This is a genomic window from Stenotrophomonas riyadhensis (assembly GCF_040256885.1).
GTDB classification, from domain to species: Bacteria; Pseudomonadota; Gammaproteobacteria; order Xanthomonadales; family Xanthomonadaceae; genus Stenotrophomonas; species Stenotrophomonas riyadhensis.
Map to the genome: position 1 here is coordinate 2961401 of NZ_CP155568.1, position 57671 is coordinate 3019071.

A 57671-nucleotide genomic window follows, 5' to 3' on the forward strand; every position below is an offset into this window, starting at 1 on the left:
CAGGCCTTCGACCTGGATGCGATCACCCGCGCCGCACGCCTGCAGGGCGCACGCATCGGCTTCGACCTGGCGCACTCGGTCGGCAACCTGCCGCTGCGCCTGCATGACGTGGCCCCTGATTTCGCCGTGTGGTGCCATTACAAGTACCTCAACAGCGGCCCAGGCGCGGTTGCCGGCGCCTTCGTGCACGAGCGCCATCACCGCGACACCACCCTGCCGCGCTTTGCCGGCTGGTGGGGCCATGAGGAATCTACCCGCTTCCAGATGGCACCGCAGTTCACGCCGGCCATCGGTGCCGAAGGCTGGCAGCTGAGCAATCCGCCAATCCTCGGTCTGGCGCCGCTGCGCGCCTCGCTGGACCTGTTCGAGCGCGCCGGCATGGAGGCGCTGCGCAGCAAGTCGCTGGCACTGACCGGCATGCTGGAAGCACTGGTCCGTGCGCGCCTGTCCGGCGTGCTGGACATCATCACTCCGGCCGAGCCGCAGCGCCGTGGCTGCCAGTTGTCGCTGCGCGTGATCGGTGGCCGCGAGCGCGGCCGTGCGCTGTTCGAGCATCTGCGCGGCATCGGCGTGCTCGGCGACTGGCGCGAACCCGACGTGATCCGCATCTCGCCCACCCCGCTCTACAACCGCTACCTGGACGTGCACCACTTCGTCGAGGAAGTGGAAGCCTGGGCCGGCCTCTAAGTCGGCCCCTCCCCTACTGCTGGACAGTTCGTTGATCGCACACGCTTCCCGCTCGTTGAGCATTATCGGTGCCGGCCTCGCCGGGTCCCTGCTGGCCATCCTGCTGTCACGCCAGGGCTGGCGCATCACCCTGTACGAACGCCGCGGCGATCCGCGCGTGGCCGACTACGAGAGCGGCCGCTCGATCAACCTGGCGTTGGCCGAGCGTGGGCGCAACGCACTGCGCCAGGCCGGCGTGGAAGACGAGGTGATGGCACGTGCGGTGATGATGCGCGGGCGCATGGTGCATCCACGCGACGGCGAGCCGCAGCTGCAGCGCTATGGCCGCGACGACAGCGAAGTGATCTGGTCGATCCACCGCAGCGACCTGAACACCACGCTGCTGGAGCTGGCCGAACAGGCTGGCGCCACCGTGCACTTCCATCGCCGCCTGCACACCGTCGATTTCGATGCGGGTTACGCACGCTTCATCGATGACCGTGACGACAGCCCGCACGATATCCGTTTCGACACCCTGATCGGTGCCGACGGTGCCGGTTCGGCACTGCGTGCGGCGATGAACCGGCGCGCGCCGCTGGGCGAGGACATCGCCTTCCTCGACCACTCCTACAAGGAGCTGGAGATCCCGCCGGCTGCCGATGGCAGCTTCCGCATCGAGCGCAATGCGCTGCACATCTGGCCGCGCGGCCACTACATGTGCATCGCCCTGCCCAACCACGAAGGCACCTTCACCGTCACCCTGTTCCTGCCCAACCAGGGCGATCCCAGCTTCGCCACGGTCAATACCGGGGCGCAGGCCGAGGCGCTGTTCGCGCGCGAGTTCGCCGACACCCTGCCGTTGATCCCGAACCTGCGCGCGGACTGGGAGCAGCATCCACCGGGCCTGCTTGGCACGCTCACCCTGGAACGCTGGCACCAGCAGGGCCGCGCGGTGCTGATCGGCGACGCCGCGCATGCGATGGTGCCGTTCCACGGCCAGGGCATGAACTGCGCGTTCGAGGACTGCGTTGCGCTGGCCCGCCACCTGATGGAGGCGGATGATCTGGAAGGCGCGTTCGCCGCGTTCGAAGCCGAGCGCAAGCCGAATGCACGTGCCATCCAGCAGATGGCACTGGAGAACTACCTGGAGATGCGTGACCGCGTGGCCGATCCCGCCTTTCTGCTGCAGCGCGAGCTGGAACAGGAACTGCAGCGGCGCTGGCCGACCCGTTTCGTACCGCACTACACGATGGTCACCTTCCTGCACACGCCGTACGCCGAAGCGCTGCGCCGCACTGATCTCCAGCGCGAGATGCTGGTGGCGGCCACCGCAGGTCACGATTCACTGGACAACATCGACTGGGCCGCACTGGAAGCACAGATCCACGCCCAACTGCCGGTCCTGGAGGGCGCGCACTGATGGCTGACAGCTTCCTGTTCTACGACCTGGAAACCTTCGGGCAGGACCCGCGGCGCACGCGCATCTCGCAGTACGCCGCGATCCGTACCGACACCGACCTCAACGAGATCGACACCCCGGTCAGCTTCTTCGTGCGCCCGGCCGATGACCTGCTGCCCTCGCCGATGGCCACCCTGGTCACCGGCATCACCCCGCAGCAGGCACTGGCCGAGGGCATCAGCGAGGCCGAAGCCTTCGATCGCATCAACGAGCAGCTGTCGCGCCCCGGCACCTGTGCGCTGGGCTACAACACGCTGCGCTTCGACGATGAGTTCGTACGCTACGGGCTGTTCCGCAACTTCCACGACCCATACGAACGCGAGTGGCGCAACGGCAATTCGCGCTGGGACCTGCTGGACATGCTGCGGCTGATGCGCGCGATGCGCCCGGATGGCATCCAGTGGCCGTTGCGCGAGGATGGTGCCACCTCGTTCAAGCTCGAACACCTGGCCGAAGCCAACAACGTGCGCGAAGGCGATGCGCACGAAGCGCTGTCCGACGTGCGCGCCACCATCGGCATGGCGCGGCTGTTCAAGCAGTCGCAGCCACGCCTGTGGGACTACGCACTGAAGCTGCGTGACAAGCGCTTCGTCGGCAGCCTGCTGGACGTGGCCGCGATGAAGCCGGTACTGCACATTTCCATGCGCTACCCGGCCAGTCGCCTGTGCGCGGCCCCGGTGCTGCCGCTGGCCGCGCACCCGACCATCAACAACCGGGTGATCGTGTTCGACCTGGATGGCGAGATCAACGACCTGCTGGAACTGCCGGCCGAGGTGATCGCGCAGCGCCTGTACATGCGCGCCAGTGAACTGCCCGAAGGCGTGGCGCGGGTGCCGCTGAAGGAAGTGCACCTGAACAAGGTGCCGGCGCTGATCGCCTGGAACCACCTGCGCGCCGATGACCACGCACGCCTCGGTCTGGACGTGGCCGCGATCGAGGCCAAGGTGGAACGCCTGCGCGCGTTCGCCCCGCAGCTGGCCGAGAAGGCCCGGCAGGTCTACAACCAGCCCCGCGCCGCCACCGTGGCCGACGTCGATGCCTCGCTCTACGACGGCTTCCTCGGCAATGGCGACAAGCCGCTGCTTGCGCTGGCACGCACCACCGCGCCGGAGCAGCTGGCCGCGCTGGAAGGCCGCTTCCGCGACCCGCGCCTGCCGGAGCTGCTGTTCCGCTACCGCGCGCGCAATCATCCCGACAGCCTCGCGCCGGCTGAACGCCAGCGCTGGCAGGATTACCGCCGCCAGCGCCTGCTCGGAGACGGCGGGCTGGGCGAACTCAACCTGCCCCAGTACCAGCAGCAGCTCGATGCACTGGCCGCCGAAGCGCCCGACGATGCGCGGCGCCAGGCCCTGCTGCAATCGCTGCGCGACTGGGGCCAGCACCTGCAGGAGACCTTGTGAGTACCTATTTCTCGGACGCCAGCTTCAAGTTCCTGCGCAGTCTAGCGCGGCATAACGACAAGGCATGGTTCAACGACCACCGCCAGCAGTACGAAGACCACGTGCGGCAGCCGTTCCTGCGCCTGCTGGGCGACCTTCAGCCGGCGCTGGCCGAGGTCAGCGACCACTTCCGCGCCGATACCCGCGGCGTCGGCGGCTCGCTGTTCCGCATCCATCGCGACGCGCGCTTCTCCAACGACAAATCCCCGTACAAGACCTGGCAGGGTGCACGCCTGTTCCATGAGCGCCGCCGCGAGGTGGCCGCGCCCTCGTTCTACGTGCACCTGCAGCCAGGCGAGAGCTTCGTCGGTGCCGGCCTGTGGCATCCGGAACCGGAGACCCAGCGCCGCGTGCGCCATTTCATCCTCGACAACCCCGGCAGCTGGAAGGCCGCCGCGCATGCACCGGCCCTGCGCAAACGCTTCGACTTCGAGGAGAGCGAAAAGCTGGTGCGGCCGCCGCGCGGCTTCCCGGCCGACTTCGAATTCATCGATGACCTCAAGCATCGCAACTGGGTGATGTGGCGCTCGCTGGACGACGCCACCATGACCGGCCCGCGCCTGCTGTCCACGCTGGGCAAGGATCTGGCCGGGCTCGGCCCGTTCGTCGACTATCTGTGCGCGGCGCTGGACCTGGAGTTCTGATGCCGTTGGCACAGCAACGCCGCACGCTGGGCCGCACCGGCCTGGCGGTTTCGCCGGTGGGCCTGGGCTGTTCCGGCTTCTGGGGGCATCGCCGCTTCCCGGAACAGTCGGCCGCGCTCGTGGTCGAGCATGCACTGGCACAGGGCGTGAACCTGTTGGACACCGGCCACAACTATTCCGGTTTCCACGCCGAGCCGCGACTGGGCCGCATCCTGCGCCCGTTGCTGAAGCGATACCCGCGCGAGTCGCTGGTGATTTCCAGCAAGGGCGGCACACTGACCGGCCAGGCCGGCGTCAGCGGCGCCGAGCAACGCAATTTCTCGCCGGCAGCCATCACCGCCAGCTGCGAGGCCTCGCTGCGCAACCTCGGCCTGGATTACCTGGATATCTACCAGCTGCACGGTGCCAGCCAGCACGACATCAACGATGACCTGCTGGCCGCACTGCAACGCCTGCGCGAACGCGGGCTGATCCGGCACACCGGCATCAATACGCACACGGCATCGACCCTGCGCTGGATGATCGACCATCCCATGCTGTTCGACGTGGTGCTTCTGGACTACAACGCCCTGCAGCAGGACCGTGAACCCCTCATCGACCAGTTGCATGCGGTGGGCATCGGCGTGCTGGCCGGCACCGTGCTGGCGCAGGGCCATCTGCTGCCACCACGCCCGCGCCTGCCACGACCGGCGGATGCCTGGTACCTGGCCAGGGCCTGGCTCAAGCCGAGCAGCCGTCAACTGATGCGCAGCGCACGCAATATGCGGAAGGCACTCGCCGCCATCCGCAGCCAGCGCCCGGCCCAGACCGCGTTTGCCTACGCGCTCGGCCATCCCGGCGTAGCCAGTGGCATCTTGGGCACCACCCGCACCGGCAGCCTGGACGAAGTTCTGGCGACGCGGCTTGAGGCACTGACCGCAGCCGAACGCCAACAGCTGGTGAGCGCCTTCGGTGATGGCGGCGGATCACCCAGTCATTGAGTCTTCACCCCATGCTGCTGCGGTTGCGGCAGTCTGGGCGGCATGAAGAAACTCACCGCACTCGTTGTGCTGCTGGTCCTGGCCTTGGCCGCCTGGTGGTTCGGCGGCCCGTACATGACCGTCAATGGCCTGTCCAAGGCCATCGAACAGCGCGACACCGCGCGCCTGGAGCGTTACGTCGATTTCCCGCGCGTGCGCAGCAGCCTGCGCGCGCAGCTCAATGACTATCTGGTGCGCCAGGCCGGCCCGGATGTGGCGGCCAGCCCGTTCGGTGCCCTGCTGTACGGGCTGGGCGACCAGCTTGGTGGTGCCGCGGTGGACACCATGGTGACCCCGACCGGGATCGGCGCGATGCTGCAGGGCCACGTGCTGTGGAAGCGTGGCCGCAATGAACTGCAGGGCGGCGATGCCTTCGGCCCGACCGAACCCGCGCGGCCGCTGAAGCACGCCGAACATCATTTCGAAGCGCTGGACCGCTTCGTGATCGACGTCGATCGCGGCCCCGGCCAGCCCCCCTTAAAGGTGGTGCTGGAACCGCAGGGCCTGCGCTGGAAGGTGGTGGACCTGCAGCTGGGGATGTCCGGCAGCCCGTGACGGGTCATGCCCTTCGATGGCGCTGCTTTCGGTAGGTGCCCACCTTGGTGGGCACGGATGCGCGCCAACCAAGGTTGGCGACTACCGGGGCATGGCGCTCTGGTAGATGCCCACCTTGGTGGGCATGGATCCAGGACGGCGCCAACCCAGGTTGGCAACTACCAGACCCTACCCCTCGTTGGCGACACCATGCGGTACGTGGCCGGCGGCCACATGCTCGCGGGCGCTGTCGATGTTGTGCTGCGAATCATCGAAGAAGATGTCGGCACCGAACGCCTGCAGGAACGGCCCCTTGTGGCGGCCGCCGAGGAACAGCGCCTCGTCCAGGCGCACGCCCCACTCGCGCAGGGTGCGGATCACCCGCTCATGCGCCGGTGCCGATCGCGCGGTGACCAGCGCGGTACGGATCGGCGCACTGTCGCCGGCCGGGAACACTTCCTGCAGCGTGTGCAACGCCGACAGGAAGCCACGGAACGGCCCGCCGCTGAGCGGCTCGCGGGCCCGCTCGCGCTCGTGGCGGCCAAAGGCTTCCACGCCCTGCTCGCGCGAAATGCGCTCACTCTCGTCACCGAAGATCACGGCGTCACCGTCGAAGGCGATGCGCAGCTGACCGGCCGGGCGACCGGTATCGATCTGATCGGCCGCCGCGGCGGCGGTTTCGCCCGGCGGCTTGGGCAGGATGGTCGCCGCCGCAATGCCATGGCGCAGCGCGCTGCGCACCGATTCCGGGTTGGCCGACAGGAACAGGTCGGTGCCGAACGGCTTCACGTACGGCCAGGTCGGCTCGCCGGCGGTGAACGTCGCGCGGATGATGCCCAGGCCGTAGTGCTGGATCGAATTGAAGATGCGCAGGCCGGTATCGGCCGAATTGCGCGACAGCAGGATCACCTCGACCCGCGGGTTCTCCGGGCTGGCGCCCTGGTTCAGCGCCAGCAACTTGCGCACCACCGGGAAGGCCACGCCGGGGCCGAGGATATCGTCCTCGTGCTGGCGCTGGAATTCGGCATAGGCCGCCACGCCATCGCTCTCGAACAGCGCGTGGCTTTCCTCGAGGTCGAACAGGGCGCGCGAGGTCACCGCGACGGTCAGCAAACGGGGGGAGTTGTCGCCCATCGGTGGGGGTCCTTCAAGCGGTCGGCGGGGCCGGCCGCCTATTGTCGTCAAAAAACGAACTGTTCGCTCAGGATCCGGTCTTCCAGGTTGTGCTCCGGGTCGAACAGCAGGGTCACGCGGCGGTCCTTCGACTCGCGGATGGTCACCTCGACCACGTCGCGGGTCTCGTGCGAATCCGCTGTGACGCTGACCGGGCGCTTGTACGGATCAAGCACGCGGAAACGCACCTCGGTGTCGGCCTTGAGGATCGCCCCGCGCCAGCGGCGCGGCCGGTACGGGGCCAACGGCGTCAGCGCGATGGTATGCGAGCCCAGCGGCAGCACCGGTCCGTGCGCGGAATAGTTGTAGGCGGTGCTGCCGGCCGGGGTGGCCACCAGCACGCCGTCACCGATCAGCTCGGCCACGCGTTCCTGGCCGTTGAGGTCGATGCCGATATGCGCGGCCTGCCGGGTCTGGCGCAGCAGCGACACATCGTTGTAGGCCAGCGAACCGGTGCTGGTGCCCGACTCGGTCAGCGCCACCATTTCCAGCGGGCGCAGGTTGGCCGGTTCGGCACGGGCAATGCGGGCCTGCACGTCGTCGTCGCCGCGGTACTGGTTCATCAGGAAACCAACGGTGCCCAGCTTCATGCCGAACACCGGCTTGCCCAGGTGACCATGCCGATGCAGGGTCTGCAGCATGAAGCCGTCGCCACCCAGCGGACACAGCACGTCGGCCTGCTCCGGCGCATGATCGCCATAGCGCGAGACCATCGCGGCGCGGGCCATCTGCGCGGGCTCGGTGGTGCTGGCCAGGAAAGCGATGCGGGGGGTGTCGCTCATCGGTGAATCCGGGGGGAACTGATGAAGAGCATAACCGAGCGCCGGGGGTTGGACCGCGCGGGGCGGATGACCGGCATATCCGCCGGGACACGCCGTAAACCCGTCCCTGGGGGCTCGATCGCGCCATCCATGGCGCTCACGGTCCCGGCGGATATGCCGGTCATCCACCTGGCAGGTTCACAGCCGGCGTCGGGACAGGTGGTCGCAAAAGGCCAAAGGCAGAAACAGAACGGCCCCGCTTTCGCGGGGCCGTTCCTCCAACTGCTGCAGATCAGGAGCCCCCCTGAGTCAGGGGGGCGCGCCAACGGCGCGGGGGTCTGGGAGCATGGTTGGCATGGGGCCCACGGTTTACAGAGCAAACCGTGGGGCGTCAGCGCGAATGCGCTTACGCACCATGCGCGGCGAGCTGGCCCAGGCGCTGGACCGCGACCGAGACGGTCGGGTAGTCCAGGGTCTTCTGCTCGGCCAGTTCGGCCAGCATCGCCAGGGTGAAGCGCAGGCTGTTGTCATCGCGGCCCATCCATGCGGCCACCTTGGCTTCGGCACTGCCACCCTTGGTGCCCAGCACCTGGCCGGCCAGGTTGCGGTGGTTGGCGGCCAGTTCGTCACGCAGCACGCCACGTGCCACGGCGTGCCAACGGCCATTGACCTCCAGCGCGTCGACCTGCTCGAACAGCCACGGCAGCTGCAGGGCATCGCCCAGGCGGAAGTGGACCTTGGACACGTCCACCGGCTTCAGCTTGCGGGTACGGGCCAGTTCGATGATGTCGAACGCCGGCTCCAGGAAGTGCAGTTCGGCCAGCTGCTGCGCCAGGGCGGACGGCAGGCCCTTTTCCTTCCACTCGGCCACCAGCGCTTCGTAGGTCGGACGCTGCGAATCCGGCAGCACACCCGACGCAACGCGGATGTCGTTGAACGGACCCTGGTAGCGGTTGACCGCTTCGGTGATGCCCGGCATCGCACCTGGGCGCGACAGCAGCCAGCGCACGAACGAGCGCTGCAGCTTCCAGATCACTTCCAGTGCGTCGATCTGCACCGACTCCGGCACCTTGCCGTCGAGGGCATCGATCTGCGCCCACAGCGCGCGTGCATCCAGCGTTTCACGGCTGATGGTGTAGGCCTTGGCGACCTCGGCGATCGAGCGGCCGGTGTCTTCCTGCATGCGCATCAGGAAGGTGGCGCCCATGCGGTTGATGGTCTGGTTGGTCACGGCCGTGGCGATGATTTCGCGCTTCAGGCGGTGACGCTCCATCGCGTCGGCGTACTTCTTCTGCAGCGGGGTCGGGAAGTAGCGCTGCAGTTCCTTGGACAGGTACGGATCTTCCGGGATGTCCGAATCCAGCAGCTGGGCGAACGCCACCAGCTTGGAGTAGGACAGCAGCACCGACAGTTCCGGACGGGTCAGGCCCTGGCCGCGTGCCTTGCGCTGCGACAGCTCGGCGTCGGACGGCAGGAATTCGATCTGGCGATCGAGCAGGCCCTGCTGTTCAAGCGTACGGATGAAGTGCTGCTTGGAACCCAGGCGCTTGACCGCCATCCGCTCCATCAGGCTCAGCGCCTGGTTCTGGCGGTAGTTGTCGTTGAGCACCAGCTCGGCGACTTCATCGGTCATCGAGGCCAGCAGCTTGTTGCGCTGCTCGACGGTCAGCTTCTTGGCCCGCACCACATCGTTGAGCAGGATCTTGATGTTGACTTCATGGTCGGAGGTGTCGACACCGGCCGAGTTGTCGATGAAGTCGGTGTTGAGCAGCACGCCGGCCTGGGCAGCTTCGATGCGGCCCAGCTGGGTCATGCCCAGGTTGCCGCCCTCGCCCACCACCTTGCAGCGCAGCTCGCCACCGTTCACGCGCAGGGCGTTGTTGGCGCGGTCGCCGACATCGCTGTGCTGCTCGCTGGCGGCCTTGACGTAGGTACCGATGCCGCCGTTCCACAGCAGGTCGACCGGTGCCTTCAGGATCGCGCTCATCAGGTCGTTCGGCGACAGCGCCTTGACGTTCTCGTCCAGGCCCAGCACTTCACGCACCTGCGGGGTGATCTCGATCGACTTCAGGCTGCGCGGGTACACGCCGCCGCCCTTGCTGATCAGCTTGGCATCGTAGTCCGCCCAGCTCGAACGCGGCACGGTGAACAGGCGCTCACGTTCGACGAACGTGGTGGCTGCATCCGGGTTCGGGTCCAGGAAGATGTGGCGATGATCGAACGCAGCGACCAGGCGGATGTGGCGCGACAGCAGCATGCCGTTGCCGAACACGTCGCCGGACATGTCGCCGACGCCTACCGCGGTGAAGTCCTGGCTCTGGCTGTCACGGCCCAGCGCACGGAAGTGGCGCTTGACCGACTCCCACGCACCGCGTGCGGTGATGCCCATGCCCTTGTGGTCGTAACCCACCGAACCACCGGAGGCGAATGCATCGCCCATCCAGAAGCCGTGCGCGATGGCCAGGCCGTTGGCGATGTCGGAGAAGGTCGCGGTGCCCTTGTCGGCGGCCACCACCAGGTACGGATCGTCCATGTCGTGACGCACGACATCCACCGGCGGCACGATCTTGTTGTTGACGATGTTGTCGGTGATGTCCAGCAGGCCCTGGATGAACAGCTTGTAGCAGGCCACGCCGTTGGCGAAGATCGCATCACGGTCGCCGTTCACCGGCGGGGTCTTGGCGAAGAAGCCGCCCTTCGCGCCGACCGGCACGATGACGGTGTTCTTGACCATCTGCGCCTTGACCAGGCCCAGCACTTCGGTACGGAAGTCTTCACGACGGTCCGACCAGCGCAGGCCACCACGGGCGACTGCGCCGAAGCGCAGGTGGGTACCTTCCACGCGCGGGCCGTAGACGAAGATTTCGCGGTACGGGCGCGGCTTCGGCAGGTCCGGCACCAGCGCCGAATCGAACTTGAAGCTGATGACATGGCCGTGCTGGCCGTTGGCATCGGTCTGGTAGTAGCTGGTACGCAGGGTCGCGTCGATCACGCCCATGAACGAGCGCAGGATGCGGTCCTCGTCCAGGCTGGACACGCGGTCCATCAGCTTCAGCAGCGCATCGCGCGCGGCCTGCATCTGCGCGTCGCGGTCACCCTTGCGGGCGTCGACCACGATCTTGAGCACCTTCAGGGTGGCGTCGTCGCCAGCGGCCAGCACGTCGAAGTGCGCCTTCAGCTGGGCCTGGCCGGCAGCGATGTCGTCCTTGCCTTCGTGGCCGGTGGCCGGATCGAAGCGGGCTTCGAACAGCTCGACCAGCAGGCGGGCCAGCAGCGGGTAGCGCGCGAAGGTGCCTTCCACGTAGGCCTGCGAGAACGGCACGCCGGTCTGCAGCAGGTACTTGCAGTAGCCACGCAGCATGGCGACCTGGCGCCAGTGCAGGCCAGCGGCCAGCACCAGGCGGTTGAAGCCGTCGTTCTCGGCATCGCCGTGCCAGACGCGGGCGAAGGTCTCGCCGAAGGCTTCATCGACGCTGGCGGCATCGATCGCGCCGGCGGTCGACTCGACCTCGAAGTCCTGCACGTACACCGGCGCGTTGTCGACCGACAGGCGGTACGGACGCTCGGCGATCACGCGCAGGCCCATGTTTTCCATCATCGGCAGCGCGTCCGACAGCGGAATGTCGTCCAGCTGGCGATACAGCTTCAGGCGCAGGCCATCGCCGCTTTCGCGCGGCACGGCCTGCAGGCTCAGGCGCAGGTCGTCCGGGCCGGTCAGGGCATCGAGCTGGCTGACATCGTTGGCGGCAACCGCGGTGCTGTTGTCTTCGATGTAGCCGGCCGGCAGTGCCTTGCCGATACGGGCGGCGATGCGCAGGCCTTCGGTCTCGCCGTGGCGGGTGACCAGCGCTTCGCGCAGGTCGTCCTGCCAGTTGCGCAGCACCTGGGCCAGCTTCTGTTCCAGTTCGGCGGTATCGACGTCGAGCATTTCACCCGGCTTCGGGCGCACGATCAGGTGCACCTGGGCCAGCGGCGATTCGCCCAGCACCACCGAGCTGTCCACGTATTCGCCATGCAGCGCTTCCTTCAGCATCGCTTCGATGCGCAGGCGCACGTCGGTGTTGAAGCGCTCGCGCGGCAGGTAGACCAGCGCGGAGATGAAACGGCTGTACTTGTCACGGCGCAGGAACAGGCGGCTGCGCACGCGCTCCTGCAGGCCCAGCACGCCCATGGCGGTGCGGAACAGTTCGTCCTCGCTGGACTGGAACAGTTCTTCGCGCGGCAGGGTTTCCAGGATGTGGCGCAGGGCCTTGCCGCTGTGGCTGGCCGGGGCCAGGCCCGACTGCTTCATCACGTGCTCGTGGCGCTGGCGCACCAGCGGGATTTCCCACGGGCGACGGTTGTAGGCGCTGGAGGTGAACAGGCCAAGGAAGCGCTGCTCGCCGATGATCTTGCCCTTGGCGTCGAATTCCAGCACGCCGATGTAGTCCATGTAGCCGGCGCGGTGCACGCGCGAACGGGCATTGGTCTTGGTCAGGATCAGTGCGTCCTTCAGCCCGGACGTGGCGTTCAGGCCCTGCGCGGCCAGGGTCTTGACCGGACGGGCGGCGGACTTGTCCTTGCCGCGCATCAGGCCCAGGCCGGTGTCGTTCAGCGGCGCCAGCACGTCTTCCTTGCCCTGCTTCTCGACGCGGTACTCGCGGTAGCCGAAGAAGGTGAAGTGGTTGTCGGCGGCCCAGCGCAGGAATTCCTGTGCTTCCTTGCGCGAGGCGGCATCGACCGGCAGCTGGCGGCTGCCCAGGTCGTCGGCCAGCGCCAGTGCCTTGTCCTTCATCGGCTGCCAGTCGCGCACGATCGCACGCACTTCGTCCAGCGCCTTGTTGATGGCCTGCTCGATGGCGGCCATGGCTTCGGCCGGCTGGCGGTCGATTTCCAGCAGCATCACCGACTCGGCATCCCCCTCGCCGACCTTGACCAGCTTGCCGGCCTTGTCGCGGGTGAAGCGCAGCACCGGGTGGCCCAGCACGTGGACGCCCACGCCCTGTTCGGCCAGCGACATGGTGACGGTGTCGACCAGGAACGGCATGTCGTCGTTGACGATCTGCAGCACGGTGTGCGGCGATTCCCAACCATTGGCCTTCGCGGTCGGATTGAACACGCGGACGTTGGCCTTGCCGGCCTTGCGGGCACGGGCGAATTCCAGCGTCTCAGCCGCGAGAGCGGCCCACTCTTCAGCGCTGTGGTGCGGGAACTCGTCCGACTCCATGCGCTTGTAGAAGTCAGTGGCGAAGGCCACCGCTTCGGCCTGTGCGGCCGCGGGGTAACGCTTGCGCAATGCCGTGTACACCGGCTCCAGGGAGAAACCAGCGGTCACTGCGACCTCCGACTCTGCTGGTTTGGTCTTGTTTTTCACGGTCTTGGCTGCGGTTTTTTGCGGTTTCATGGCAGAGCGATGCGCTTGCTCAGTTGGGAAAATGAAATTGTAGCCCTACCGCACGAAAAGGCCTTGCTGCAGGACGGAATAAGTAGATTCGGGTTTGCTGCGGTTTAGACGCCTATTCAGTTCGCACCGGTATGGTCCTGGCACCCACTTCAGCACTGCCGACAGGATCGGCAAAGCGTGTTACCGGAAGACACACGCGGCGACGCCGATTCGATTCCACAATCCTGAACTGGACGGTATAGTCCACCGCGTGAACCCGGCCTACCTCCCCGTCGCCCTCGACGCACGCGATGAGCGCGTGTTCGATGCCGTGCGCGAGTTGTTGGCCCAGCAGGGCATGCAGATGAGCATGGACGCGGTGGCCCAGCATGCCGGCTGTTCCAAGCAGACCCTGTACTCGCGCTATGGCAGCAAGCAGGAACTGCTGCGCCGGGTGATGCAGCGCCATGTCGGCCACGCCACCGGGGCCATGGTTCGTGCACTCCGCAGTGACGACCTGCGTGCCAGCCTGCTCCAGTTCGCCACCGACTTCCTGGAGCATTTCAACCAACCGCACGTAGGACAGGCCTGTCGGCTGATCGCCGCCGATGCGTCACAGTTTCCCGAAGAGGCGCGTACGCTGTACCGGCATGGTGCCGGCGCGTTGACGCTTCATCTTGCTGAATGGATTGAAACCGTTTGCATGCAAGGCCAGCTCCGGCATGACGACCCGCACTTCATGGCCGAACTGCTGCTGAGCATGATCGCCGGTCAGGATTTCGACAAACAGCGCTTCCATACCCCCCATCGTGATGACGCGCTGCTGCGTCGGCGTTGGGCAGAGTTCTCCGTCGACAGCTTCCTGCGCGCGTTCGCGCCACAGCCGTCGCCGGCCCCGTCTACAAACCAACCCCGGAGTTCCTCCTGATGACCGCCCCACTCCGCACCCTTGCCTTGACGTGCGCCGTTGCTGTCGCTCTGGCTGCCTGCAAGAAGCCGGAACAGCAGATGCCCCCGCCGCCGGAGGTGGGCGTCATCGACGCCAAGCCGCAGACCCTGCCGCTGCAGCGCGAGCTGGTCGGCCGCCTGTCGCCGTTCCGCAGCGCCGACGTCCGCGCACGCGTACCCGGCGTGCTGCTCAAGCGCGTCTACCAGGAAGGCTCGCAGGTCAAGCAGGGCCAGACTCTGTTCCTGATCGACCCGGCGCCGCTGCGTGCCTCGCTCAACGCCTCCGAGGCACAGCTGGCCTCGGCCCGCGCGACCTACGCCAATGCCAAGGTCGCCGCCGACCGCGCACGTTCGCTGGCCCCGCAGCAGTTCGTCTCCAAGGCCGACCTGGACAATGCCGAATCGGCCGAGCGCACCGCGCTGGCCGCGGTCAAGCAGGCCGAAGCATCGGTGACCTCCTCGCGCATCAACCTGGGCTATACCGAAGTGACCGCACCGATCAGCGGCGTGGCCAACAAGCAGCAGGTCACCGAAGGTGCGCTGGTCGGCCAGGGCGATGTGACCCTGCTGACCACCGTTGACCAGCTCGACCCGCTGTACGTCAACTTCTCGCTGAGCGTGGACGAGCTGACCCAGCTGCGCGCGCAGCAGGCCAAGGGCGCGCTGGCGCTGTCCGGCGACGGCAAGGCCACGGTCAACGTCAAGCTGGCCGACGGCACCACGTACAGCGAGCCGGGCACGCTGGACTTCTCCTCGACCACGGTCGACCCGGCCACCGGCGCGGTGTCGCTGCGTGCGCTGCTGCCGAACCCGCAGCACATCCTGCTGCCCGGCGCCTTCGTCAGCTTCCAGGCCAACCTCGGCGAGCGCAACAACGCCTACCTGGTGCCGCAGCAGGCGCTGCTGCGCGACACCACCGGCGGCTACGTGATGGTGGTCGGCGCCGACGGCAAGGTCGTGCGCAAGAACGTGAAGACCGATGGCGCGCAGAACGGCAACTGGCTGGTCAGCGACGGCCTGGCTGCCGGTGACAAGGTGATCGTGGCCGGCGTGCAGAAGGTCAAGGAAGGTGCACCGGCAGTGGCCAAGCCGTGGACTCCGGGGCAGGACGCCAACGGCAAGCCTGCCGCAGGCGGCGCCGCTCCGGCGGGCGCAGCACCGGCCGCAGGCAAGGCACCGGCCGACGCGGCCAAGCCCGAGCAGGCCGATGCGGCCAAGCCGGCCGCCACCGATTCGAACAAGCAGTAACGGGAACCTTCCGTCATGCCTAAATTTTTCATCGAACATCCAGTCTTCGCCTGGGTGGTTGCGATCCTGATCTCGCTCAGCGGCGTGATCGCGATCCTCAACCTGGGCGTGGAGTCCTATCCCAACATCGCCCCGCCGCAGGTCACCGTCTCGGCGACCTACCCGGGCGCCAGTGCGGACACCACCGAGAAATCGGTCACCCAGGTGATCGAGCAGCAGCTGACCGGTATCGATCACCTGCTGTACTTCAGCTCCTCGTCGGCCTCCAACGGCCGTGCGCAGATCACCCTGACCTTCGAGACCGGTACCGATCCGGACATCGCCCAGGTGCAGGTGCAGAACAAGGTCTCGCTGGCCACGCCACGACTGCCTTCGGAAGTAACCCAGCAGGGCGTGGTGGTGGCCAAGGCCAACGCCGGCTTCCTGATGGTGATCGCGCTGCAGTCCGATACGCCGGCCATCAACCGTGACGCCCTGAACGACATCGTCGGTTCGCGCGTGCTCGACCAGGTCTCGCGTATCCCCGGCGTCGGCAGCACCCAGCAGTTCGGTTCCGAGTACGCCATGAACATCTGGCTGAACCCGGAGAAGATGCAGGGCTACGGCCTGTCGGCCAGCCAGGTGCTGGCCGCGGTGCGTGCGCAGAACGTGCAGTTCGCTGCCGGTGCGCTGGGTTCGGACCCGTCGCCGGAAGGCCAGCACTTCACCGCCACGGTCTCGGCCGAAGGCCGCTTCAGCTCGCCGCAGGAGTTCGAGAACATCATCCTGCGCGCCAATGCTGACGGCTCGCGCGTGCTGCTGAAGGACATCGCCCGCGTTGCCTTCGGTGCCAACAACTACGGCTTCGACACCCAGTACAACGGCAAGCCGACCGGCGCCTTCGCCATCCAGCTGCTGCCGGGCGCCAACGCCCTGAACGTGGCCGATGCGGTACGCGCCAAGATGGATGAGCTGCAGCCCAGCTTCCCGTCCGGCGTGACCTGGTTCTCGCCGTACGACAGCACCACCTTCGTCAAGATCTCCATCCAGGAAGTGGTCAAGACACTGTTCGAAGCAGTGTTCCTGGTGTTCCTGGTGATGCTGATCTTCCTGCAGAACTTCCGCGCCACGCTGATCCCGACCCTGGTCATCCCGGTGGCCCTGCTCGGCACCTTCCTGGGCATGTGGATGATCGGCTTCACGATCAACCAGCTGACCCTGTTCGCGATGGTGCTGGCGATCGGCATCGTGGTCGATGACGCGATCGTGGTGATCGAGAACGTCGAACGCATCATGACCGAGGAAGGCCTGGCGCCGAAGCCGGCCACGCAGAAGGCGATGACCCAGATCACCGGCGCGGTGGTGGCGATCACCGTCGTGCTGGCCGCGGTGTTCATCCCGTCCGCCCTGCAGGGTGGTGCCGCCGGTGAGATCTACAAGCAGTTCGCGCTGACCATCGCCATCTCGATGGCGTTCTCGGCGTTCCTGGCACTGGGCTTCACCCCGGCGCTGTGCGCGACCTTCCTCAAGCCGACGCACAACGACAACCCGAACATCGTCTACCGCACCTTCAACAAGTACTACGACAAGATCAGCCACACCTATGTGGGCCACATCACCTCGGCGGTGCGCCATGCGCCGCGCTGGATGATCCTGTTCGTGGTGCTGACCGCACTGTGCGGCTTCCTGTTCACCCGCATGCCGGGCAGCTTCCTGCCGGAAGAAGACCAGGGCTACGCGCTGGCGATCGTACAGCTGCCGCCGGGCTCCACCAAGGGCCAGACCAACGAAGTGTTCGCGCAGATGCGTGGCATCCTGGAAAAGCAGGATGGCTATGAAGGCATGCTGCAGGTGGCCGGCTTCAGCTTCGTCGGTTCCGGCGAGAACGTGGGCATGGGCTTCATCCGCCTGAAGCCGTGGGAGGAACGCAAGTTCACCGCGCCCGAGTTCATCCAGAACATGAACGGCGCGTTCTACGGCATCAAGGAAGCACAGATCTTCGTGGTCAACCTGCCCACCGTGCAGGGCCTCGGCCAGTTCGGCGGCTTCGACATGTGGCTGCAGGACCGCAGCGGTGCCGGCTACGAGCAGCTGACCCAGGCGCGCAACATCCTGCTCGGCAACGCCGCGCAGAAGCCCGAGGCACTGGTCGGCGTGCGCCCGAACGGACTGGAAAACGCCCCGCAGCTGCAGCTGCACGTGGACCGCGTGCAGGCGCAGTCGATGGGCATGTCGGTGTCGGACGTGTACAGCACCATCCAGCTGATGCTGGCCCCGGTGTACGTCAATGACTTCTTCTACGAAGGCCGCATCAAGCGCGTGACCATGCAGGCCGATGGCCCGTATCGCACCGGCCAGGAGTCGCTGAAGAGCTTCTACAGCCCGTCCAGCCTGACCACGAATGCCGACGGCACCAACGCGATGATCCCGCTCAACACGGTGGTCAAGTCCGAATGGGTGTCGGCACCGCCGTCGCTGAGCCGCTACAACGGCTACTCGGCGATCAACATCGTCGGCTCGCAGGCCCCGGGCACCAGCTCGGGTGAAGCAATGCAGACCATGGAGAGCATCGTCAACGACGACCTGCCGGCCGGCTTCGGCTACGACTGGTCGGGCATGTCCTACCAGGAAATCCTGGCCGGCAACGCCGCGACGCTGCTGCTGGTGCTGTCCATCGTGGTGGTGTTCCTGTGCCTGGCGGCCCTGTACGAAAGCTGGTCGATCCCGGTGGCGGTGCTGCTGGTCGTGCCGCTGGGCGTGCTCGGTGCACTCGGCCTGTCGATGCTGCGCGGCCTGCCCAACGATCTGTTCTTCAAGATCGGCCTGATCACCGTGATCGGCCTGGCGGCGAAGAACGCGATCCTGATCGTGGAGTTCGCGGTGGAGCAGCGCGCAGCAGGCAAGAACCTGCGCGATGCCACCATCGAAGCGGCCCGCCTGCGCTTCCGCCCGATCCTGATGACCTCGTTCGCGTTCATCATGGGCGTGATCCCGATGGCGATCTCCACCGGCGCTGGCGCCAACTCCCGCCACGCCATCGGTACCGGCGTGATCGGTGGCATGCTGTTCGCCACCCTGCTCGGCCTCCTGATGATCCCGGTGTTCTTCGTGGTCGTGCGGCGCATGCTGGGTGACAAGCTGGATGAACCGTCCAAGGAGTTCATGGAACGCCAGCGCGATGCGGAAACCGCCCACCGTCCGGATCGTTGATCCGGTGGTGAGCTGAAATGAAAAGGCCCCGGAGCGATCCGGGGCCTTTTCATTCGTGCCATGAAGCCGGTAGTCGCCAACCTTGGTTGGCGCCGCTGGATCCATGCCAACCAAGGTTGGCGCATGCCAAGCCGGCGTCTCAGCGCAGCAGCGCAACCACCACGCATACCACCACGAGAGCCAATGCAGCCCATTGCATCGGCACAAAGAAGAAATGATGGGGTGCAGCCATACCCTTCTGCCGGGGCGCACGGTTGAGCCACAAACCCAGCAATACGTTCACCGCTGCGCCGATGCCTGCACCCAACAGAACCTGGGGCAGCGGCGTGTTGCCCCTGGAGCCTTCATGCGGAAAGAAGTACGCCAGCAGCAGGATGGCTGCAATCGGCGTCACCAGCGTCATGAATCCCCAACCTCGATAGATCATCTTTGCAGACCGCGTAAAAACCGGCTTGCATTGGACCAGATCGGGTATCGCTCGGCCAAGAAGACCGTGTATCCACGCATGGCGTGGATCTACTGGCCGCGCCGCCGTTGCAGCGGCGCGGCCGGTCGAACTCAGCGCAGCCCGGTCTCGTTGCGGGCGATCACCAGGCGCTGGATCTCCGAGGTGCCCTCGTAGATCTCGGTGATCTTGGCATCACGGAAGTAGCGCTCCAGCGGCATTTCCTTCGAGTACCCCATGCCGCCGTGGATCTGCACGGCCTGGTGGGTGATCCACATCGCCGCTTCCGAGGCCGTCAGCTTGGCCACTGCCGCTTCGGTGCTGAAGCGCTTGCCCTGGCCCTTCACCCACGCAGCGCGCAGGGTCAGCAGCAGCGCTGCGTCCAGCTTGCACTTCATGTCGGCGATCTTGGCCTGGGTCATCTGGAAGGTGCCGATGGCCGCGCCGAAGGCCTTGCGCTCCTTCACGTATTCCAGGGTCGCTTCATACGCGGCCCGGGCGATGCCGATGGCCTGCGAGGCGATGCCGATGCGACCGGCATCGAGCACACTCATGGCGATCTTGAAGCCTTCGCCTTCCTGGCCCAGCACATCCTCAGCCTGTGCCACGTAATCGTTGAACTCGATCTCGCAGGTGGCCGAGGCACGAATGCCCAGTTTCGGTTCGGTCTTGCCACGGCCGAAGCCCGCCTTGTCGGTATCGATCAGGAATGCGGTAATGCCGCGCGCGCCCTTGTCCGGCTCGCTCATCGCGAACAGCACGATGTACTTGGCCACCGGGCCGGAGGTGATCCAGCTCTTCTTGCCGTTGATGACGAAGGTGCCATCGGCCTGCTTCACTGCACGGCAGCGCATGGCGGTGGCGTCCGAACCGGACTGCGGCTCGGTCAGCGCGAACGCGCCGATGGCCTCGCCTTCGGCGATGGCGCGCACATACTTCTGCTTCTGTTCCTCGGTACCGTGGGTGAGGATGCCGTTGCAGAACAGCGAGTTGTTGACCGACATGATGGTCGAGTGGGCAGCGTCGGCGGCGGCGACCTCCACCATCGCCAGCACGTACGCCACCGGGTCCATGCCCGCGCCACCGTATTCGGTCGGCACTTCGATGCCCATCAGGCCGTTCTCGCCCAGCAGGCGGATGTTGTCCAGCGGGAACTCGCCGGTGCGGTCATGGTGCTCCGCGCTCGGGCCGATCTTCTCCTGCGCGATGCGCCGCGCCACGTCCTGCAGCATCAACTGCTCTTCAGTAAAGCTGAAATCCACAACACCCTCCCGGGTACATGAAGTTATGGGCCGCGCACCGCGCGCCCAGGTGCCTCGATTGTACCGGGGCCCGCCAGTTTCCGTACGCCAGCGACTTGACCGCGGAAGGCCTTCTCGGCGAATATATCTCTATATCGCGATAGGTAGATATTTATGGATCTGGAAGATTGGTCGACCCGCCTCAAGGTGTTCGCCGATGCGACCCGCGTGCGCCTGCTGGCGCTGCTGGAGCAGGAAGAGCTGACCGTGGCCGAACTGTCGGCGATCACCCGCCTGGCGCAGCCACGCGTGTCCACCCACCTGGCGCGCCTGAAGGAAGCCGGCCTGGTCCGTGACCGCCGTGCCGGCGTGTCGGCCTATTACCGCTTCGACGAGGCCCAGCTGGACCCGGCGCAGCGCGCATTGTGGCATGCCTTGAGCAACGGAAGCGACGACCCGCTGCTGCGGCAGGACGCTGAACGGGTTGCCGCCGTGCTGGCCCACCGTGCCGCCGACCAGAACTGGGCCGACAGCGTGGCCGGCGACATGGAGCGCCACTACTCCCCGGGCCGCACCTGGGAAGCCCTCGCGCGTACCGCGTTGCCGCTGCTTGAGACCGGCGACGTGCTCGACATCGCCTCCGGCGACGGCGTGCTGGCCGAACTGGTCGCCCCGCATGCCAAGCGCTACATCTGCATCGATACCAGCGCGCGCGTGGTTGCTGCCGCCAGCGAACGCCTGCGCCGCCTGCCCAACGTGGAAGTGCGCGAGGGCGACATGCATGCCCTGCCCTTCAAGGACGGCAGCTTCGACCTGGTGGTGCTGATGCACGCGCTGACCTACGCCAGCAAACCGGCGCAGGCGGTCACCGAAGCCGCGCGCGTGCTGCGCCCTGGCGGCCGCCTGCTGCTGTGCAGCCTGGCCCGCCACGAGCACAAGGCGGCGGTGGAGGCCTACGGCCACGTCAACCTCGGCTTCAGCGACAAGGAACTGCGCAGATTCGTCGACAAGGCCGGCCTGCAGGTATCCAGCCTGGAGACGGTTACCCGCGAGAAGCGCCCGCCGCATTTTGAAGTGATTTCACTGATCGCCAACAAGCCCTGACGCCGAGACCGCCATGTCCGCCCTGCCCTGGCTGCATCCTGATCGTGCCAACGCCCTGCTCGACGCCCTGCGTGAGCGGATCCTGATCATCGACGGCGCAATGGGCACCATGATCCAGCGCCATGGCCTGCAGGAAGACGACTACCGTGGCGAGCGCTTCGCCGGTGGCTACGATCATGTGCATGGCCCCGCTTGCGACCACGCCGTGCAGGAAGGCCATGACCTGAAGGGCAACAACGATCTACTGCTGCTGACCCGACCGCAGGTCATCGCCGACATCCACACCGCCTACCTGGACGCCGGTGCGGATCTGGTCGAAACCAACACCTTCAACGCCACGTCGGTCAGCCAGGCCGACTACCACCTCGAGCACCTGGTGTACGAGTTGAACAAGGCCGGTGCTGCGGTCGCCCGTACCTGCTGCGACGCCGTGGCCGCAACCACGCCGGGCAAGCCGCGCTTCGTGATCGGGGTGATCGGCCCGACCAGCCGCACCGCCTCGATCAGCCCCGATGTCAACGATCCGGGCTTCCGCAACACCAGCTTCGACGAACTTCGCGACACCTATCGCGAAGCCATCGAAGGCCTGATCGACGGTGGGGCCGACACCCTCATGGTCGAGACCATCTTCGACACCCTCAACGCGAAAGCCGCGTTGTATGCACTGGAAGAAGCCTTCGATGCGCGTGGCGCACGGTTGCCGGTGATGATCTCCGGCACCATCACCGATGCATCGGGACGCACCCTGTCCGGGCAGACCGCCGAGGCCTTCCACGCGTCGCTCGCGCATGCGCGTCCATTGTCGATCGGCCTGAACTGCGCGCTGGGTGCCGATGCGATGCGCCCGCACGTGGAAACCCTTTCGCAGGTCGCCGACTGCTACGTCAGCGCGCACCCCAACGCAGGCCTGCCCAATGCCTTCGGCGAGTACGACGAGACGCCCGAGGACATGGCCAGTACACTGCGCGGTTTCGCCGAGGATGGCCTGTTGAACCTGGTCGGTGGCTGCTGCGGCTCCACCCCTGACCATATCCGCGCAATCGCCGAGGCCGTAGCCGGGCTGCCGCCGCGCGCCCTGCCCCGTGTCCAGGAGCAGGCTGCATGAATGTCGCCGCCACCGTTCCGCACTTCCCGCCCTATTGCTGCTGAGCCGACGCCTGCCATGACGCCTGTCCGCCCTACCCGCCTGTCCGGCCTGGAACCGCTGGTCATCACCCCGGACCTGTTGTTCATCAACGTCGGCGAACGCACCAACGTGACCGGCAGCGCGCAGTTCCGCAAGCTCATCAAGGAAGGCCGCTACGAAGAAGCGGTGGACGTGGCCCGCCAGCAGGTGGCCAGCGGCGCGCAGATCCTCGACGTCAACATGGACGAGGGCCTGATTGATTCGGAAGCGGCGATGACCCGCTACCTCAACCTGATCATGTCCGAGCCGGACATCGCCCGTATTCCGGTGATGGTCGACTCCTCCAAGTGGAGCGTGATCGAGGCCGGCCTGAAGTGCCTGCAGGGCAAGAGCGTGGTCAATTCGATCTCGCTGAAGGAAGGCGAGGCGCTGTTCCGCGAGCACGCACGCAAGGTGCTGCGCTACGGTGCCGCAGCGGTGGTGATGGCTTTCGACGAAAGCGGCCAGGCCGATACCTGTGCACGCAAGGTCGAGATCTGCACCCGCGCCTACCGCATCCTGGTTGACGAGATCGGCTTCCCACCGCAGGACATCATCTTCGACCCGAACATCTTCGCCGTCGCCACCGGCATCGAAGAGCACGACAACTATGCAGTGGACTTCATCGAAGCCACCCGCATCATCAAGCAGACGCTGCCGCACTGCCATGTGTCCGGTGGTGTTTCCAACGTCTCGTTCTCGTTCCGTGGCAATGAAACGGTTCGCCAGGCCATCCACTCGGTGTTCCTGTACCACGCCATTGCCGCCGGCATGGACATGGGCATCGTCAACGCCGGCGCGATGCCGATCTACGACGAACTGGAACCGGAGCTGCGCGAGCGCGTGGAGGATGTGATCCTCAACCGCCGCAGTGATGCCACCGAGCGCCTGCTGGAGATCGCCGAGCGCTACAAGGGCAAGAAGGGCGCGGCGAAGACCGAAGACCTGGCCTGGCGCGGCAAGCCGGTGGCGCAGCGCCTGGCGCATGCGCTGGTGCATGGCCTGGATGCCTTCGTCGAGGAAGACACCGAGCTGGCCCGGCAGGCCTCCAGCCGCCCGCTGGACGTGATCGAAGGTCCGTTGATGGATGGCATGAACGTGGTCGGCGACCTGTTCGGCGCCGGCAAGATGTTCCTGCCGCAGGTGGTGAAATCCGCGCGCGTGATGAAGAAGGCCGTGGCCTATCTGCTGCCCTACATCGAGGCCGAGAAGGCGCGCAGTGGCGACACCGCCAAGAGCAACGGCAAGATCATCATGGCCACGGTGAAGGGTGATGTGCATGACATCGGCAAGAACATCGTCGGCGTGGTCCTGGCCTGCAACAACTTCGAGGTGGTCGACCTTGGCGTGATGGTGCCGGCGCAGAAGATTCTCGATGCCGCGCGCGAGCACAACGCCGACCTGATCGGCCTGTCCGGGCTGATCACTCCCTCGCTGGAGGAGATGAGCCACGTCGCCCGCGAGATGGAGCGCCAGGGTTTCAACCTGCCGCTGCTGATCGGCGGCGCCACCACCTCGCGCGCGCATACCGCGCTGAAGATCGACCCGCACTACAAAGCGCCTACGGTGTGGGTGAAGGACGCCTCGCGCGCGGTCGGCGTAGCCCAGTCGCTGATCTCGCGTGACCTGCGCGAGGCCTTCGTCGCCGCCAACGAGGCCGACTATGCCGAGATCCGCGCGCGGCATCGCAACCGTGGCGATGCCAAACGCCTGGTTTCGCTGGAACACGCGCGCGGGCAGAAATTCCAGGGCGGCTGGGACAGCTACACACCACCGGCACCGGACCAGCCCGGCCTGCACATATTCGACGACTACCCGCTGGCCGAACTGGTCGACTACATCGACTGGACGCCGTTCTTCCAGGCCTGGGAGCTGGCCGGCAAGTTCCCGGCCATCCTCACCGACGAGATCGTCGGTACCCAGGCCAGCGATCTGTACAAGGACGCCCGCGCGATGCTCGAGCGCATCGTCAGCGAGAAATGGCTGACCGCCAAGGCCGTGTTCGGCCTGTGGCCGGCCAACAGCATCGGCGACGACGTGCGCGTGCAGCACCCGCTGGGCGAGACCACGCTGCACTTCCTGCGCCAGCAGGTGGACAAGCCGGCCGAGCGCCCGGACTTCTGCCTGGCCGATTTCATCGCCCCGGCCGACAGCGGCAGGCAGGATTGGATCGGCGCCTTCGCTGTCACCGCCGGTATCGGCATCGACGCGCATGTCGCGCGCTTCGAGGCCGAGCATGACGACTACAACGCGATCCTGCTGAAGGCCCTCGCCGACCGCTTCGCCGAGGCGCTGGCCGAGCGCCTGCACCAGCGCGTGCGTACCGAATTCTGGGGCCATGAGCGCGCCGAAACGCTGGACAATGAAGCCTTGATCGACGAGCAGTACCGTGGCATCCGCCCGGCGCCAGGGTACCCGGCATGCCCGGAGCACAGCGAGAAACGGCGCCTTTTCGACCTGCTGCAGGCCGAAGCCAACGCCGGCATGGAACTGACCGAGAGCTTCGCGATGCTGCCTACGGCAGCCGTTTCGGGCTACTACTTCAGCCATCCGCAGAGCCAGTACTTCGTGGTCGGCCGCCTCAGCCGCGAGCAGGTCAGCGACTACGCCCGGCGCAAGGGCGTGGACCGCGCCCAGGCCGAGCGCTGGCTCGCCTCCAACCTCGACTACGACCCCGAATGACACAAAAAAAAGGGGACGGAGGGGATTAAGTCGCTTGCGGCACAAACGACTTAATCCCCTCCGTCCCCTTTTTGCTTCATCATTCCGCGATGACTGTCCCCGTTGCCCGGCTCTCCAGCTTCTACCTGTTCTATTACGCGGCACTTGGCGCGTTCACTCCGTACTGGAGCCTGTTCCTGACCGCGCGCGGGATGAGCGTGACCGCGATCAGCGTGATGATGGGCCTGTGGTATGCCACGCGCGTGGTCGCGCCCAGCACCTGGACCTCGCTGGCGGCAGCCTCGCCACGGCCGATCCGCCTGCTGCGCATCGGCTGCATCCTGACCCTGATCAGCTTCGCCGCCTTCCTGTTGCCCTTGCCGCAGCCATGGATGTACCCGGCGATGGTGGTGTTCTGCTTCTTCTACAACGCGGTGATGCCGCAGTTCGAATCGATTACCCTCACCCATCTCGGCAGTGACAGCCATCGCTACGGCCTGATCCGGGTCTGGGGCTCGCTCGGCTTCATCGCCGTCGTCACCCTGTTCGGGTGGCTGATTGAAGGCGACGGCACGACCAGCCACGCCGGGCTGCTGCCGTGGATGATGCTGCCACTGTTCGTCCTGCTGGTCGCATCCGCCTTCAGCAACCACTACGCACGCGGCATCGGCAAAGCCGAGGGCGACGCCAGCGGCTTCTGGCAGATCGTGCGGCGGCCGCCAGTGTTGGCGTTCTTCCTGGCCGCCTTCATGGAACAGCTCTCGTTCGGGCCGTACTACACGTTCTTCTCGGTCTACATGGACCATCACGGCTACCGCACATCCACGCTCGGCCTGCTGTGGACCATCGGCGTGGTGTTCGAAGTGGGTGTGTTCTTCACCATCGGCCGTTTCTTCCGCCGCTACGACGCCAGCTGGATGCTGCTGATCGCGCTGGTCAGCTCCTGCCTGCGCTGGGCGGTGACCGCATTGTTCCCGGAGAACCTGCCGGTGATGCTGCTGGCGCAGACCGCGCACGCGCTGGGCTTTGCGGCCTTCTTCGCCGCAGCCATGCAGATGCTGGCGACCTATTTCCCGGGCCGCCTCAACGGCCATGGCCAGGGCCTGCTATATGGCTTTTCGTCCGGTGTCGGTGGCGTGTTGGGTGCGCTCATTGCCGGCCAGCTATGGAAGATCGATGATGGCCGCACGGCGTTCCTGGCCGGCAGCGGCTTCGCCCTGGTCGGCGCCCTGCTGTGCTTCTTCGCCCTGAGCCTGCCACTGATCCGCGCGAAACAGCGCCGTCACGCGCACTGACCATGCGCAGGATCAGCGCTGCAGCAGCACCCGCTGCAGCGACGGCAGCAGCACCCGGTTGCCGTGCGCGCTGAGGTGGTCGCCATCGAAGAACAGCGGCCGGCCATCGCGCTGCGCCGGGCACAGCACGTCGTCGCACAGCACCGGCATCGGATCCCACAGCACGCCGCCCGGCAGGCCATCAGCCACCTTCCGCAGGCTGCCCAGCATCGGCGCCCGCAGCGTCTCCATCGCCTCGCGCGTGCTGTCCAGGCCGTTGCGGCAGATCTCGTTGCGCGCGTTGAAGCGGTCCGAACAGCGGTAGGGCGGCGCCGGCAATACCGGCTTGGGGGCCTCCAGTACGATGCGTACGCCGCGCTCGGCCAACGGCTTCCACTGGAGGATCGCCTCGGCCACGTCGGCCTCACGCCCTGCGGCGGCTTCCGGGGTCAGCTCGCCCGCCAGCTGTGCCTGCGCGTCGAACAACACAAACTGGTCGGACAAGCGCGGTATCCGCAGTGAGACCAGTACCACGGCATCACCTGGCTGCGCTCGTCGCGTGACGTCGGCGAGCACCGCTGCGTCGAAATCACTGCAACCGGCACCCGCGCCACGCCACTTCTGCAGGCTTACCTGCGGGCATCCACCTCGCCCGTAGAGGACGACCTCCGAGCCGGTCTCAAGTGCCAGCCGCTGCAGCAGCTCGATGTAGGCCATCGCATGCGAATCACCGGCAACGAAGACCCGCTTCGGCGCGCCCGCCGACAGCGGCCGTTCGCAGGCCCCACGGGCATAGGTCCGCATGCTGCCACCCGCGAAGCGCTGTTTGCCCGTCACCAGTGCACAATCCGGATAATCGCCTGCAACGCTCTTGCCGTTGGGATACCAGTCGGCCGGATGCCGGCTGACCGTGCTCAGTGATATCCGTGGCGCCTGCAGGTACAGCAGGGTCTGGGTGCCAGCCGCCACCAGCAGCACGGCCGCGCCGGCCAGCACCCAACGCCCCGGGCGCAGACGCTGCGCCAATCCGCCACGGAATGGTTGTTCCACCCAGCGCCACGACAGCCACGACAGCAGCAGCACCAGCGCCAGCGCAGCGGTCATCTGCAACGGTGTCTGCAGGCCCACGGTCCAGCGCATCAGCACGAACACCGGCCAGTGCCACAGATACAGTGAGTACGACAGCAGGCCGATGTAGCGCATCGGCCGACTGGCCAGCAGGCGTGCCACCCAGGCCTGCGGATGATGATGCAGCGCCCACAGCAGACCTGCGGCAGCGAAGGTCGGCAGCAGACCATCGGGCCACGGCGAATGCCCTGCCCGTGCAGTCCACAACGCCCAGCCCAACAGCGCCAGTGCCGCCAGCGCAAGCAGCGAAAACACGGGGGCGGCGCGCTTCAGTGCCGCCCCCGTCACTGGATCCAGCGATTCGCGCACATGCAGCAACTGGAACAACAGCACGCCAACGCCCAATTGCCACAACCGCGTGCTGGTGGCATAGAACGCCCACGACGGCGGCACCTCGCGCAGGCCCAGCATAGCGGCATGCAGCAACGACGCCGCACTGACCACTGCGAACAGGCCCAGGCTGATCCAACGCCCACGCACGCTGCGCGCCCAGGCAAGGAACAGCAGCGGGAACAGCAGGTAGAACTGCTCTTCCACGCCCAGCGACCAGGTATGGGTGTAGGGATTGAATTCGGCCCTGGGCGCGAAGTAATCGTTGCCGATCACCGCCAGTACCCAGTTGCTGAAGCCGAAGAACGCCATCAGGCCGGTCTTGTCGCTGGCTTCACTGAGCCAGGACTCGGGAATGAACAGCACGCTCGCCACAGCGGTCAACAGCAGGCAGCTGATCAGCGCAGGTGCGATGCGGCGGATACGGCGCGAATAGAAGCGCAGCATCGACTGCCACAGCGACAACGGCGGCAGCCGGTGTACCGAGGCGCTGACCACGAAACCGGAGATGACGAAGAACACGTCTACGCCGGTGAACCCGCCCGGCAACCAGGCCGGATCAAGATGGAACACGATGACGGCCAGCACGGCGATCGCGCGCAGGCCGTCGATGTGCGGCACGTAGCCACGACTTGGATCAGCGCTCATCCGTTCCCCCAAGGACGCGGCGGCAATGCACCGCAGCGCTCACGCATTTACCAGACCAGGTCGTCCGGCACCTGGTATTGCGGGTCCGCGTAGGGATCTTCCTCGGCCGGCGCATTCGGATCGACCTTCAGCGCCACCGATGCGGCGAACACTGCCTCGGACTGTGCCAGCACCTCGGCAGTCACCAGCAGGTAGCGACCATTGAGCTGGACCACGCCCAGTTCACCGGCGTTGAGCGCGGTCAACTGTTCGGCAGTCACATAGATGCGCTTGATCTTGCCGCCATACGGGAAGTGACGGGCAATGTCCGCCGCTTCGGCATTGAGGCTCTTGTCCTTCAGCAGTTCTTCCAGCTTGGCCTTCGCCTCGCGACGCACGCGCGCTTCTTCCTGCTTCAGGCGCTCGGTCTCGATGCGCTCTTCCTTCTCCCGCTGCGCGCGGATGGCATAGGCCTTGGCCAGGTCCATCTCTTCGGCACTGCGCGGCTTGCGCGGGCCGTGCTGGCCCTGGCCACGCTGACCACCGGGCTTGCCCGGACCACCATGGCCCTGCCCACGGCGCTCACCGGGCTTGTGCTCGCCCTTGCCGGCGCCCTGCGGCTTTCCATTGCCATTGCCACCCTTGCCCTGCGGGCGGCCATCGCGGCGGGGGCCATCATTCTTGCGCTCGGGCTTGGGCGCCGGCTTGAAGCCCAGGCCCATCAGCTGGTCGCGGAGGGTATCGCTCATAGGATTCGGATCAGTAGTGCGGCGGCGGCGGTTCGCTCGCCGGATCGGAAGAATTGAGTGCGTTGCGGACCTTGCCCAGGTCTTCCAGCAGCACGCGCAGCACATCGGCGTTGCGCATGCCCTGCATGCGGGCGTCCGCCAGCGCATCGCTCAGTTCGGCCAGCGCCTGTTCCTGGAAGGACACGCGCATTTCCAGCTCGACCAGGCGCGCTTCCAGCGCCTGCTCGCGTTCGGACGGTAGATCAGACATGCAGCGAACGTCCCCGGCCGATGCCGTAGTAGGCCAGGCCTGCAGCTTCCACTTCGGCCGGTTCGTACAAGTTGCGCCCGTCGAACACCGCCGCATCCTTCAGCTGCTCGCGCAGCTTCTGGAAGTCGGGGCTGCGGAACTGCTTCCACTCGGTCACCACGACCAGCGCGTCGGCACCCTGCAGCGCTTCATCGGCACTGTTGCAGAACACCAGGTCATCGCGTTCGCCGAAAATGCGCTGCGACTCGTGCATCGCCTCCGGATCGTAGGCACGCACCGTCGCACCGCCTTCCCACAGCTGCGCCAGCAGGCGACGGCTGGAGGCTTCGCGCATGTCGTCGGTGTTCGGCTTGAACGCCAGGCCCCACACGGCAAAGGTCTTGCCGCGCACGCCTTCGTCCTCGCCCCTGTCGTAATGGCGCTGGATGAGAGCGAACAGATGGCCCTTCTGCGCATCATTGACCGCCTCCACCGCGTTCAGCAGCTTCGGCTCGAGGCCGTACTGCTGGGCGGTGCGGGCCAGCGCCTGCACGTCCTTGGGGAAGCACGAGCCGCCGTAACCGGCGCCCGGGTAGATGAAGTGCCAGCCGATGCGGGGATCCGAACCAATGCCCTGGCGGACCTGCTCGACGTCGGCACCCACGCGTTCGGCGATATTGGCGATTTCATTCATGAACGAAATCTTGGTCGCCAGCATCGCGTTGGCCGCGTACTTGGTCAGCTCGGCCGAACGCACATCCATTTCCACCACGCGGTCGTGGTTGCGGTTGAACGGCGCATACAGGCGGCGCATCACCGCCACCGACTCTTCGTTCGCCGCACCGATGATGATGCGGTCCGGGCGCATGCAGTCCGCAACCGCATCGCCTTCCTTCAGGAATTCCGGGTTGGACACCACGTCGAAGGCGATGTCCGCGCCACGCGCGGCCAGCTCTTCGGCAATGGCGGCACGCACCTTGTCGGCGGTGCCGACCGGCACCGTCGACTTGTTCACCACCACGGTCGGCACGCTCATGTGCCGACCAATGGTCCGGGCTACGGCAAGCACGTATTGAAGATCGGCACTGCCATCCTCATCCGGCGGCGTACCAACGGCGATGAACACCACCTGGCCATGATCGATGGCGGCCGCGGCATCCGTGGTGAACGCCAGCCGCGCTGCGGCATGGTTGGCCTTCACCATCGGCTCCAGGCCGGGTTCATAGATCGGAATGATGCCCTGGTTGAGGCCATCCACCTTGGCCTGGTCGATATCGACACAGACCACCTGATGACCAACATCGGCCAGGCAGGTACCGGTCACCAGTCCAACGTAACCGGTACCAAAAATCGCAACGCGCATATCCGTATTCGCTCCTGGATGACTTACGGCAGAACGCCCAGCAGCTCGACGTCGAACGTCAGGGTCGCGTTCGGGCCGATCGGGCCACCCGGGGTGCCATTCTCGCCATAGGCCAGGTTGCCCGGGATCCAGAAGCGGTACTTCGAACCGACCGGCATCAGTGCGACGCCTTCAGTCCAGCCCTTGATCACCTGGTCCAGACCGAACTCGGCCGGCTGACGGCCATAGGAGCTGTCAAACACGGTGCCGTTGAGCAGCTTGCCTTCATAGTTCACGCGCACTTTGCTGCTCGGCAGCGGACGCTCACCGCTGCCCGGGCGGATGACCTGGTACTGCAGGCCCGACGCGGTGGTCACCACGCCCGGCTGGGTCTTGTTCTTGGCCATGAACGCATTGCCTTCCTCACGGTTGGTCTGCGCGGCGGCGGCAGCCTTGGCCTGCATTTCAGCCTGCTTGCTGCCCATGAAGGCCTGGATGGTGGCGGTCGCGTCGGCTTCCGTCATCTTCGGCTGACCCTTGCTCAGGCCGGTGCTGATCGCGTCAAACAGCGAGGCGACGTCGATGTCGTCCTTCAGCTGCGCCAGCGACGGGCCTACCGAGTAGGAACCGATCATCTGCGACACCTTGACGCGGTCGACCTTCGGCGGCTCCGAACCCGGCGCCATGCCCGGCACCTGCTGGCCGCTGCGGGCCATCACGACCTGGCGCAGCGCGGCATCGGTGGCCTTGGCCTGTTCCTGGGTGATCTGCGGCTGCAGGCCTTCGAACGAACGCTCCACAGCGGTGCGCAGGGCGGCAACGTCGATCTCATCGGCGATCGGGGTGAACGACTTGGCCACGTCCAGGCCGATGGCGTAGCCGAGCTTCTGCTTGGGGGAATTCAAGGTTGCGGTCTCCTTGGCGGCTGCGGGGGCAGCCGGTTGTTGCGACAGAGCGACACCCGAAGTGCCCATCGCCAGAATCAGAACCGACGCCGCGGCGCCGCGCATTCCCATCTTCATTCGCTGCATTCCTGGAAGTGTCTGGGCGCCGACGTCGGCGCGAAAAGAAACATTGTCGCACGCATGCCGTCGATGTCGAGGCATCCGTGCCGGATATCAATGCGTGGCCGCTGCGGCCAGCGCCTTGTCGATGGCAGCCGTCAGCTGCGGATCGTCCGGCGTCACCTTGCTGGCGAACTGGGCGATGACCTTGCCGTCGCGGCCGACCAGGTACTTGTGGAAATTCCAGCCCGGCGCCACGCCGGTGGCCGCGGTCAGGCGCTGGTACAGCGGCGTAGCCTCAGCACCAACCACATGCACCTTCTCGAACATCGGGAACTTGACGCCATAGGTCAGCGTGCAGAAGTCCTGGATCTGCTTCTCGTCACCCGGCTCCTGGCCCTTGAAGTCGTTGGACGGGAAGCCCAGCACCGCGAAGCCCCGGCCTGCATAGCGCTTCTGCAGCGCCTCCAGTCCTTCGTACTGCGGGGTGTAGCCGCATTTGCTGGCGGTGTTGACCACCAGCAGTACCTGGCCGTGGTAGCGCTGCTGCAGGTTGACCTGCTGCTTGCTGGCCAGCGGCCGGTAGTCCAGGTCGAGCAGATCGGCCGCCAGCGCGCTGGCGGAACCGGCGACGCCGGCCACCAGCAGGGCCAACAGGGACAGGCCGCGCAGGCGGCGCGGGGAAACGGTCGACAGGGGCATCAGGAGGGGTCCGCAGTAGCCATTCACCAGGCCCGGCCACTGCCGGCCGGGAATCGACCGAACTATAGCACCGGGCTTCGGCGCCCCTGATGGCACAGGCCCATCCGGGCTTTGCGCGGCGTGGCGATTGCACTGCCCGGGCGCCATCGACGGCGTCGCGATGACATAGCATGGACATCACTGAATGGAAGGCCGGCCTGGATCGGCATCTGCGACAGTTTTATTTCCCTTCCAAATCAATCACATAAATTGAAGTTTCAGTCATCTGACCACCCCTGCCATCAGTTGGGGCCGGCAAGGGGTTGCACGTAGGCGTGCCGGTGTTATAGTTGCATACAACACCAGTCACCTGAGACAGGGGGAAGCCATGAACGCCCGGATCCGTCGCAACCTCACCGCACCCGCGGCCGCTGCTGTTTCGACCCTGATCGTGCTGGCCTGGTTGGCCGCGCCCAGCCTCCCCGACTCCGCTGACAGTGCGCAGGACGCGACCGCCTCTCCGGCAGGGAACGCCGATCCCTCCCCCCCCTCTCCCCCGCGTCGGCTGCACAGCTCCCTGTCCATGCCGTATTTCTCGTTCGCACAGCCGCTGACCCCACGGAGCTGAATATGAGCGACATCCAGTGGAGCGACGGCGCTCCCATCTACCGTCAGTTGAAGGAGCGCGTGATCGCCATGATGCTCGACGGAATCCTCAAGCCGGGCGACGCCCTGCCTTCGGTGCGCCAGGTGGCCGCCGACTACCAGCTCAACCCCATCACCGTTTCGCGCGCTTACCAGGAACTGGCTGACGAAGGCCTGGTCGAGAAGCGCCGCGGCCTGGGCATGTTCATGACCGAGCAGGCGGCCACGCAGCTGCGCAGCAGCGAGCGCGACCGCTTCCTCAACGAAGAATGGCCGGCGGTCCTGGAGCGCATCCAGCGCCTGGGCCTGAGCCTTGATGAATTGCTGCCCCAGGGGAAAGTCTGATGAATAGCACTGCAAGCGAATCGATCATCACCGCCCGAGGCCTGCGCAAGGCCTACAAGACCACCGTTGCCCTCGACAATGCCAGCTTCAGCATTCCGAGCGGGCGCATCGTCGGCCTGATCGGCCCCAACGGCGCCGGCAAGACCACTGCACTGAAGGCCATCCTTGGCCTGACCTCGGTGGAAGGCGACCTGAGCGTGCTCGGCCGCGACCCGCGGCTGCACCGCGACGAACTGATGAAGGACATCTGCTTCATCGCCGACGTCGCCGTGCTGCCACGCTGGCTGAAGGTCCGCGAGGCGATCGATTTCGTCGCCGGCGTCCACCCGCGCTTCGACCGCGCCCGTTGCGAACGCTTCCTGGCCAACACCAAGCTGCAGCCGAAGCAGCGCGTGCGCGAGCTGTCCAAGGGCATGATCGTGCAGCTGCACCTGGCACTGGTGATGGCCATCGATGCCCGCATCCTGGTGCTGGACGAGCCCACCCTGGGCCTGGACATCCTCTATCGCAAGGAGTTCTACCAGCGCCTGCTGGAAGACTATTTCGACGAACAGAAGACCATCATCGTCACCACCCACCAGGTGGAAGAGATCGAGCACATCCTCAGCGACGTGATGTTCATCCGTGATGGACGCATCGTGCTCGATGCGGAAATGGACGAGGTCGGCCAGCGCTACACCGAACTGCTGGTCAATGCCGACCAGCTCGAAACGGCCCGCGCGTTGAAACCGATCGACGAGCGCAGCCTGGCGTTCGGCAAGACCGTGATGCTGTTCGATGGCGTGCCGCGTGCCCAGCTCTCCACTCTCGGCGAGACCCGCATCCCGGGCCTGGCCGACCTGTTCGTCGCCATCATGAAGGGGACCTACGCATGAATGCCGTCAACCACCCCGTCAGCCCGCTGGGCACCCTGCGCTGGCTGCTCAAGCGCGAGTACTGGGAGAACCGCGGCGGTTTCCTGTATGCCCCGCTGATCGCCGGCCTGATCTCGCTGGTGATGAGCACCGTCGGCATCGCCTTCGGCCTGTTCGCGCTGAACCGTGCAGCGCGCAACGGTGCACTGCATGTCGACGGCGAAAGCGTGAACGTCAACGGCCTGGACCTGGCGCTGCTCACCCGCAACATCGACGGCAAGGATCTGGCCGATCTCGGCAATGGCCTGGACCTGACCCTGGTGCTCAGCTCGGCGTGGCCATTCCTGGTACTGGCCTTCGTCGTGTTCTTCTACTGCCTGGGCGCCCTGTACGACGATCGCCGCGACCGCAGCATCCTGTTCTGGAAGTCGTTGCCGCTGTCGGATACCCAGACCGTGCTGTCCAAGGTGATCAGCGCACTGATCGTGGCGCCGCTGATCGCAGTGATCGCCGGCATCATCACCATGTTCGGCTTCATGCTGATCATCAGCATTGTCGCGCTGGTGCACGGTGGCAGCCCGATGGCGCTGATCTGGGGGCCGGCCAGCCCGCTGACCCTGGCCGCCGGCCACCTCGCCTGGATTCCGGTCTATGCCCTGTGGGCCCTGCCCACCGCCGGCTGGCTGCTGCTGTGCTCGGCCTGGGCCAAGAGCAAGCCGTTCCTGTGGGCGGTGATGCTGCCGCTGTTTGCCGGCGTCATCGTCAGCACCACCAAGATCATGCCGCTGGTCGGCCTGAGCACCGGCTGGTTCTGGCAGAACATCGTCGGCCGCCTGCTGCTGGGCGGCGTACCTGGCATGGACCTGCTGTATCGCCTCGGCGCCAACGAAGCGTCGCGCCGCGACCTGGACTCGGTGGTCAGCCTGATGTCCCCGGCCTCGCAGCTGAAGTCGCTGGCGATGCCGGAACTGTGGATCGGCGCCGCTGTCGGTGCAGTGTTCATCTTCCTCGCCATCCGCCTGCGCAAGCGCGCCGGCGAGATCTGATTCCATCCACCCGGAGGCACCACCCATGCGTTCCCTGCTCGCCTGTACTGCGTTGTTGCTGTTGCCGCTGTCGGCCCTGGCCGCCGATGCCCAGAACTGCAAGTTCACCGCTGCCCGCACGTTGAAGCTGGACCTGGCCGGTGCCAAGGCGGTGGTATTCGAGGTCAACCAGCATGACCTGAAGATCACCGCCAGCGCCGGCGGCGGTCAGCTGGAAGGGCGTGCCTGCGCCTCCAGCCAGGAATGGCTGGACCAGCTGGTACTGGACCAGCGCAGGGTCGGTGACAAGCTGGTGGTCAGCCTGCGCCGCGAAGGTCGCTCGCCCAGCATCAGCATCGGCAACAGTTACGCCTGGCTGGACGTCCGCGGCAGCGTGCCGGACAACCTGCCGCTGCAGCTCAAGGTCGGCTCGGGCGATGCCAGCGTGGAGAACGCGCAGTCGCTGAGCGTGGACGTGGGTTCCGGTGATGCCGTGGCCCGCGGCACCCGTGGCAGCATCCACGCCGCGGTGGGTTCGGGCGACCTCAACATCGATGGCGGCACTTCGTTGAACCTGCTGTCACTGGGCTCCGGCGATGTCAACGTGCGCAACATCAGCGGTGATGCCAGCACCGGTACCGTGGGCTCCGGTGACCTGAAGATCACCGATGTGCGTGGCAACGCGCGGCTGGACACCGTGGGCTCGGGCGATATCGAGTTCAAGCGGGTGAAAGGCAGTGTCGAGGTGGGCGTGGTCGGCTCCGGCGGCGTCGACCTGGCCGACATCGGTGGCAACGTACACGTCCGCAGCCACGGCTCGGGCGACATCCAGGTCGACGGCGTAGGCGGCAGCCTGACCGTCGACCACAGCGGCAGCGGTGACGTCGATCATCGCAATGTCAGCGGCAAGGTCACCCTGCCGCGCAGCAAGTAATCCTCTTCCAGACACCTCCAGGGGACCACCATGAACCTGTTGCGCCTGTTGCCTGCCACCCTGCTGTGCCTGCCGCTGATCGCTTGCGGCGGCACCTCGTCCTCGTCCGACAAGACCGTCGGCAAGAGCGTCGCCGAAGCCACCAGCGGCGTCGGCCAGACTGTCAAGGAAGCCATGGACGATGCCCGCAAGGACATCGCCGAGGGCAATATCAAGATCTCCGCCGACCAGCAGCCACGCGCGGAAATCACCCCGGATGGCCGCCTGCTGATCGCGGGCAAGGAAATCACCGCCAACGACACCCAGCGCCGCCACCTGCAGGAGTACCGTGGCCACGTGGTGGCCATCGCGATGGACGGCATGGATGTCGGCCTGGCCGGCGCCAAGCTGGGAGCCAATGCGGCCGGTGAAGCACTGAAGGGCATCTTCAGCGGCGACAGCGAAGGCGTGGAGAAGCGCATCAACGCCGAAGCCGCGAAGATCGAGGCGCAGGCCAAGCGCATCTGCGAACGCCTGCCGGCGATGCTGGCCAGCCAGCAGGCCCTGGCGCGCGAGCTGCCGGCCTTCAAGCCGTACGCAACGATGGACCAGAGCGACGTGGACGACTGCGGCAAGAACAACTCGGTCACGTTCTCGAAGTGAGACAAATCAGCGCACCCGGCCGGTCGTGGTGTTCCACGGCCGGCCGCGTCGCACTGGCCGGCTTACAATGGTGGCCCCGGATGCCCCCGAACCGAATGCCATGAAGAAGTTGTTCCTGCTGCTGGTCGCCCTGCTCTGCCTGGGCCTGGCCGGCTGTGACAAGGATTACCGCAACCATCGCGCCGAGCGCGGCAAGCCCAAGATTTCCGTCAGCGACGGCATGGTCACCGTGCGCCGCCCGCCGGCACCGAACATCATCATCCTCGGCGATGGCACGATGAAGGTGGACGAGATCCAGATTCCGCTGGACGACGGACAGAAGCAGATGCTGCAGACGATGTTCGGCAAGCTGCAGGTACTGCGCCAGAACACCCTGGTGGCCGCGCCGGCCGATCCCAACATGCAGCCGGTGAAGATCCAGCCGCCGGAAGGCATGGAGGTGATTCCGGCGGACCTGATCCAGCGCATCCCGGAGTTCAAGGACTACACCGACACCTTCGGCAACATCGTCGCCGACCGTCGCTGAAGCAGAAACGCCGCCCAAGGGCGGCGTTTCTGCTTTCTGTAGAGTCGAGCCATGCTCGACTCCGGAACAACAGTCGAGCATGGCTCGACTCTACAACCGGCCGATCAACCGCCGGCGCCGCCGCCACCACCACCAGCCTGGATGCCGCCAGCGGTCAGCGCCGTCGGGTCCAGCAGGCGGCGCAGCTCGGCTTCTTCCAGGCCACTGTCCTCCAGCGCCACATCCAGCACCGGGCGCTGTTCCTTGTACGCACGCTTGGCGATCGCAGCTGCCTTCTCGTAACCGATGATCGGGTTAAGTGCAGTGACCAGGATCGGGTTGCGCGCCAGCGCTTCGGCAACGCGGTCCTCGCGCACCTTCAGCCCGGCGATCGCACTGTCGGCCAGCAGGGTGGACACGTTGGCCAGCAGGCCGATGCCATCGAGCAGGTTCACCGCGATCAGCGGCAGGGTGACGTTGAGCTGGAAGTTGCCGGTCTGGCCGGCCACGGTGATCGCGGTATGGTGGCCGATCACCTGCGCGCAGGCCATCACGGTGGCTTCCGGAATCACCGGATTGACCTTGCCCGGCATGATCGAGCTGCCCGGCTGCAGTGCCGGCAGTTCGATCTCGCCCAGCCCGGCCAGCGGACCGGCATTCATCCAGCGAAGATCATTCGCGATCTTGATCAGCGCCACCGCCAGTGCATTGAGCTGGCCGGACAGTTCGACCGCATCATCCTGCGCGGCCAGGCCTTCGAACTTGTTCTCGGCACTGTCGAACTTGAAACCGGTCTGCTGCTTCAGTGCCTTGGCTACCTGTGCACCGAAGCGCGGATCGGCATTGATGCCGGTGCCGATGGCGGTGCCGCCCAGCGGCAGCCGGCGCACGCGCTTGAGGCTGTCTTCGATACGCTCCTGCGCCGACGCCAGCTGCGCCGACCACGCGCCGAATTCCTGCTCGAAGGTCAGCGGCATCGCATCCATCAGGTGGGTGCGGCCGGTCTTGACCACCTTGCGCAGGCTGCGGCCCTTCTTGTCCAGGGTCTTGCGCAGGTGCACCAGCGCCGGCAGCAGCTGCTCATGCGCGGCCAGTACCGCCGACACGCGCAACGCGGTCGGAATCACGTCGTTGGAGCTCTGGCCCTGGTTGACGTGGTCATTGGGATGCACCGCGGTCTTGCCGGCCTTGCCCGCGCGGTTGGCCAGGGTGGCGATGACCTCGTTGGCATTCATGTTCGAGGAGGTGCCCGAACCGGTCTGGTAGACGTCGATCGGGAACTGCGCGTCCCAGTTGCCGGCGGCCACTTCGGCAGCAGCGGTCTGGATGGCCTTGGCCACATTCTTCGGCAGGTGGCCCAGCTCGGCGTTGACCCCGGCGGCGGCGCCCTTGACCAGGCCCAGGGCGCGGATGAAACCGCGCGGCATGCGCTGGCCCGACACCGGGAAATTCTGCACGGCGCGCTGGGTCTGCGCGCCCCACAGAGCGTCCGCAGGTACCTGCAGCTCGCCCATGCTGTCGTGTTCGATTCTGAAACCCTTGCTTGCAGCTTTGCTCATTGCATCAACTCCGCACTACTTCAGTTGGGGAAAGGGAAGCGGCGGCTGGCAGGGTGTCGCTTCCCGGGCTGGCGGCTGCGCCCACGATACTCCCTTGCCGATAGCGTGGGATGACGAGGACGGGCCAGATCGTTCCGTCTGCACGGCCGATCTGCACGCGCAAGGGGTAGTGCCGGCCGCTTGCCGGCAATCCATGGAGTCGTGGGCCGGGCGTGGTTGCCGGCCAGCGGCCGGCACTACCTCACCGGCACGTCGTAGAATATGGCCCCCGCCGCTCGCCCCAGCCCTGCCGACATGTCCGATTCCGCCCTGCTCGCCCTGTCCCCGCTCGATGGCCGCTATGCCGGCAAGGTCGACGCCCTGCGCCCGATCTTCTCCGAGTACGGCCTGATCAAGGCCCGCATCACGGTCGAAGTGGAGTGGTTGCTGGCCCTGGCTGCCGAGCCGGGCATCGTCGAACTGGCCCCGTTCTCCGACGCCGCCGTCGCCCGCCTGCGCGCCCTGGCCGCCAGCTTCAGCCCGGCCCAGGCCGCGCGCGTGAAGGAAATCGAGCGCACCACCAACCATGACGTCAAGGCGGTGGAGTACTTCATCAAGGAACAGCTGAAGGACGACGCCGAGCTGGCCCCGGCGCTGGAATTCGTGCATTTCGCCTGCACCAGCGAAGACATCAACAACCTCAGCTACGGCCTGATGCTGGAACAGGCCCGCCGCGAGGTGCTGCTGCCGACCCTGGACGGCATCGCCAACAGCCTGCGCAGCCTGGCCCACGCCCAGGCCGGCCAGCCGATGCTGTCGCGCACCCACGGCCAGACCGCCTCGCCGACCACCCTGGGCAAGGAACTGGCCAACGTGGTCGCCCGCCTGGAACGCCAGCGCAGGCAGATCGCCGCGGTCGAACTGACCGGCAAGATCAACGGCGCGGTGGGCAACTACAACGCCCACATCGCCAGCTACCCGGACGTGGACTGGCCGGCCTTCGCCGAGCGCTTCGTGACCGGCCTGGGCCTGGTGTTCAACCCGTACACCACGCAGATCGAGCCGCACGACAACATCGCCGAGATCGGCGATGCCGCACGCCGCGCCAACATCATCCTGATCGACCTGGCCCGTGACATCTGGGGCTACGTTTCGCTGGGCTACTTCAAGCAGCGCCTGAAGGAAGGCGAAGTCGGCTCGTCGACGATGCCGCACAAGGTCAATCCGATCGACTTCGAGAATGCGGAAGGCAACTTCGGCATCGCCAACGCGCTGTTCGAGCACTTCAGCGCGAAGCTGCCGATCAGCCGCTGGCAGCGTGACCTGACCGATTCCACCGTGCTGCGTGCGCTGGGCACCGCGTTCGGCCACAGCCAGGTGGCGCTGGATTCGCTGGCCAAGGGCCTGGGCAAGCTGGAAGTGAACCCGCAGCGCCTGGACGCCGATCTGGACGCGGCCTGGGAAGTGCTGGCCGAAGCCGTGCAGACGGTGATGCGCCGCCACGGCCTGCCGAACCCGTACGAGCAGCTGAAGGCGCTGACCCGTGGCCAGGGCATCACGGCCGAGTCGATGCGTGCGTTCGTGCAGGGGCTGGAGCTGCCGGCGGATGCGAAGCAGCGTCTGCTGGAGATGACCCCGGGCAGCTACACCGGTCTGGCCGAGTCGCTGGCGAAGAAGATCTAAGGGGTTTCCTTTGCGGCGGCGGCCGCGGGCGCTGCCTGCGGCAGGCAACTGCAACAGCAACATCAACGTCAAGAGCGGCTCTGGATTGCTGCTAGCTGGTCGGGTCGGAATGGGCCAGCGGGACACGCCGTAAACCCATCCCTGGGGGCTCGATGGCGCCATCCATGGCGCCAACGGTCCCGCTGGCCCATCCCGCCCCACCTCTGACAGATTTCCGGTGACGGATCGAAGAGCATTGGGTTGTCAGGACGGAATTTGAGAGGGACGCGGCTTCGCCGCGTCCCTCTGTTGTTTTGGGCTGATTGTAGAGCCGAGCCCATGCTCGGCTGCTTGTTCCAACAGCAAGCCGAGCATGGGCTCGGCTCTACAGGAGCATGAGCAAGCGCAGCGCGCGACCCGCGTTTGCCTTGCTTTTTTTCTTCCATTCCGTGGCGAGCCGCGCAGGAAACTGTCAGGGGCCGGGCGGGGTGGGTTCGCGGGACCGTTGGCGCCATGGATGGCGCCATCGAGCCCCCAGGGATGGGTTTACGGCGTGTCCCGCGAACCCACCCCGCCCGGCCCAGCCCATGAAGCCAGCGCTTTACGCGACCAGCCCCCGCCACGAGGGGCTCCGCCGTTGGCCGGAGACCCCGCGACAAACCCGCGCACGTGCGCAATCCCGACGAACGGCGGACAATGGAGATCTCAGGCGGCCCGCCGTGCCGCCCCTCCCGCTTTCCGCTGCAAGGATTCCCCCATGGCCGCCCGCAAGTCCTCCGCCCCCCTGATCGAAGTCACCGCCCGCCCCGGCCAGCCGCTGGGCATGGCGCCGGCCACCTTCCTGCGCGACTTCTGGCAGAAGCGCCCGCTGCTGATCCGCAATGCCTTCCCGGACTTCCAGACCCCGGTGCAGCCGGAAGACCTGGCCGGGCTGGCCTGCGAGGAAGGCGTGCTGGCACGCCTGATCGAGCACGACAAGACCCAGGACGGCTGGCGCGTGCGCACCGGCCCGTTCCAGGAAGACGTGTTCCCCGCCCTGCCCGACCACGACTGGACCCTGCTGGTGCAGGACGTGGACAAGTGGGACCCGGACGTGCGCGCCCTGATCGAGCACTTCCGCTTCCTGCCGCGCTGGCGCATGGATGACGTGATGATCAGCTTCGCCGCCACCGGCGGCTCGGTCGGCGCCCATGTCGACCAGTACGACGTGTTCCTGCTGCAGGCCCATGGCCACCGCCGCTGGCAGATCGATGCCAGCGAATCGATCAATGGCAAGCAGCCGCCGCTGGGCTTCCGCCCGGACGTGGAGCTGAAGCTGCTGAAGGTGTTCAAGCCGACCCACGACTGGGTGCTGGCGCCGGGTGACATGCTGTACCTGCCGCCGAACGTGCCGCACCACGGCGTGGCCGAAGACCCGTGCCTGACCTTCTCGTTCGGCATGCGCGCGCCGTCCTCGGCCGAGCTGATCAGCGACTACCTGGACACCCTGATCGCGGATGCCGACGAGAACATCCGCTACCAGGACGCCGACCTGAAGGTGCCGGCCGACCCGAACGAAATCGACACGGTGGCGATGGCGCGGGTGATCACCGCCCTCAACGCCATCCGCATGAACGACCCGGACAAGCTGGGTGACTGGTTCGGTCGCTTCATCACCACCTACCGCGCCGCCGGCGAAGTGATGGCCCACCAGGCCGCACCGGCACAGGAAGAAGTAGTCCAGGCCCTGGCCTCGGGCCTGCTGCTGCAGCGCCACCCGTGGGCACGCCTGGCCTGGCGCCGGGCCAAGCGCGGCGCCAGCCTGTACGTCAGCGGCCAGGACTTCGCGCTGCCGGTGAAGGACGCGCAGCGCCTGGCTGGCGCCGAACAGCTCGATGCCGCCGCCTATCGCGGCCTGTCCGACAAGGGCCGTGCCGTGGTCCAGCAGCTGCTGGTCGGCGGCGTGTTCCAGCTGATCGACCCGAACGAGATCTATGACGCCGAAGACGAGGACGACGGCGAGGATGCCGTGGTGCTCGGCGAGGTCGTCGAAGGCCGCGACCGCGTGGATGCGATCGACGCCGACGCGGTGTCCGACGATGTCCACTCCGTGACCGTGCGCGACGACGGCATCGAGGTCATCGTCAACTTCGAGGACGACGAGGAAGACGACAGCGGTGCTGGCCGCGCCTGAGTCGCCACCATGATCCGGGTCCAGCAGGTCAGCCACGCCGATGCCCACGTTGCCATCCACGAGGTGCGCCAACGCGTGTTCGTGCAGGAACAGGGCATCGCCGCCGAGCTGGAACGCGATGCGCTGGACCCGGTCAGTGCCCATGTGCTGGCGTTGGACGCTGACAATCAGCCGGTCGGCACCGGCCGGCTGGCCCCGGATGGCCGTATCGGCCGCATGGCGGTGCTGGCCAGCCATCGCAGCCACGGGGTCGGCGAGGCCCTGCTGGAAGCACTGGTGGAGGCCGGGCGCCGGCTCGGCCTGGCCGAGCTGCATCTGCACGCCCAGCTGCCCGCCCGTGACTTCTATGCCCGCCAGGGTTTCCTGCCCGAAGGCGAGGTGTTCGAGGAGGCCGGCATCGGCCACCAGCAGATGCGCCGCCGGCTGGGCGCGGCCAGCGCCATCGACAGCCGCGCCGAGGCGGTGGCCATCACCACGGCCATCATCCACCGCGCCCGTCGCCAGCTGTGGCTGCATAGCCGCCAGCTGGACCCCGGGCTGCTCGACGCGCCCCCGGTACAGGCCGCCCTGCGCCGCTTCGTCACCGCCCGCCACGACAAGCAGCTGCGGGTGATCGTGCACGACGCCGCCGCGATCGCCTCTGCCGGGGCAACGCTGCTGGCGCTGGCCCAGCGCCTGCCCAGCGTGATCCAGTTCCGCGAGGTCAGCGATCCGGTCGACCGTGCGCTGGCCTCGGCCTGCCTGCTCAACGATGCGGGCGACTTCTACTTTCGTCTGATCGGGCATCGGCTCGACGGCGGGGCCGGGATCGCGCTGCCGGCACGTTCGCAGCCGTTCGAGCAGCAATTGCAGCGCGTCTGGGACCGTTCGCGTGATTGCAGCGAACTGCGCGCGCTCGGCATCTGAGCGGAGCTGGCTGACTCAACCTGTCTGGAAGCGGCACCGGGGGACGCGCGATACCTCCGGTTGTGCCCCTTCGTGTCCGGTTGGGGGTACAATTTGGCTGTTTGAACGCGCCCGCGCAGGGCTATTCATCTTCCTGCCGGGTCCTTCTGAAGCCATACCCCACAAAGCGAATCAACACCCTCCATCGTGGACAATCAACTGAAGCAGTTTGCGCAATCTTCGCAACTCGCCGGCGGCAACGCCTCCTATGTCGAGGACCTGTACGAGCAGTACCTGGTCTCCCCGGATAGTGTCGATCCCAAATGGAAAACCTACTTCGACGGCTTCAAGGGCCGCGAAGCAGGTGACATTCCGCACTCGGCCGTCATCTCCCACATTGCGGACGCGGCCAAGGATGCGCTGAAGGCCGGTACCGGCAACGGTGCAGGCGACGAGCGCGAGCGCAATGTCGGTCGTCTGATCACTGCCTACCGTTCGCGCGGCCACCTGGACGCCCGCCTCGATCCGCTGGGCCTGGCCGCACCGGTCAACACCCCGGACCTGGGCCTGCCGTTCCACAGCCTGTCCGATGGCGACCTCAACAGCGAGTTCAGCACCGGCGGCGTCGGTGGCCAGCCGCGCATGAAGCTGCGCGACTTGCTGGCACGCCTGAAGGCGACCTACACCGGCTCGATCGGTGCGGAGTTCATGCACATCTCCGAGGTCGAGCAGCGCCAGTGGATCTACAAGAAGCTGGAACTGGCCGGTGGCAACTACCAGCTGGACGCTGACACCCAGCGCCGCACGCTGGAGCGCCTGACCGCGGCTGAGGGCCTGGAGCGCTACCTGCATACCAAGTACGTCGGCCAGAAGCGCTTCTCGCTGGAAGGCGGCGACTCGCTGATCCCGATGATGGACACCATCATCCGCAGCGCCGGCAAGGATGGCGTCAAGGACGTGGTGATCGGCATGGCCCACCGCGGCCGCCTGAACGTGCTGGTCAACACCCTGGGCAAGAACCCGCGCAAGCTGTTCGACGAATTCGAAGGCAAGTTCGAGCACGACGAGCACGCCTCGGCCGGTGACGTGAAGTACCACATGGGCTTCTCCGCCGACGTCGCCACCGATGGCGGCCCGGTGCACCTGGCGCTGGCGTTCAACCCGTCGCACCTGGAAATCGCCGACCCGGTCGTGGCCGGTTCCGTGCGTTCGCGCCAGGAGCGCCGCAAGGACACCGCGCGCAAGCAGGTCATGCCGATCCTGATCCACGGCGACGCGGCCTTCTCCGGCCAGGGCGTGGTCATGGAACTGTTCCAGATGTCGCAGGCCCGCGGCTTCGCCGTCGGCGGCACCGTGCACATCGTGGTCAACAACCAGGTCGGCTTCACCACCTCCAACCCGCTGGATACGCGTTCCACGCGCTATGCCACCGACGTGGCGAAGATGATCGCCGCCCCGGTGCTGCACGTGAACGGCGATGATCCGGAAGCGGTTGTGTTCGCCGCGCAGCTGGCCTTCGAGTTCCGCCAGAAGTTCGCCAAGGACGTGGTCATCGACCTGATGTGCTACCGCCGTTGGGGCCACAACGAGGCCGACGAACCGGCGATCACCCAGCCGCTGATGTACCAGGTGATCCGCAAGCACGCCACCACCCGCGAGATGTACGCCGAGCAGCTGGAAAAGGCGGGCGTGATCGCCGCCGGTGCCGGCAAGGCGATGGTCGATGCCTACCGCGAGAAGCTGGACGCCGGTGAAGTGACCACCGAGCTGGCCAAGGTCGAGAAGACCCCGCCGACCAGCCCGCTGTTCGTCGATTGGCCGAAGCTGCTGGAAGGCAAGCTGTCCGACCCGATCTCGACCAAGGTCGAGAAGAACAAGCTGGTCGAGCTGGCCAAGCTGATCAACACCATTCCGGACGAAGTGCAGCTGCACTCGCGCGTGGCCAAGGTCTACGACGACCGCCGCAAGATGGCCGCCGGCGAGATCCCGGGCGACTGGGGCTTTGCCGAGAACCTGGCCTACGCCACCCTGCTCGACGAAGGCAGTGCCCTGCGCCTGGTCGGCCAGGACGTGGGCCGCGGTACGTTCACGCACCGCCACGCGATCCTGCATGACCAGAAGACCGACAACTACTACATGCCGCTGCGGCAGCTGGTGGATTCGCCGGAGAAGGCCACCGTCATCGATTCGCTGCTGAGCGAAGAAGCGGTGATGGCCTACGAGTACGGTTTCTCCACCACCGATCCGAACACGCTGTGCATCTGGGAAGGCCAGTTCGGCGACTTCGCCAACGGCGCCCAGGTGGTGATCGACCAGTTCATCGCCGCCGGTGAAGCCAAGTGGGGCCGCATCTCCGGCCTGACCCTGCTGCTGCCGCATGGCTATGAAGGTCAGGGCCCGGAACACAGCTCGGCGCGCCTGGAGCGCTTCCTGCAGCTGTGCGCGCTGGAGAACATGCTGGTGGTGGTGCCGTCGACCCCGGCACAGGCCTTCCACATGCTGCGCCGCCAGCTGCACCTGACCACCCGCAAGCCGCTGGTGGTGATGTCGCCGAAGTCGCTGCTGCGCCACAAGCTGGCCGTGTCGACCCTGGACGAACTGGCCAACGGCGAGTTCCAGCACCTGATCGGCGACGCCAACGCGGACGCCAAGAAGGTCAAGCGCGTGGTGCTGTGCTCGGGCAAGGTCTACTACGACCTGCTGGAAGACCAGACCAAGCGTGGCCAGGACGACGTGGCGATCATCCGCGTGGAGCAGCTGTACCCGTTCCCGCGTGCGCTGCTGGCTGCCGAACTGAAGAAGTACGGCAAGGCCACCGACGTGGTGTGGACGCAGGAAGAACCGCAGAACCAGGGTGCGTGGTATCAGATCCGCCACCACCTGCAGTTCTGCCTGGCCGATGGCCAGAACCTGCACTACGCCGGTCGCGCACGTTCGGCTTCGCCGGCTGCCGGTCACATGGCTGACCACGTCCGCGAACAGCAGCAGCTGGTCGCCGACGCACTGGTCAACCCGTTCAACGACACGTTCGCTGAATAATCCTCCCCCTATTTAGAAGACAAACCAGGAAGCTCCCGCAATGGCCACCGAAGTCAAAGCCCCGGTACTGCCCGAATCCGTCGCCGACGGCACCATCGCCACCTGGCACAAGAAGGTGGGCGACGCCGTCAAGCGCGACGAAAACCTGCTTGACCTGGAAACCGACAAGGTCGTCCTGGAAGTGCCGTCGCCGGTCGACGGCGTGCTCAAGGAAATCAAGTTCGCCGAAGGCTCGACCGTGACCTCCAGCCAGGTCGTGGCGATCATCGAGGAAGGCGCCGTGGCTGCTGCCCCGGCTCCGGCCGCTGAAGCCGCTCCGGCTGCTGCCGCTGCCCCGGCCGCCGCTGCGCCGGCCGCTGCCGCCGCTCCGGCCCCGGCTGCCAAGTCGGCCGCCGACGCGCTGCCGCCGGGCGCCCGCTTCACCGCCATCACGGAAGGCGTGAACCCGGCCGACGTCGACGGCACCGGCCGTCGCGGCGCGGTGACCAAGGAAGACATCGTCAACTTCGCCCGCAACGGCGGCGCCGGCAAGGCCGGTGGCGCACGTCCGGAAGAGCGCGTGCCGATGACCCGCATCCGCAAGCGCATCGCCGAGCGCCTGATGGAGTCGAAGAACTCCACCGCCATGCTGACCACCTTCAACGAAGTCGACCTGTCCAAGGTCTCGGCGGCGCGCAAGGAACTGCAGGACGAGTTCGTCAAGGCACACGGCATCAAGCTGGGCTTCATGAGCTTCTTCGTGAAGGCCGCTGCCAATGCCCTGCAGCGCTTCCCGCTGGTCAACGCCTCGATCGACGGCGACGACATCATCTACCACGGCTACTCGGACATCTCGATCGCCGTGTCGACCGAGAAGGGCCTGGTCACGCCGGTGCTGCGCAACGTCGAGCGCATGTCGTTCGCCGACATCGAGAAGACCATCGCCGACTACGCCAAGAAGGCCCGTGACGGCAAGCTGAGCCTGGAAGAACTGCAGGGCGGCACCTTCACCGTGACCAACGGCGGCACCTTCGGTTCGCTGCTGTCGACCCCGATCATCAACCCGCCGCAGAGCGCCATCCTGGGCATGCATGCCATCAAGGAGCGTCCGATCGCCCAGAACGGCCAGGTCGTGATCGCGCCGATGATGTACCTGGCGCTGTCGTACGACCACCGCATCATCGACGGCAAGGACTCGGTGCAGTTCCTGGTGGACATCAAGAACCAGCTGGAAAACCCGGGCCGCATGCTGTTCGGCCTGTAAGAAACCTCCCGCCCCTCCGCGCCTGCGCGGAGGGGTTCTGGTAATGCATCAAGGAATAATTCAATGGCTGAACAATTCGACGTCGTCGTCATCGGTGCCGGCCCGGCCGGTTACCACGCTGCCATCCGCGCGGCCCAGCTGGGCCTGAAGACCGCCTGCATCGACGCAGCGCTGGGCAAGGACGGCAAGCCGGCGCTGGGCGGCACCTGCCTGCGCGTGGGCTGCATCCCGTCCAAGGCGCTGCTGGATTCCTCGCGCCAGTTCTGGAACATGGGCCACATCTTTGGCGACCACGGCATCAGCTTCAAGGATGCCAAGATCGACGTCGAAGCGATGGTTGGCCGCAAGGACAAGATCGTCAAGCAGTTCACCGGCGGCATCGGCATGCTGTTCAAGGCCAACAAGGTCGCCGCCTACTACGGCTTCGGCGAACTGCAGCCGGGCAACGTGGTCAAGGTCACCCAGCATGACGGTTCCATCGTCGAGCTGAAGGGCACCAACGTCATCATCGCGGCCGGTTCGGATTCGATCGAACTGCCGTTCGCCAAGTTCGACGGCGAGACCATCGTCGACAACGTCGGCGGCCTGGACTTCACCGAAGTGCCGAACCGCCTGGCCGTGATCGGCGCCGGCGTGATCGGCCTGGAACTGGGCAGCGTGTGGAAGCGCCTGGGCGCTGAAGTCACCATCCTGGAAGCACTGCCGGAGTTCCTGGCCGTGGCCGACGCCGAAGTGGCCAAGACCGCTGCCAAGGAATTCAAGAAGCAGGGCCTGGACATCCGCCTCGGCGCCAAGGTCTCCAAGACCGAGATCACCGGCAAGGGCAAGAAGAAGGAAGTCGTTGTCACCTATACCGACAGCGAAGGCGAAAAGACCCTGACCGTGGACAAGCTCCTGGTGGCCGTTGGCCGTCGCGCCGCCACCAAGGGCCTGCTGGCCGAAGGCACCGGCGTCAAGATCAACGAGCGCGGCCAGATCGAAGTCGACGCGCACTGCCACACCGGCGTCAACGGCGTGTGGGCGGTCGGCGACTGCGTGCGCGGCCCGATGCTGGCGCACAAGGGCTTCGAGGAAGGCATCGCGGTGGCTGAGCTGATCGCCGGCCTGCCGGGCCACGTCAACTTCGACACCATCCCGTGGGTCATCTACACCGAGCCGGAGCTGGCGTGGGTCGGCAAGACCGAAGCCCAGCTGAAGGCCGAAGGCATCCCGTACAAGGCCGGCAGCTTCCCGTTCGCCGCCAACGGCCGTGCCGTGGCGATGATCGAGCCGGCAGGCTTCGTGAAGATCCTGGCCCATGCTGAAACCGATCGCATCCTCGGCATGCACCTGGTCGGCGCCAACGTCTCCGAGCTGGTGCACGAAGGCGTGCTGACCATGGAGTTCAGCGGCTCGGCCGATGACCTGGCCCGCATCTGCCACGCCCACCCGTCGCTGTCGGAAGTGATCCACGACGCAGCAATGGCGGTCAGCAAGCGCGCCATCCACAAGGCGAACTGATCGTTCGCTGGTAGTGCCGGCCGCTGGCCGGCATGGCTGGATACAAAAAACCCCGCCTCGGCGGGGTTTTTTGTTGACCAATTTAAACTAACGCTCAGCGCTTTTATCAGCAAGCAATTTACTTGACAAGTCGAAGCTTGGGCGGATTTTTCTGACCAGTAGAGGACGATGCTCCGCCCGCAACGACCGACAATTTAGTCAGCTGGAACGTAAGTGCGTCAATTTCTTCTACGCTCAAGTTCAAACTAGCAGCAATCTCACGGCGCCCCTTGCCATGCAAACGAAGGCTTTCCATAACTTTGCCCAGCAGCTGCGAAGTCTCTCTCTCCATCGGCTCTGGCTCATTGGTCCTGTAACCGTTCCTTGCGATATCTATACACAAGCTACGGTAGGACCACTCACTAACCAGCTCAAGAGTTCTAAATCTATAGGCAAGAGCTGCCAGCGACACACCCCAATAGTGCTTTAATTTCATCAAATACTTGATGGTGTAGACCGGCGGCTGATTAGAAACCACACTCTCTTCAGGCATCAGAAAAGCGGAAGCAAACGCATCTGCCTGTCGCTCCATCTCAGGCCCGTGACCTTCACCATGCTGCATCGTGTAAACATCCCTCACGAGATGTCCCAATTCGTGCGCAGCATCAAATCGACTTCGCTCTGCCGACTTCATGGTGTTCAGAAAAACGAATGGCTTCCCTTCATACCAGGTGCAGAAGGCATCCACCTCTCGCGTTTCTTCAACCAATGAAAAAACACGAATCCCCTTGGATTCAAGCAAATGAATCACGTTAGAAATCGGGGCATTACCCAAGCCCCAAACACGCCGAAGCGTCGCCGCAGCCTCTTCCGGCCCAAGGTCACTTAGATCAGGCAATTGTGCCATCGGGAGATCAAATCGATCTTCGATCCAATCATTCAACTTGAATGCAATCGACCCGGCTGCAAAAGCACACGCCTTCATTGCCTCTGTCATCTTAGAAAGCTTACGAAAGCTCACAGCATGCCCCTGAATCTCGGGCATATCGTCATTCCCGAAGAAGAAGCTTTGCGGGAAGTTCAAAATTTTTGATATCCGCGCCAGAATCTCCAAATCCGGGGCAGACGCCCCGGACTCATAGTTCTGCACGCTGCGGCTTGTCACGCCCAACTCTTTGGCAAGCTGCGCTTTTGTTAGCCGCCGCCTAATCCTCGCAAAGGAAATCTGCTTGGGATTAATTTCAGACATAAATTTCTACTCAAAATGCACCCTTCTTGGGCACAACATCAACCGTCGCCGGAGCGCTCGGATCGTCCTTGGAAATCGTGAAATCCTGTGGATCATTGGAAACAATGCCAAAGATCAAGCGTTCCCCCCACTGGGTGATCTTTCGCCTACTGAAGCCAGTAGGCAGCGAGAGCTCAAAGCGAAGCTGGTTCAAGCTCTTGTCATAGTGATATAGGAGCGCCCAAACTTGAGTTTCCTTCGCCTTCCTCTTTGCAACCTTCAGTGCATCGTTATTAAACAACTCAAGCTGATTGAAATTCTTCTGGACGTAGCTCTCGGCAACCGCCCCTTTCTCAGCTTGGTTTGTTGGGTCATCAAAACCGTCCTTTCCTGTTTCAGAATTTCCAGTCATCACCACGATTGAGATTTCACTCTCCGGGGAGCTGATGAAAGGACAATTCTGGTGTTCGTGAATCTTCCAGTGCAGCTTTGCGAGGAACGTCCGCAAGCCCTCAACTGTGCTCAGCCATTGCTTTACACCCGCCGCAGTAGGAGCTGACGCCCTTGTCACTTCATTTCGTGCGCCGAGTCCTCCAACAATCGCATTGCGCAACAAAAGCGATGTCAGATCTGGATGCAGGTCCCGAAGACGTGCCTCGACTTGGTCAGGATCAATGATCAGTTTCGCCCTACGAGGGGCTAGGCTGGCGAGCTCAAGCTTTTTCACGAATTTGACCTCCTCATTTCCGGAATCCACACCTCATGTTGAGGTATGTAAACCGGAAATGCAAGTGGCAGGCCCAGTGTGCTGCCCGCAAAGGATTTAGGACTCACGTCGATGGCAGAGCCCCGCTCAGCTCCTGCATGAAGACCTGCGTAGCACGCGATGCGCGACCCACCTGCGAACAGACCAGGCCAAACAATCGACGGATGGCCGGCTTCACCGGCAGCACGCGCAGGCCGTGGAGATCGTCCGGCAACGTCGATTCCGGCACCAGCGAGACGCCCAGTCCCTCGCGCGCCAGCACGCACGCGCTGACCCAGTCGCGCACGGTCACCCGTACGTCGCTCAGCTGTAGACCAGCGTCCGCCATCAGGCGCTGACCGTTCACCGCACAGCCCCCTGTTGCGAGGATGAAGGGTTCGCCCGCCAGCTCGCTCAAGGCAACCCCGCTTTCCGTGGCGCGACGCCCCAGCGGATGCGCCTGTGGCAGCACCGCCATCCACCCATCGCTGCCCAGCATCAACGGGACGCGATCGGCAGCGGGGTTCATCACCACGCCGGCATCGACCGTGCCCGATTCGAGCCAGCGCTCGACCTCCTCGTCGGTACCCTCCACGATCACCACCTCGATGCCCGGGTGGCGGCGCTGGAAATCCCGCAGCAGCGCTGGCAGCACGCTGGAAACGAGTGACGGGAAGGTCGCCAGGCGGATGCGTGCACCACTGAACCCCTGGCTGTCATCGGCCAGCGCGCGGATCGCCTGCAGGCCTCCCAGCATGATGCGTGCGTGTTCGATCACCCGCTGCCCGAGCGCAGTGATCTCGACCTGACGCCGCTCGCGCACGAACACCGCAAACCCCAATGAGGACTCCAGCTGGGCCAGGGCCTGGCTGGCACCGGACTGGCTGATGCCGACCCGGTCAGCGCCGCGCGAGATGGTTCCCTCGTCGGCCACCGCAACCAGCAGGCGCCAGTGGGCAAGATTCATCATGACAGGCAGTAGCCCAGCTTATGGGAGAAAAATCGAAGATTGATTTTACCGGATACCGCTCGCACAGCAGACTGCCTCGCACCGGCTGACCCGGCCGTCCTTTCTCCCTCGAGACCCTCCATGAAGCTGTACTACGCACCCTACACCTGCTCGCTGTCGCCCCATATCGTGCTACGTGAACTTGGCCTCCCCTTCGAGCTGGTCAAGGTCGACAACGCCAGCAAACAGACCGCCGATGGCCGCGATTTCCGCACCATCAACCGCAAAGGCTATGTCGCGGCGCTGGAGCTGGATGACGGGCAGGTGCTGACCGAAGGCCCGGCCATCGTCCAGTACCTGGCCGACCTGAAACCCGGATGCGCGCTGGCCCCACCGGTCGGCAGCTGGGAGCGGGTACGACTGCAGGAATGGCTGAACTTCGTGACCAGCGAGATCCACGCCGGCTCGGCGCCGCTGTTCAACGCGGATCTGCCGGAAGCGGCCAAGGCCTTCTTCCGGCAGAAGCTGTTCAAGCGTTTCGACCTGCTGCAGGAGACGTTGGCAACGCAGGACTTCCTCATGGGACCGGACTTCAGCGTCGCCGATGCCTATCTTTTCACGGTGCTGGGCTGGTGCCGCTTCTTCTCCATCGATCTGGCGGCGTGGCCGGCGCTGCCTGCCTATGCCCGCAGGATCAACGCACGACCGGCTGTGCAGGCGGCGCTACGCGCAGAGGCCGCGTGATGTGGAGCCGAGCACAGGCTCGGCGCTACACCTTTCCAGCCGGCTTCTTTGGTGGATCCTCACAGACCCGGTGCTGCACCACCGTCTCGCCGACCTTCCATTCCTTCGCGACCCTGCAGCGCTCCTTGGATTTCTGCACAGAGACCGCTGCAGCGTTCGCCTCGTCAGCCGCAGCAGTCTGCTGGCGTTCCAGCCACACCGAGGGCGGCGCTGGAGGTGTGGCCAGTACCGGACCCGCAAGCAGGACCAGACCCACCAGCAACACCGTCCTCATGCAGCCACCGCCCGGCCACCGAGCAGGCGCGCCGGCAGCATGAACAGCGCGCGCAGGAAGGCGAACAGCGCCGAGAAGGTGATGCCGACCAGGCGGAACGGCAGGCTCAGCAGCCACACGAACGGCCAGGCGATCAGGGCGAGGATCGCCAGCGGCCAGCACAGCACGAACAGCAGGCACCACACACCGAGCGCGAACAGGGTCTTCATCACGGTCTCCTTGGGGCGGCACCCTGCCGCCTGCGGACACCTTGGCGCCCCACCCAGGCCGCCCGCAAACGGTTTGCGACGAAACCCGGGCTGGGGGCGATGAAACCGATTGCGGGGAAACCGGAGATTCAAGAGGTTGCCGGCCAGCGGCCGGCACAACCGCAGGGATTTACACCGGGACCGCGCCCGGGCGGCCGTGGGTCACCTGGAAACGCGCCGCTGTACGCACCGCCGCATCCGGGCGCAGCACGCTGTCGGCGAAGCGCAGCTCGGCGTCCACGGTCTGCCGGTTCAGCTGCAGCTTCCACCAGCCACGGCGGTCGCCGTCGAAATAGCGGATATGCGGGTTCTGCGGAATCGATGGCCCGTAGTACGGCCCGTACGGTGTGTCGTCGCCGCCACTGCTGATCGCCGGAGCGATGAATTCGGTGGCCACGACCGGCGCACTGGCGGCATCGAAGTCCAGCTTCAGGTCGTTGACGAAGGTGGAATGCCAGTCGCCGCCAAGCACGATGGCATTGCCCTGCCCGCCCGCCTGCATCGCCTGCAGCAGCCGGTTGCGTGCGGCGGGATAGCCATCCCAGGCGTCATTCCAGAAGCGCTCGCGTGGCGTGCCGCCGTCCAGCCGCAGCTGCGCCATCAACAGCTGCTGCACCACCACGTTCCAGCGCGTGCCTTGCGCGGCGGCCATCGACTGCGTGAACCACGCTTCCTGGCCCTTGCCGAGCATGCTCATGCGCGGGTCCAGTGAGGCATCACAGCGTGGTGACTCGCCGACGCCACAGGGATTGGCCGGGCGGAACTGGCGACAATCGAGCAGCGTCAGCTGTGCCAGGTCGCCATAGCGCAAGCGCCGATGCACGCGCAGGCCGCCATTGCCCACCGGCGAGCTGCGCATCGGCAGGTGTTCGTAGAACGCGCGATAGGCTGCCGCACGACGCACGATGAAATCTTCGGTCGATACGCCCGGCTTTTCCGGGTGGATGCCGGAGTAATCGTTCTGCACTTCATGGTCGTCCCAGATCACCGCGAATGCGTGTGCGGCGTGCGCGGCCTGCAGATCCGGATCGAGTTTGTAAAGCGCGTACTGGTCACGGTAGCGCTCCAGGCTGACGGTCTCGCCGCTGAAGCGCTCGGCATCCAGCGTACGACCACGCGCGTTCTGCAGCGGGCTGTACTCGTACAGGTAGTCGCCGGCATGCAGCACCAGGTCGAGATCGCTCTGTGCGATATCGCGCAGCACCGGATAGTAGCCACTGTTCCAGGCCTGGCAGGTGCACAGGGCCAGCCGCAGCTGCTGCAGTTGCGTGTCCAGCGGCGGCGCGGTGCGGAAGTGGCCGACCGCGCTTTCCTCATCGCCGTCGCAGGCGAAACGGTAGTAGTAGTCGCGGCCTGGGCGCAGGCCGTTGACCTCCACGTGCACCGAATGCGCCAGCTCGGGCACCGCGGCCGCAGTCCCCCGCTGCACCAGCCGGCGCATGCCCGGGTCCTCGGCCACGAACCAGCGCACCGGCACCGCCCGCGACGGCATGCCGCCGCCATTGAGCGGGTCCGGTGCCAGCCGCGTCCACAATACGGCCCCCTGTGGATCCGGATCACCGGCGGCGACACCGAGGGTGAACGGATCGCGCCCCAGCCGCGGCCGTGGGCCGGCCGTGGCCAGCCCCGGCATCGCCGCCAGCGCGATCGCCGCCCCCGTGCCCTGCCACGCCATGCGCAGCAGGCGACGACGGCTTTCCGGATCGACAGGCCCGCGCATCAGAAGCGCACGGTAGCGGTGGCCATCACCTGGCGCGGCGCGCCGACCTGCATGGTCGCCAGGCTGCGGGTCGGGTCAGCGGCGTAGGTACCGTTGGTGTTGATCGAGGACAGGTAGCGCTTGTCGGTCAGGTTGGTCAGGTTCAGCGCTACGGTCAGGTTCTGCGCCGGGCCGAGCTTGCCGAAGTCATAGGCCGCCGAGGCGTTGACCAGCCAGTAGCTCGGCACCGACACATCGTTGGTATAGGTCACGTAGCGCTTGCCGACATGGTTGGCGGCCAGGCGCAGGTCCCACGGGCCCGGGGTCCACGCCAGGGTGCTGGCGAACATCCATTCCGGGGTGTCGACGGTCGTCTTGCCGCGGGTCGGCACCACGCCGTTGTTTACGTAATCGTTGTCGTAGGTGCTGTCATTCCAGGACAGCGCATTGGACCAGGTCAGGTCCTGCATCGGCTTCAGCTGCAGGGTCGCCTCGGCGCCGCGGCTGGTCACCGAACCGACGTTGGAGAACAGTGCCGGGCAACCGAGGATGCCCACGCACTGCGCGATGGCCAGCAGACGGTTGTCGAACTTGACGTCGTACACCGCCACCGAGGCTTCATAGCCGCGGCCGTAGCCACGCCAACCCAGCTCGATCGTGCGCGACTGTTCCGGCTTCAGGTTCTTCGCGCTGGCATCGAAGGCGGCCTGCGGCACATTGAACGGGCTGCCCACGCCCAGCGCATAGGCGGCGATGTTCTTGGCGAACGAACCGAAGATCTCATTGCCTTCGTTGAGCTTGAAGTTGAAGCCGGCCTGCGGCAGCAGGCCCTTCTTCGAGGTCAGGCTGCTGTTGTTGGCATAGCTGCCCAGCGGCGTGCGCACGCTGGTGCGGGTGTGCGGCGACTTCGCACCGATGTCGATGGTCAGGCGATCATCGAACAGGCGGAAGCGGTCCTGCACGTAGAACTGGCGGGTGATGGTGGTGTAGCGCTGGTGCCACACGCGCTGGTCCGGGTTGCGCAGGAAGAAGTCGTCGGTGATCGGGCCGTCGATGTAGTAGAAGTTGCGCTGCACGCTGTGGCCGTTGTCCTCGTACCAGAGGCCCGCTTCCAGTTCGTGGCCACCGACGTTCCAGGTGAACGCCGAGGTCACGCCGGTACGGTCGATCGCGTACTCGGTGGTGCGGATCGAGATCGGAATCTCGCGGCTGGTGCCCGGGTTGGACGGATTGGACGGGCTGAACCAGTGGCCCTGGCCACGGTTGCTGTGGTTGTAGACATTGACCTTCAAGCGCATCGACTCGTTCAGGCCGAAATCGCCGGCAATGCTGGACAGGTCATCGTTGCGCAGGCCGTGGCCGGAGTAGTACGCATCCCACGGGCTGTTGACGCCGCCACTGAATTTGCCGCGTGCGGCGGCGACGGCGCGATCCCAGTCCGGCGCGTAGTTGTCCCAGTCCCAGCCGAGGCGATCGATCATCTCCAGCGACAGATCCTGGTAATCGGCCTCGACGCGGCGCGAGGCGTTGAACAGCGCGGTGATCCTGCTGTCCGTTCCGAAGTTGTATGTGGCCTTGCCGTTGAACTGCTTCAGCTCCTGCGAGCCCTTGCCCTTCCACTTGTCACCTTCCGAATACACACCGGACAGGTAGGCAGCAAAGCCCTGGTGCTCACCGGTCTCCAGGCGCGCATAGCTGCGGCGTGCGCTGTCACTGCCAAAGCTCTGTGCCAGCACGACCCCATATTCGGTGGACGGATCGATCGAGTAGAACTGGAACACGCCGCCGAGGTTGCTGGTGGACGGCGTACCCAGTGCGCCGATGCCGGTGGAGACCTCCGCACCGCCCAGGTTCTCGCTGATCACCGCGCGGCTGATGTGCAGGCCGTTGCTGTTGCCATAGGCCATGTTGCCCAGCGGGATGCCATCAAGGGTGTAACCCAGGCGGTTCTGGTTGAAGCCACGCAGGCTGATGGTGGTGGACCATTCGTAGGCGCCGGTGGCATCGGCCGATTCGAAATGCACGCCCGGCTTGGTCGCAAGCAGCTTCAGCGGATTGGCACCCGGCGGCAGCACCTTCATGTCCTCGGCGGTCACGCGCTGCACCTGGCGCGCTTCACCGCGGCCGATCACCGAGATCGAGTCAAGGGTGGTAGCCGACTGCGCGTCGGGGGCGGGGGCGGTTTCAGCGACAGCCAGCGACGGCAGCGAAGCACAGACCAGCAGGGCCAGCAGATTGCGGCGGAGCGGAGCGTGGGACGGCATGGGGGCGGATTCCTTGGGCACGCTGGACGCCGAAGGGCGGCGTCGAAGGGCAGCAGCGGCGGAATCGTAGAAGCGTCGCGTTACATGTCATTTACACGCCACATACGGACGTTTGGCGTTTCGAATGGT

Annotated in this window: 45 protein-coding genes (1 of these 45 cut by a window edge); 26 read left to right on the top strand and 19 right to left on the bottom strand. The window is 65.8% G+C overall.

Annotated features, from left to right (window positions below; translation table 11 throughout):
- The 6 genes in view from kynU to SriyCCGPB3_RS13895 are tightly spaced (at most 42 nt apart) and all read left to right on the top strand, a layout consistent with a single transcriptional unit that may run on beyond the window.
- Positions 1 to 687 carry the 3' portion of a kynureninase gene (gene kynU, locus SriyCCGPB3_RS13870; protein WP_110712811.1) on the top strand. It extends 588 nt beyond the left edge of the window, so 687 of the gene's 1275 nt are visible here — the last part of the coding sequence; the start codon falls outside the window, past its left edge; its stop codon occupies positions 685 to 687.
- A gap of 31 nt (positions 688 to 718) precedes the next feature.
- Complete coding sequence (locus tag SriyCCGPB3_RS13875; RefSeq protein WP_110712812.1) at positions 719 to 2086, top strand: FAD-dependent oxidoreductase; 1368 nt, start codon at positions 719 to 721, stop codon at positions 2084 to 2086.
- A complete protein-coding gene (sbcB, locus tag SriyCCGPB3_RS13880) occupies positions 2086 to 3525 on the top strand; it encodes an exodeoxyribonuclease I (RefSeq protein WP_180846657.1) in 1440 nt (479 codons plus the stop codon). The genes SriyCCGPB3_RS13875 and sbcB overlap by 1 nt, the downstream gene beginning before the upstream one ends.
- Complete coding sequence (locus SriyCCGPB3_RS13885) at positions 3522 to 4208, top strand: DUF2461 domain-containing protein (RefSeq protein WP_110712814.1); 687 nt, start codon at positions 3522 to 3524, stop codon at positions 4206 to 4208. Before sbcB ends, SriyCCGPB3_RS13885 begins: the two co-directional genes overlap by 4 nt.
- Entirely contained in the window at positions 4208 to 5188 is a 981-nt protein-coding gene (locus tag SriyCCGPB3_RS13890; protein ID WP_153855990.1) for an aldo/keto reductase, read from the top strand. Before SriyCCGPB3_RS13885 ends, SriyCCGPB3_RS13890 begins: the two co-directional genes overlap by 1 nt.
- A 42-nt stretch (positions 5189 to 5230) precedes the next feature.
- The gene (locus SriyCCGPB3_RS13895) at positions 5231 to 5782 is read left to right on the top strand and encodes a DUF2939 domain-containing protein (protein ID WP_110712816.1); all 552 of its coding nucleotides are present in this window, start codon (positions 5231 to 5233) and stop codon (positions 5780 to 5782) included.
- 168 nt (positions 5783 to 5950) lie between these two features.
- On the opposite strand, the gene SriyCCGPB3_RS13900 is transcribed toward SriyCCGPB3_RS13895, so the two are convergent.
- From SriyCCGPB3_RS13900 to SriyCCGPB3_RS13910, 3 genes are all read right to left on the bottom strand, one after another.
- On the bottom strand, positions 5951 to 6895 hold the full coding sequence (locus tag SriyCCGPB3_RS13900) for a 5'-nucleotidase (RefSeq protein WP_005417414.1): 945 nt from the start codon (positions 6893 to 6895) through the stop codon (positions 5951 to 5953).
- A gap of 47 nt (positions 6896 to 6942) precedes the next feature.
- On the bottom strand, positions 6943 to 7716 hold the full coding sequence (locus SriyCCGPB3_RS13905) for an NAD kinase (RefSeq protein ID WP_006376667.1): 774 nt from the start codon (positions 7714 to 7716) through the stop codon (positions 6943 to 6945).
- A 385-nt stretch (positions 7717 to 8101) separates the two neighbouring features.
- On the bottom strand, positions 8102 to 13078 hold the full coding sequence (locus SriyCCGPB3_RS13910; RefSeq protein WP_350259432.1) for an NAD-glutamate dehydrogenase: 4977 nt from the start codon (positions 13076 to 13078) through the stop codon (positions 8102 to 8104).
- A gap of 250 nt (positions 13079 to 13328) precedes the next feature.
- Between SriyCCGPB3_RS13910 and SriyCCGPB3_RS13915 the strand changes: the two genes are divergently transcribed.
- The 3 genes from SriyCCGPB3_RS13915 to SriyCCGPB3_RS13925 are packed head-to-tail and all read left to right on the top strand — an operon-like array spanning position 13329 to position 18442.
- Positions 13329 to 13985 (top strand): TetR/AcrR family transcriptional regulator, encoded by a 657-nt coding sequence (locus SriyCCGPB3_RS13915; RefSeq protein ID WP_110712819.1) that lies wholly within the window; start codon positions 13329 to 13331, stop codon positions 13983 to 13985.
- Positions 13985 to 15253, top strand: coding sequence for an efflux RND transporter periplasmic adaptor subunit (locus SriyCCGPB3_RS13920; RefSeq protein ID WP_248858012.1), 1269 nt, complete (start codon positions 13985 to 13987; stop codon positions 15251 to 15253). The genes SriyCCGPB3_RS13915 and SriyCCGPB3_RS13920 overlap by 1 nt, the downstream gene beginning before the upstream one ends.
- A 15-nt stretch (positions 15254 to 15268) precedes the next feature.
- On the top strand, positions 15269 to 18442 hold the full coding sequence (locus tag SriyCCGPB3_RS13925; protein WP_153855987.1) for a multidrug efflux RND transporter permease subunit: 3174 nt from the start codon (positions 15269 to 15271) through the stop codon (positions 18440 to 18442).
- Between the two features lie 139 nt (positions 18443 to 18581).
- Here the strand turns inward: SriyCCGPB3_RS13925 and SriyCCGPB3_RS13930 are convergent, their stop codons facing one another.
- Both SriyCCGPB3_RS13930 and SriyCCGPB3_RS13935 read right to left on the bottom strand, forming a co-directional pair.
- Positions 18582 to 18845: a hypothetical protein gene (locus tag SriyCCGPB3_RS13930; RefSeq protein WP_080355173.1), complete on the bottom strand. Its 264-nt coding sequence runs from the start codon at positions 18843 to 18845 to the stop codon at positions 18582 to 18584.
- Between the two features lie 155 nt (positions 18846 to 19000).
- On the bottom strand, positions 19001 to 20149 hold the full coding sequence (locus SriyCCGPB3_RS13935) for an acyl-CoA dehydrogenase family protein (protein WP_097049561.1): 1149 nt from the start codon (positions 20147 to 20149) through the stop codon (positions 19001 to 19003).
- Between the two features lie 153 nt (positions 20150 to 20302).
- Between SriyCCGPB3_RS13935 and SriyCCGPB3_RS13940 the strand changes: the two genes are divergently transcribed.
- The 4 genes from SriyCCGPB3_RS13940 (at position 20303) to SriyCCGPB3_RS13955 (ending at position 26353) form a co-directional block, all read left to right on the top strand.
- A complete protein-coding gene (locus tag SriyCCGPB3_RS13940) occupies positions 20303 to 21232 on the top strand; it encodes an ArsR/SmtB family transcription factor (protein ID WP_053450235.1) in 930 nt (309 codons plus the stop codon).
- Between the two features lie 13 nt (positions 21233 to 21245).
- Positions 21246 to 22337 carry a homocysteine S-methyltransferase family protein gene (locus SriyCCGPB3_RS13945; protein WP_350259433.1) on the top strand — a complete coding sequence of 364 codons (1092 nt, stop codon included), beginning with the start codon at positions 21246 to 21248 and terminating at the stop codon, positions 22335 to 22337.
- Between the two features lie 57 nt (positions 22338 to 22394).
- Positions 22395 to 25079, top strand: a complete 2685-nt coding sequence (gene metH, locus SriyCCGPB3_RS13950) for a methionine synthase (protein ID WP_228756408.1) — start codon at positions 22395 to 22397, stop codon at positions 25077 to 25079.
- An 89-nt stretch (positions 25080 to 25168) separates the two neighbouring features.
- Complete coding sequence (locus SriyCCGPB3_RS13955; RefSeq protein WP_350259434.1) at positions 25169 to 26353, top strand: MFS transporter; 1185 nt, start codon at positions 25169 to 25171, stop codon at positions 26351 to 26353.
- A 12-nt stretch (positions 26354 to 26365) separates the two neighbouring features.
- On the opposite strand, the gene SriyCCGPB3_RS13960 is transcribed toward SriyCCGPB3_RS13955, so the two are convergent.
- The 6 genes from SriyCCGPB3_RS13960 to SriyCCGPB3_RS13985 all read right to left on the bottom strand — a co-directional run bounded on the left by SriyCCGPB3_RS13960 (position 26366) and on the right by SriyCCGPB3_RS13985 (position 32443).
- Complete coding sequence (locus SriyCCGPB3_RS13960) at positions 26366 to 28438, bottom strand: acyltransferase family protein (RefSeq protein WP_350259435.1); 2073 nt, start codon at positions 28436 to 28438, stop codon at positions 26366 to 26368.
- 47 nt (positions 28439 to 28485) lie between these two features.
- On the bottom strand, positions 28486 to 29166 hold the full coding sequence (locus SriyCCGPB3_RS13965) for a DUF2058 domain-containing protein (protein WP_110712826.1): 681 nt from the start codon (positions 29164 to 29166) through the stop codon (positions 28486 to 28488).
- A 10-nt stretch (positions 29167 to 29176) separates the two neighbouring features.
- Positions 29177 to 29416: a SlyX family protein gene (locus tag SriyCCGPB3_RS13970; protein ID WP_049445667.1), complete on the bottom strand. Its 240-nt coding sequence runs from the start codon at positions 29414 to 29416 to the stop codon at positions 29177 to 29179.
- Complete coding sequence (locus SriyCCGPB3_RS13975) at positions 29409 to 30758, bottom strand: UDP-glucose dehydrogenase family protein (protein ID WP_350259436.1); 1350 nt, start codon at positions 30756 to 30758, stop codon at positions 29409 to 29411. Before SriyCCGPB3_RS13975 ends, SriyCCGPB3_RS13970 begins: the two co-directional genes overlap by 8 nt.
- A gap of 23 nt (positions 30759 to 30781) precedes the next feature.
- Positions 30782 to 31759 carry an FKBP-type peptidyl-prolyl cis-trans isomerase N-terminal domain-containing protein gene (locus SriyCCGPB3_RS13980; protein WP_110712828.1) on the bottom strand — a complete coding sequence of 326 codons (978 nt, stop codon included), beginning with the start codon at positions 31757 to 31759 and terminating at the stop codon, positions 30782 to 30784.
- 96 nt (positions 31760 to 31855) lie between these two features.
- Complete coding sequence (locus tag SriyCCGPB3_RS13985) at positions 31856 to 32443, bottom strand: glutathione peroxidase (RefSeq protein ID WP_110712829.1); 588 nt, start codon at positions 32441 to 32443, stop codon at positions 31856 to 31858.
- 609 nt (positions 32444 to 33052) lie between these two features.
- Between SriyCCGPB3_RS13985 and SriyCCGPB3_RS13990 the strand changes: the two genes are divergently transcribed.
- From SriyCCGPB3_RS13990 to SriyCCGPB3_RS14015, 6 genes are all read left to right on the top strand, one after another.
- Positions 33053 to 33412: a GntR family transcriptional regulator gene (locus SriyCCGPB3_RS13990; RefSeq protein WP_006453095.1), complete on the top strand. Its 360-nt coding sequence runs from the start codon at positions 33053 to 33055 to the stop codon at positions 33410 to 33412.
- Positions 33412 to 34287 carry an ABC transporter ATP-binding protein gene (locus SriyCCGPB3_RS13995; RefSeq protein WP_180846670.1) on the top strand — a complete coding sequence of 292 codons (876 nt, stop codon included), beginning with the start codon at positions 33412 to 33414 and terminating at the stop codon, positions 34285 to 34287. Before SriyCCGPB3_RS13990 ends, SriyCCGPB3_RS13995 begins: the two co-directional genes overlap by 1 nt.
- Positions 34284 to 35312 (top strand): ABC-2 transporter permease, encoded by a 1029-nt coding sequence (locus SriyCCGPB3_RS14000; protein ID WP_110712832.1) that lies wholly within the window; start codon positions 34284 to 34286, stop codon positions 35310 to 35312. Before SriyCCGPB3_RS13995 ends, SriyCCGPB3_RS14000 begins: the two co-directional genes overlap by 4 nt.
- Positions 35313 to 35337: 25 nt before the next feature.
- Positions 35338 to 36225: a DUF4097 family beta strand repeat-containing protein gene (locus SriyCCGPB3_RS14005; protein ID WP_110712833.1), complete on the top strand. Its 888-nt coding sequence runs from the start codon at positions 35338 to 35340 to the stop codon at positions 36223 to 36225.
- 30 nt (positions 36226 to 36255) lie between these two features.
- Positions 36256 to 36867: a hypothetical protein gene (locus SriyCCGPB3_RS14010; RefSeq protein WP_110712834.1), complete on the top strand. Its 612-nt coding sequence runs from the start codon at positions 36256 to 36258 to the stop codon at positions 36865 to 36867.
- A gap of 100 nt (positions 36868 to 36967) precedes the next feature.
- Entirely contained in the window at positions 36968 to 37393 is a 426-nt protein-coding gene (locus SriyCCGPB3_RS14015; RefSeq protein ID WP_350259437.1) for a hypothetical protein, read from the top strand.
- 104 nt (positions 37394 to 37497) lie between these two features.
- Here SriyCCGPB3_RS14015 and SriyCCGPB3_RS14020 read toward each other — a convergent pair whose 3' ends face one another.
- Positions 37498 to 38931, bottom strand: coding sequence for a class II fumarate hydratase (locus tag SriyCCGPB3_RS14020; RefSeq protein ID WP_350259438.1), 1434 nt, complete (start codon positions 38929 to 38931; stop codon positions 37498 to 37500).
- 294 nt (positions 38932 to 39225) lie between these two features.
- On the opposite strand from SriyCCGPB3_RS14020, the gene purB reads away from it, so the two are divergent.
- The 6 genes from purB (at position 39226) to lpdA (ending at position 49412) form a co-directional block, all read left to right on the top strand.
- Entirely contained in the window at positions 39226 to 40593 is a 1368-nt protein-coding gene (purB, locus tag SriyCCGPB3_RS14025) for an adenylosuccinate lyase (RefSeq protein WP_110712836.1), read from the top strand.
- A 736-nt stretch (positions 40594 to 41329) separates the two neighbouring features.
- On the top strand, positions 41330 to 42745 hold the full coding sequence (locus tag SriyCCGPB3_RS14030) for a cupin domain-containing protein (protein ID WP_350259439.1): 1416 nt from the start codon (positions 41330 to 41332) through the stop codon (positions 42743 to 42745).
- Between the two features lie 9 nt (positions 42746 to 42754).
- Entirely contained in the window at positions 42755 to 43651 is an 897-nt protein-coding gene (locus SriyCCGPB3_RS14035; protein WP_350259440.1) for a GNAT family N-acetyltransferase, read from the top strand.
- 186 nt (positions 43652 to 43837) lie between these two features.
- On the top strand, positions 43838 to 46669 hold the full coding sequence (locus SriyCCGPB3_RS14040) for a 2-oxoglutarate dehydrogenase E1 component (RefSeq protein WP_049420907.1): 2832 nt from the start codon (positions 43838 to 43840) through the stop codon (positions 46667 to 46669).
- Between the two features lie 40 nt (positions 46670 to 46709).
- Positions 46710 to 47912 (top strand): dihydrolipoyllysine-residue succinyltransferase, encoded by a 1203-nt coding sequence (gene sucB / locus SriyCCGPB3_RS14045; RefSeq protein WP_014037775.1) that lies wholly within the window; start codon positions 46710 to 46712, stop codon positions 47910 to 47912.
- A gap of 63 nt (positions 47913 to 47975) precedes the next feature.
- Positions 47976 to 49412: a dihydrolipoyl dehydrogenase gene (gene lpdA / locus SriyCCGPB3_RS14050; protein ID WP_008264626.1), complete on the top strand. Its 1437-nt coding sequence runs from the start codon at positions 47976 to 47978 to the stop codon at positions 49410 to 49412.
- Between the two features lie 118 nt (positions 49413 to 49530).
- Here lpdA and SriyCCGPB3_RS14055 read toward each other — a convergent pair whose 3' ends face one another.
- The 3 genes from SriyCCGPB3_RS14055 to SriyCCGPB3_RS14065 form a co-directional block, all read right to left on the bottom strand.
- Complete coding sequence (locus SriyCCGPB3_RS14055; RefSeq protein WP_164162685.1) at positions 49531 to 50640, bottom strand: ImmA/IrrE family metallo-endopeptidase; 1110 nt, start codon at positions 50638 to 50640, stop codon at positions 49531 to 49533.
- 10 nt (positions 50641 to 50650) lie between these two features.
- Complete coding sequence (locus SriyCCGPB3_RS14060; RefSeq protein WP_164162684.1) at positions 50651 to 51346, bottom strand: hypothetical protein; 696 nt, start codon at positions 51344 to 51346, stop codon at positions 50651 to 50653.
- Between the two features lie 103 nt (positions 51347 to 51449).
- Entirely contained in the window at positions 51450 to 52331 is an 882-nt protein-coding gene (locus tag SriyCCGPB3_RS14065; RefSeq protein WP_350259441.1) for a LysR family transcriptional regulator, read from the bottom strand.
- Between the two features lie 123 nt (positions 52332 to 52454).
- Between SriyCCGPB3_RS14065 and gstA the strand changes: the two genes are divergently transcribed.
- The gene (gstA, locus tag SriyCCGPB3_RS14070; RefSeq protein WP_164162682.1) at positions 52455 to 53057 is read left to right on the top strand and encodes a glutathione transferase GstA; all 603 of its coding nucleotides are present in this window, start codon (positions 52455 to 52457) and stop codon (positions 53055 to 53057) included.
- 25 nt (positions 53058 to 53082) lie between these two features.
- Here gstA and SriyCCGPB3_RS14075 read toward each other — a convergent pair whose 3' ends face one another.
- The 4 genes from SriyCCGPB3_RS14075 to SriyCCGPB3_RS14090 form a co-directional block, all read right to left on the bottom strand.
- Positions 53083 to 53331, bottom strand: a complete 249-nt coding sequence (locus SriyCCGPB3_RS14075; protein ID WP_110712842.1) for a hypothetical protein — start codon at positions 53329 to 53331, stop codon at positions 53083 to 53085.
- Positions 53328 to 53540: a hypothetical protein gene (locus SriyCCGPB3_RS14080; RefSeq protein ID WP_010486834.1), complete on the bottom strand. Its 213-nt coding sequence runs from the start codon at positions 53538 to 53540 to the stop codon at positions 53328 to 53330. Before SriyCCGPB3_RS14080 ends, SriyCCGPB3_RS14075 begins: the two co-directional genes overlap by 4 nt.
- 169 nt (positions 53541 to 53709) lie before the next feature.
- On the bottom strand, positions 53710 to 55299 hold the full coding sequence (locus tag SriyCCGPB3_RS14085; protein ID WP_350259442.1) for an alkaline phosphatase D family protein: 1590 nt from the start codon (positions 55297 to 55299) through the stop codon (positions 53710 to 53712).
- Positions 55299 to 57542: a TonB-dependent receptor family protein gene (locus SriyCCGPB3_RS14090; protein WP_350259443.1), complete on the bottom strand. Its 2244-nt coding sequence runs from the start codon at positions 57540 to 57542 to the stop codon at positions 55299 to 55301. The genes SriyCCGPB3_RS14085 and SriyCCGPB3_RS14090 overlap by 1 nt, the downstream gene beginning before the upstream one ends.
- Between the last annotated feature and the right edge of the window lie 129 nt (positions 57543 to 57671).

Bases quoted from the DNA above. Each gene is read 5' to 3' on its own strand.
- SriyCCGPB3_RS13995 (WP_180846670.1), top strand. From the start codon at position 33,412: ATGAATAGCACTGCAAGCGAATCGATCATCACCGCCCGAGGCCTGCGC.
- SriyCCGPB3_RS13910 (WP_350259432.1), bottom strand. From the start codon at position 13,078: ATGAAACCGCAAAAAACCGCAGCCAAGACCGTGAAAAACAAGACCAAA.
- SriyCCGPB3_RS13930 (WP_080355173.1), bottom strand. From the start codon at position 18,845: ATGACGCTGGTGACGCCGATTGCAGCCATCCTGCTGCTGGCGTACTTC.
- SriyCCGPB3_RS13895 (WP_110712816.1), top strand. From the start codon at position 5,231: ATGAAGAAACTCACCGCACTCGTTGTGCTGCTGGTCCTGGCCTTGGCC.
- SriyCCGPB3_RS13970 (WP_049445667.1), bottom strand. From the start codon at position 29,416: ATGTCTGATCTACCGTCCGAACGCGAGCAGGCGCTGGAAGCGCGCCTG.
- SriyCCGPB3_RS13940 (WP_053450235.1), top strand. From the start codon at position 20,303: ATGGATCTGGAAGATTGGTCGACCCGCCTCAAGGTGTTCGCCGATGCG.
- sucB (WP_014037775.1), top strand. From the start codon at position 46,710: ATGGCCACCGAAGTCAAAGCCCCGGTACTGCCCGAATCCGTCGCCGAC.
- SriyCCGPB3_RS13980 (WP_110712828.1), bottom strand. From the start codon at position 31,759: ATGAAGATGGGAATGCGCGGCGCCGCGGCGTCGGTTCTGATTCTGGCG.
- SriyCCGPB3_RS14010 (WP_110712834.1), top strand. From the start codon at position 36,256: ATGAACCTGTTGCGCCTGTTGCCTGCCACCCTGCTGTGCCTGCCGCTG.
- SriyCCGPB3_RS14000 (WP_110712832.1), top strand. From the start codon at position 34,284: ATGAATGCCGTCAACCACCCCGTCAGCCCGCTGGGCACCCTGCGCTGG.
- SriyCCGPB3_RS13890 (WP_153855990.1), top strand. From the start codon at position 4,208: ATGCCGTTGGCACAGCAACGCCGCACGCTGGGCCGCACCGGCCTGGCG.
- SriyCCGPB3_RS14075 (WP_110712842.1), bottom strand. From the start codon at position 53,331: ATGAGGACGGTGTTGCTGGTGGGTCTGGTCCTGCTTGCGGGTCCGGTA.
- SriyCCGPB3_RS14065 (WP_350259441.1), bottom strand. From the start codon at position 52,331: ATGAATCTTGCCCACTGGCGCCTGCTGGTTGCGGTGGCCGACGAGGGA.
- SriyCCGPB3_RS13905 (WP_006376667.1), bottom strand. From the start codon at position 7,716: ATGAGCGACACCCCCCGCATCGCTTTCCTGGCCAGCACCACCGAGCCC.
- SriyCCGPB3_RS13920 (WP_248858012.1), top strand. From the start codon at position 13,985: ATGACCGCCCCACTCCGCACCCTTGCCTTGACGTGCGCCGTTGCTGTC.
- SriyCCGPB3_RS13925 (WP_153855987.1), top strand. From the start codon at position 15,269: ATGCCTAAATTTTTCATCGAACATCCAGTCTTCGCCTGGGTGGTTGCG.
- SriyCCGPB3_RS13945 (WP_350259433.1), top strand. From the start codon at position 21,246: ATGTCCGCCCTGCCCTGGCTGCATCCTGATCGTGCCAACGCCCTGCTC.
- sbcB (WP_180846657.1), top strand. From the start codon at position 2,086: ATGGCTGACAGCTTCCTGTTCTACGACCTGGAAACCTTCGGGCAGGAC.
- SriyCCGPB3_RS13900 (WP_005417414.1), bottom strand. From the start codon at position 6,895: ATGGGCGACAACTCCCCCCGTTTGCTGACCGTCGCGGTGACCTCGCGC.
- lpdA (WP_008264626.1), top strand. From the start codon at position 47,976: ATGGCTGAACAATTCGACGTCGTCGTCATCGGTGCCGGCCCGGCCGGT.
- SriyCCGPB3_RS13965 (WP_110712826.1), bottom strand. From the start codon at position 29,166: ATGAGCGATACCCTCCGCGACCAGCTGATGGGCCTGGGCTTCAAGCCG.
- SriyCCGPB3_RS14020 (WP_350259438.1), bottom strand. From the start codon at position 38,931: ATGAGCAAAGCTGCAAGCAAGGGTTTCAGAATCGAACACGACAGCATG.
- SriyCCGPB3_RS14015 (WP_350259437.1), top strand. From the start codon at position 36,968: ATGAAGAAGTTGTTCCTGCTGCTGGTCGCCCTGCTCTGCCTGGGCCTG.
- purB (WP_110712836.1), top strand. From the start codon at position 39,226: ATGTCCGATTCCGCCCTGCTCGCCCTGTCCCCGCTCGATGGCCGCTAT.
- SriyCCGPB3_RS14030 (WP_350259439.1), top strand. From the start codon at position 41,330: ATGGCCGCCCGCAAGTCCTCCGCCCCCCTGATCGAAGTCACCGCCCGC.
- SriyCCGPB3_RS14035 (WP_350259440.1), top strand. From the start codon at position 42,755: ATGATCCGGGTCCAGCAGGTCAGCCACGCCGATGCCCACGTTGCCATC.
- SriyCCGPB3_RS14090 (WP_350259443.1), bottom strand. From the start codon at position 57,542: ATGCCGTCCCACGCTCCGCTCCGCCGCAATCTGCTGGCCCTGCTGGTC.
- SriyCCGPB3_RS13975 (WP_350259436.1), bottom strand. From the start codon at position 30,758: ATGCGCGTTGCGATTTTTGGTACCGGTTACGTTGGACTGGTGACCGGT.
- SriyCCGPB3_RS13985 (WP_110712829.1), bottom strand. From the start codon at position 32,443: ATGCCCCTGTCGACCGTTTCCCCGCGCCGCCTGCGCGGCCTGTCCCTG.
- SriyCCGPB3_RS13960 (WP_350259435.1), bottom strand. From the start codon at position 28,438: ATGAGCGCTGATCCAAGTCGTGGCTACGTGCCGCACATCGACGGCCTG.
- SriyCCGPB3_RS13990 (WP_006453095.1), top strand. From the start codon at position 33,053: ATGAGCGACATCCAGTGGAGCGACGGCGCTCCCATCTACCGTCAGTTG.
- SriyCCGPB3_RS14055 (WP_164162685.1), bottom strand. From the start codon at position 50,640: ATGTCTGAAATTAATCCCAAGCAGATTTCCTTTGCGAGGATTAGGCGG.
- metH (WP_228756408.1), top strand. From the start codon at position 22,395: ATGACGCCTGTCCGCCCTACCCGCCTGTCCGGCCTGGAACCGCTGGTC.
- gstA (WP_164162682.1), top strand. From the start codon at position 52,455: ATGAAGCTGTACTACGCACCCTACACCTGCTCGCTGTCGCCCCATATC.
- SriyCCGPB3_RS14080 (WP_010486834.1), bottom strand. From the start codon at position 53,540: ATGAAGACCCTGTTCGCGCTCGGTGTGTGGTGCCTGCTGTTCGTGCTG.
- SriyCCGPB3_RS13955 (WP_350259434.1), top strand. From the start codon at position 25,169: ATGACTGTCCCCGTTGCCCGGCTCTCCAGCTTCTACCTGTTCTATTAC.
- SriyCCGPB3_RS14005 (WP_110712833.1), top strand. From the start codon at position 35,338: ATGCGTTCCCTGCTCGCCTGTACTGCGTTGTTGCTGTTGCCGCTGTCG.
- SriyCCGPB3_RS14085 (WP_350259442.1), bottom strand. From the start codon at position 55,299: ATGCGCGGGCCTGTCGATCCGGAAAGCCGTCGTCGCCTGCTGCGCATG.